At 65.9% G+C, this 57384-nt stretch carries 50 protein-coding genes (1 of these 50 only partly in view); 24 read left to right on the top strand and 26 right to left on the bottom strand.

Features of this window, described 5'->3' with window-relative positions; genetic code table 11:
* Positions 1 to 291: the beginning of a nitroreductase family protein gene (locus KYK29_RS12985; protein WP_254691329.1), read on the bottom strand. Its footprint begins 303 nt before the window's first position; the window shows 291 of its 594 coding nt (coding positions 1–291); it begins with the start codon at positions 289 to 291; the stop codon falls past the left edge of the window.
* Between the two features lie 185 nt (positions 292 to 476).
* On the opposite strand from KYK29_RS12985, the gene gabD reads away from it, so the two are divergent.
* A complete protein-coding gene (gene gabD, locus KYK29_RS12980) occupies positions 477 to 1931 on the top strand; it encodes an NADP-dependent succinate-semialdehyde dehydrogenase (RefSeq protein WP_254691328.1) in 1455 nt (484 codons plus the stop codon).
* Positions 1932 to 1998: 67 nt separating this feature from the next.
* On the top strand, positions 1999 to 2796 hold the full coding sequence (locus tag KYK29_RS12975) for an aldolase/citrate lyase family protein (RefSeq protein ID WP_254691327.1): 798 nt from the start codon (positions 1999 to 2001) through the stop codon (positions 2794 to 2796).
* Positions 2797 to 2819: 23 nt separating this feature from the next.
* On the opposite strand, the gene KYK29_RS12970 is transcribed toward KYK29_RS12975, so the two are convergent.
* On the bottom strand, positions 2820 to 3698 hold the full coding sequence (locus tag KYK29_RS12970; RefSeq protein WP_254691326.1) for a GntR family transcriptional regulator: 879 nt from the start codon (positions 3696 to 3698) through the stop codon (positions 2820 to 2822).
* Positions 3699 to 3812: 114 nt separating this feature from the next.
* Between KYK29_RS12970 and KYK29_RS12965 the strand changes: the two genes are divergently transcribed.
* The 8 genes from KYK29_RS12965 to KYK29_RS12930 all read left to right on the top strand — a co-directional run bounded on the left by KYK29_RS12965 (position 3813) and on the right by KYK29_RS12930 (position 12094).
* Positions 3813 to 4826: an aldo/keto reductase gene (locus KYK29_RS12965; RefSeq protein WP_254691325.1), complete on the top strand. Its 1014-nt coding sequence runs from the start codon at positions 3813 to 3815 to the stop codon at positions 4824 to 4826.
* A gap of 27 nt (positions 4827 to 4853) precedes the next feature.
* Entirely contained in the window at positions 4854 to 5300 is a 447-nt protein-coding gene (locus KYK29_RS12960) for an RbsD/FucU family protein (protein ID WP_254691324.1), read from the top strand.
* 174 nt (positions 5301 to 5474) lie between these two features.
* Entirely contained in the window at positions 5475 to 6464 is a 990-nt protein-coding gene (locus KYK29_RS12955; protein WP_254691323.1) for an ABC transporter substrate-binding protein, read from the top strand.
* A gap of 79 nt (positions 6465 to 6543) precedes the next feature.
* Entirely contained in the window at positions 6544 to 8097 is a 1554-nt protein-coding gene (locus tag KYK29_RS12950; RefSeq protein ID WP_254691322.1) for a sugar ABC transporter ATP-binding protein, read from the top strand.
* A gap of 44 nt (positions 8098 to 8141) precedes the next feature.
* The gene (locus KYK29_RS12945; protein WP_254691321.1) at positions 8142 to 9113 is read left to right on the top strand and encodes an ABC transporter permease; all 972 of its coding nucleotides are present in this window, start codon (positions 8142 to 8144) and stop codon (positions 9111 to 9113) included.
* Between the two features lie 191 nt (positions 9114 to 9304).
* Positions 9305 to 10594: a polyhydroxyalkanoate depolymerase gene (locus tag KYK29_RS12940; RefSeq protein ID WP_254691320.1), complete on the top strand. Its 1290-nt coding sequence runs from the start codon at positions 9305 to 9307 to the stop codon at positions 10592 to 10594.
* Positions 10595 to 10722: 128 nt separating this feature from the next.
* Positions 10723 to 11157, top strand: a complete 435-nt coding sequence (locus KYK29_RS12935; protein WP_254691319.1) for a DUF2852 domain-containing protein — start codon at positions 10723 to 10725, stop codon at positions 11155 to 11157.
* 175 nt (positions 11158 to 11332) lie between these two features.
* Complete coding sequence (locus KYK29_RS12930) at positions 11333 to 12094, top strand: M48 family metallopeptidase (protein WP_254691318.1); 762 nt, start codon at positions 11333 to 11335, stop codon at positions 12092 to 12094.
* Between the two features lie 33 nt (positions 12095 to 12127).
* On the opposite strand, the gene KYK29_RS12925 is transcribed toward KYK29_RS12930, so the two are convergent.
* Positions 12128 to 12325, bottom strand: a complete 198-nt coding sequence (locus KYK29_RS12925; RefSeq protein WP_254691317.1) for a YqaE/Pmp3 family membrane protein — start codon at positions 12323 to 12325, stop codon at positions 12128 to 12130.
* 129 nt (positions 12326 to 12454) lie between these two features.
* On the opposite strand from KYK29_RS12925, the gene KYK29_RS12920 reads away from it, so the two are divergent.
* Genes KYK29_RS12920 through KYK29_RS12900 form a run of 5 tightly spaced genes read left to right on the top strand, consistent with a single transcriptional unit; the run spans position 12455 to position 17493 of the window.
* Entirely contained in the window at positions 12455 to 13129 is a 675-nt protein-coding gene (locus tag KYK29_RS12920; protein WP_254691316.1) for a phosphoribosylanthranilate isomerase, read from the top strand.
* Entirely contained in the window at positions 13126 to 14346 is a 1221-nt protein-coding gene (gene trpB / locus KYK29_RS12915; protein ID WP_254691315.1) for a tryptophan synthase subunit beta, read from the top strand. The genes KYK29_RS12920 and trpB overlap by 4 nt, the downstream gene beginning before the upstream one ends.
* A 1-nt stretch (position 14347) precedes the next feature.
* Positions 14348 to 15187, top strand: a complete 840-nt coding sequence (gene trpA, locus KYK29_RS12910) for a tryptophan synthase subunit alpha (RefSeq protein ID WP_254691314.1) — start codon at positions 14348 to 14350, stop codon at positions 15185 to 15187.
* A 39-nt stretch (positions 15188 to 15226) separates the two neighbouring features.
* Positions 15227 to 16132: an acetyl-CoA carboxylase, carboxyltransferase subunit beta gene (accD, locus tag KYK29_RS12905; protein ID WP_254691313.1), complete on the top strand. Its 906-nt coding sequence runs from the start codon at positions 15227 to 15229 to the stop codon at positions 16130 to 16132.
* 17 nt (positions 16133 to 16149) lie between these two features.
* Complete coding sequence (locus KYK29_RS12900) at positions 16150 to 17493, top strand: bifunctional folylpolyglutamate synthase/dihydrofolate synthase (protein WP_254691312.1); 1344 nt, start codon at positions 16150 to 16152, stop codon at positions 17491 to 17493.
* A gap of 58 nt (positions 17494 to 17551) precedes the next feature.
* Here the strand turns inward: KYK29_RS12900 and trxA are convergent, their stop codons facing one another.
* The 12 genes from trxA to KYK29_RS12840 form a co-directional block, all read right to left on the bottom strand.
* Positions 17552 to 17872, bottom strand: a complete 321-nt coding sequence (gene trxA / locus KYK29_RS12895) for a thioredoxin (protein ID WP_254691311.1) — start codon at positions 17870 to 17872, stop codon at positions 17552 to 17554.
* A gap of 115 nt (positions 17873 to 17987) precedes the next feature.
* Positions 17988 to 21542 (bottom strand): double-strand break repair helicase AddA, encoded by a 3555-nt coding sequence (gene addA, locus KYK29_RS12890; RefSeq protein ID WP_254691310.1) that lies wholly within the window; start codon positions 21540 to 21542, stop codon positions 17988 to 17990.
* Positions 21535 to 24711, bottom strand: a complete 3177-nt coding sequence (addB, locus tag KYK29_RS12885) for a double-strand break repair protein AddB (protein WP_254691309.1) — start codon at positions 24709 to 24711, stop codon at positions 21535 to 21537. Before addB ends, addA begins: the two co-directional genes overlap by 8 nt.
* Positions 24712 to 24713: 2 nt before the next feature.
* A complete protein-coding gene (locus KYK29_RS12880) occupies positions 24714 to 25448 on the bottom strand; it encodes a nucleotidyltransferase family protein (protein ID WP_254691308.1) in 735 nt (244 codons plus the stop codon).
* An 85-nt stretch (positions 25449 to 25533) separates the two neighbouring features.
* The gene (gene tsaE / locus KYK29_RS12875) at positions 25534 to 27033 is read right to left on the bottom strand and encodes a tRNA (adenosine(37)-N6)-threonylcarbamoyltransferase complex ATPase subunit type 1 TsaE (RefSeq protein ID WP_254691307.1); all 1500 of its coding nucleotides are present in this window, start codon (positions 27031 to 27033) and stop codon (positions 25534 to 25536) included.
* A gap of 4 nt (positions 27034 to 27037) precedes the next feature.
* Positions 27038 to 29587 carry a PAS domain-containing sensor histidine kinase gene (locus tag KYK29_RS12870; protein ID WP_254691534.1) on the bottom strand — a complete coding sequence of 850 codons (2550 nt, stop codon included), beginning with the start codon at positions 29585 to 29587 and terminating at the stop codon, positions 27038 to 27040.
* 204 nt (positions 29588 to 29791) lie between these two features.
* The gene (gene ahcY / locus KYK29_RS12865) at positions 29792 to 31192 is read right to left on the bottom strand and encodes an adenosylhomocysteinase (RefSeq protein ID WP_254691306.1); all 1401 of its coding nucleotides are present in this window, start codon (positions 31190 to 31192) and stop codon (positions 29792 to 29794) included.
* A 131-nt stretch (positions 31193 to 31323) separates the two neighbouring features.
* Positions 31324 to 31596, bottom strand: a complete 273-nt coding sequence (locus tag KYK29_RS12860; RefSeq protein WP_254691305.1) for an HPr family phosphocarrier protein — start codon at positions 31594 to 31596, stop codon at positions 31324 to 31326.
* A 17-nt stretch (positions 31597 to 31613) separates the two neighbouring features.
* Positions 31614 to 32015, bottom strand: a complete 402-nt coding sequence (locus KYK29_RS12855) for a PTS sugar transporter subunit IIA (protein ID WP_254691304.1) — start codon at positions 32013 to 32015, stop codon at positions 31614 to 31616.
* Between the two features lie 151 nt (positions 32016 to 32166).
* A complete protein-coding gene (locus tag KYK29_RS12850) occupies positions 32167 to 32625 on the bottom strand; it encodes an HPr kinase/phosphorylase (RefSeq protein ID WP_254691303.1) in 459 nt (152 codons plus the stop codon).
* Positions 32622 to 34364, bottom strand: coding sequence for a sensor histidine kinase (locus KYK29_RS12845; protein ID WP_437437256.1), 1743 nt, complete (start codon positions 34362 to 34364; stop codon positions 32622 to 32624). The genes KYK29_RS12850 and KYK29_RS12845 overlap by 4 nt, the downstream gene beginning before the upstream one ends.
* Positions 34365 to 34523: 159 nt before the next feature.
* Complete coding sequence (locus tag KYK29_RS12840) at positions 34524 to 35240, bottom strand: response regulator transcription factor (protein WP_254691302.1); 717 nt, start codon at positions 35238 to 35240, stop codon at positions 34524 to 34526.
* A gap of 316 nt (positions 35241 to 35556) precedes the next feature.
* Between KYK29_RS12840 and KYK29_RS12835 the strand changes: the two genes are divergently transcribed.
* The 3 genes from KYK29_RS12835 to KYK29_RS12825 all read left to right on the top strand — a co-directional run bounded on the left by KYK29_RS12835 (position 35557) and on the right by KYK29_RS12825 (position 38348).
* Positions 35557 to 37167 carry a phosphoenolpyruvate carboxykinase gene (locus tag KYK29_RS12835; protein ID WP_254691301.1) on the top strand — a complete coding sequence of 537 codons (1611 nt, stop codon included), beginning with the start codon at positions 35557 to 35559 and terminating at the stop codon, positions 37165 to 37167.
* A 117-nt stretch (positions 37168 to 37284) separates the two neighbouring features.
* On the top strand, positions 37285 to 37719 hold the full coding sequence (gene arfB, locus KYK29_RS12830) for an alternative ribosome rescue aminoacyl-tRNA hydrolase ArfB (RefSeq protein WP_254691300.1): 435 nt from the start codon (positions 37285 to 37287) through the stop codon (positions 37717 to 37719).
* Between the two features lie 2 nt (positions 37720 to 37721).
* On the top strand, positions 37722 to 38348 hold the full coding sequence (locus tag KYK29_RS12825; RefSeq protein WP_254691299.1) for an alpha-ketoglutarate-dependent dioxygenase AlkB family protein: 627 nt from the start codon (positions 37722 to 37724) through the stop codon (positions 38346 to 38348).
* Positions 38349 to 38381: 33 nt separating this feature from the next.
* On the opposite strand, the gene coaA is transcribed toward KYK29_RS12825, so the two are convergent.
* From coaA to hisB, 7 genes are all read right to left on the bottom strand, one after another.
* Entirely contained in the window at positions 38382 to 39374 is a 993-nt protein-coding gene (gene coaA / locus KYK29_RS12820; RefSeq protein WP_254691298.1) for a type I pantothenate kinase, read from the bottom strand.
* 12 nt (positions 39375 to 39386) lie between these two features.
* Entirely contained in the window at positions 39387 to 39710 is a 324-nt protein-coding gene (locus tag KYK29_RS12815; RefSeq protein WP_254691297.1) for a phosphoribosyl-ATP diphosphatase, read from the bottom strand.
* Between the two features lie 11 nt (positions 39711 to 39721).
* Positions 39722 to 40498, bottom strand: coding sequence for an imidazole glycerol phosphate synthase subunit HisF (gene hisF / locus KYK29_RS12810; protein WP_254691296.1), 777 nt, complete (start codon positions 40496 to 40498; stop codon positions 39722 to 39724).
* Between the two features lie 106 nt (positions 40499 to 40604).
* Entirely contained in the window at positions 40605 to 41348 is a 744-nt protein-coding gene (gene hisA, locus KYK29_RS12805; RefSeq protein ID WP_254691295.1) for a 1-(5-phosphoribosyl)-5-[(5-phosphoribosylamino)methylideneamino]imidazole-4-carboxamide isomerase, read from the bottom strand.
* Between the two features lies 1 nt (position 41349).
* Entirely contained in the window at positions 41350 to 41991 is a 642-nt protein-coding gene (gene hisH, locus KYK29_RS12800; protein ID WP_254691294.1) for an imidazole glycerol phosphate synthase subunit HisH, read from the bottom strand.
* Position 41992: 1 nt separating this feature from the next.
* Complete coding sequence (locus KYK29_RS12795) at positions 41993 to 42469, bottom strand: DUF2628 domain-containing protein (RefSeq protein ID WP_254691293.1); 477 nt, start codon at positions 42467 to 42469, stop codon at positions 41993 to 41995.
* A gap of 18 nt (positions 42470 to 42487) precedes the next feature.
* A complete protein-coding gene (hisB, locus tag KYK29_RS12790; protein ID WP_254691292.1) occupies positions 42488 to 43081 on the bottom strand; it encodes an imidazoleglycerol-phosphate dehydratase HisB in 594 nt (197 codons plus the stop codon).
* A gap of 182 nt (positions 43082 to 43263) precedes the next feature.
* Here hisB and hslV point away from each other — a divergent pair, with 182 nt between their 5' ends.
* The 5 genes from hslV (at position 43264) to KYK29_RS12765 (ending at position 50856) form a co-directional block, all read left to right on the top strand.
* The gene (gene hslV / locus KYK29_RS12785) at positions 43264 to 43824 is read left to right on the top strand and encodes an ATP-dependent protease subunit HslV (protein WP_254691291.1); all 561 of its coding nucleotides are present in this window, start codon (positions 43264 to 43266) and stop codon (positions 43822 to 43824) included.
* A 115-nt stretch (positions 43825 to 43939) separates the two neighbouring features.
* A complete protein-coding gene (gene hslU / locus KYK29_RS12780; protein WP_254691290.1) occupies positions 43940 to 45247 on the top strand; it encodes an ATP-dependent protease ATPase subunit HslU in 1308 nt (435 codons plus the stop codon).
* 178 nt (positions 45248 to 45425) lie between these two features.
* Complete coding sequence (locus tag KYK29_RS12775; RefSeq protein ID WP_437437252.1) at positions 45426 to 46373, top strand: DUF1402 family protein; 948 nt, start codon at positions 45426 to 45428, stop codon at positions 46371 to 46373.
* Between the two features lie 142 nt (positions 46374 to 46515).
* Positions 46516 to 48522, top strand: a complete 2007-nt coding sequence (locus KYK29_RS12770) for a hydantoinase/oxoprolinase N-terminal domain-containing protein (RefSeq protein ID WP_254691289.1) — start codon at positions 46516 to 46518, stop codon at positions 48520 to 48522.
* A 168-nt stretch (positions 48523 to 48690) separates the two neighbouring features.
* Complete coding sequence (locus KYK29_RS12765; RefSeq protein WP_254691288.1) at positions 48691 to 50856, top strand: malate synthase G; 2166 nt, start codon at positions 48691 to 48693, stop codon at positions 50854 to 50856.
* Positions 50857 to 50936: 80 nt separating this feature from the next.
* Here KYK29_RS12765 and KYK29_RS12760 read toward each other — a convergent pair whose 3' ends face one another.
* Entirely contained in the window at positions 50937 to 51602 is a 666-nt protein-coding gene (locus KYK29_RS12760; protein WP_254691287.1) for a L,D-transpeptidase, read from the bottom strand.
* A 333-nt stretch (positions 51603 to 51935) separates the two neighbouring features.
* On the opposite strand from KYK29_RS12760, the gene KYK29_RS12755 reads away from it, so the two are divergent.
* Positions 51936 to 52466, top strand: a complete 531-nt coding sequence (locus KYK29_RS12755) for an MmcB family DNA repair protein (protein ID WP_254691286.1) — start codon at positions 51936 to 51938, stop codon at positions 52464 to 52466.
* A gap of 134 nt (positions 52467 to 52600) precedes the next feature.
* On the opposite strand, the gene KYK29_RS12750 is transcribed toward KYK29_RS12755, so the two are convergent.
* The 3 genes from KYK29_RS12750 to hrpB form a co-directional block, all read right to left on the bottom strand.
* A complete protein-coding gene (locus tag KYK29_RS12750; protein ID WP_254691285.1) occupies positions 52601 to 53143 on the bottom strand; it encodes an ActR/PrrA/RegA family redox response regulator transcription factor in 543 nt (180 codons plus the stop codon).
* A gap of 129 nt (positions 53144 to 53272) precedes the next feature.
* Positions 53273 to 54577: an ActS/PrrB/RegB family redox-sensitive histidine kinase gene (locus tag KYK29_RS12745; RefSeq protein ID WP_254691284.1), complete on the bottom strand. Its 1305-nt coding sequence runs from the start codon at positions 54575 to 54577 to the stop codon at positions 53273 to 53275.
* A 40-nt stretch (positions 54578 to 54617) separates the two neighbouring features.
* The gene (gene hrpB, locus KYK29_RS12740) at positions 54618 to 57086 is read right to left on the bottom strand and encodes an ATP-dependent helicase HrpB (protein ID WP_254691283.1); all 2469 of its coding nucleotides are present in this window, start codon (positions 57084 to 57086) and stop codon (positions 54618 to 54620) included.
* Positions 57087 to 57384: the final 298 nt, after the last annotated feature.

Raw genomic sequence — 57384 nt, 5'->3', positions numbered from 1 at the left:
GCGATGCGTCTGCGAGAGCACGACGGCAAGCACCGAGGCCATATGGGTCCAGCGGCGGTTGCCCTCGTCCAGCGTCTCGTAGATACGCTGGAACGCCTCGGTGCCGCGATGGCCGTAGACGAAGCGCCAGGGCTGGCTGTTGCCCGCCGAAGGCGCCCAGCGCGCCGCTTCGAAGAGCGTCAGCATCGTTTCCTGCGGCATCGGTTCGCCGGTGAAGGCGCGCGGCGACCAGCGGTCGAGAAACAGCCTGTCGACGGCATGGTCCGCCCGGCGTCCGGTTTCGTCAGTCATTTATACCTCGTAATTCACGGTTGAAAGCTATTGCGGGCCTTCCCTGCCGCGCCGGCGATCGCTTCATCGCGGTCGGGGAAGGGGTTTTGATGGATAAAGGCAAAACAATGCGATGCCGCATTGTCGAACCGATGGCGGACGCAATATAACCCTCCACGAGCATATATCGAGAGTGGAGGTCACTGATGAGCCTGAAAGATCCAAGCCTGCTGCGCCAGGCAGCCCTTGTCGGCGCCCGCTGGATAGAGGCGGATGCGGCAAGCGGCATCGCCGTTAAGAACCCGGCGACGGGCGCTCTTGTCGGCTACGTGCCGAAGCTCGGCGCCGCCGAAACGCGCGAGGCGATCGAAGCGGCGGCCGTGGCCCAGAAGGCGTGGGCGGCACGCACCGCCAAGGACCGGGCGGCGGTCCTGCGCAAGTGGTTCGAACTGATGATCGAGAACAAGGACGATCTCGGCCGCATCCTGACGATGGAACAGGGCAAGCCGCTGGCCGAGGCGACGGGCGAAATCGTCTATGGTGCAAGCTTCGTCGAATGGTTCGCCGAGGAAGGCCGCCGCCTCTATGGCGATATCATGCCGGGCCATCAGCCGGACAAGCGGATCCTCGTGATGAAGCAGCCGATCGGCGTCGTGGCGGCCATCACGCCGTGGAATTTCCCCAACGCGATGATCACCCGCAAGGCCGGTCCGGCCTTTGCCGCCGGCTGCGCCATGGTGCTGAAGCCCGCCTCCCAGACGCCTTTTTCGGCCATCGCCATCGCCGTGCTCGCCGAACGCGCCGGTCTTCCGGCCGGTCTCTTTTCCGTTATCACCGGGTCGGCCCGGGAGATCGGCGCCGAACTGACGGCCAATCCGGTCGTGCGCAAGCTCACCTTCACCGGCTCGACGGAAATCGGCGCGGAGCTTTACAAGCAATGTGCGCCCACCATCAAGAAGCTCGGGCTGGAACTGGGCGGCAATGCGCCCTTCATCGTCTTCGACGACGCCGATCTCGATGCGGCGGTCGAGGGCGCGCTGATCGCCAAGTTCCGCAACAACGGCCAGACCTGCGTCTGCGCCAACCGCATTTACGTGCAGGACGCCGTCTATGACGCCTTTTCCGAAAAGCTCGCCGCCGCCGTCGGCAAGCTGAAGATCGGCGACGGCTTCGACGAGGGTGTCATCCTGGGCCCGCTGATCGACAAGGCGGCGCTGGAGAAGGTGGAGGAACACGTCTCGGATGCGGTGAAGAAGGGTGGCCGCGTCATCCAGGGCGGCAAGCGCCATGCGCTCGGCGGCACTTTCTACGAGGCGACGGTCATCGCCGATGTGACCGCAGACATGGCGGTTGCCCGCGAGGAGACCTTCGGTCCGGTCGCGCCGCTGTTCCGCTTCACCGACGAGGACGATGTCGTCCGGCAGGCCAACGACACGGAGTTCGGCCTTGCCTCCTATTTCTACGCCAGGGATCTGTCGCGGGTCTTCCGTGTCGCCGAGGCGCTGGAATACGGCATGGTCGGGGTCAACACCGGCCTCATCTCGACGGCGGAAGCGCCGTTCGGCGGCATCAAGCTTTCCGGCCTCGGCCGTGAGGGCTCGAAATACGGTCTCGAGGACTTCACCGAGATCAAATATGTCTGCCTTGGCGGCATCGGCTGACGGGCAAGGGCATGGCCGGCCGCAACTCCGGCCGGCCCCCCGCAAGAATTGAAAAGGACAAGAACCGGTGGCCGCACCCCGAAATCCGTTCAAGGCCGCGCTGCGCGAAGGCCGTTTCCAGCTTGGCCTGTGGGTCGCTCTCGGCAGTCCCTATGTCGCTGAAATCCTTTCCGGCAGCGGTTATGACTGGCTGCTGATCGATGGCGAGCACGGGCCGAACGACATGCCGCGTCTCGGCGAGCAGGTCGGCGCGTTGCGGGGAAGCGCCGCCCATGCCATCGTTCGTCCGCCGATGGGCGAGGCCTGGCTGCTCAAGCAGTTGCTCGACCAGGGCGTGCAGACCTTCCTCATCCCGATGGTGGAGAGCGCCGCCGAGGCGGAAGCGCTGGTGCGCGCGCTGCGCTATCCGCCGCACGGCATTCGCGGCGTCGGTGCTGGTCTCGGCCGGGCCAGCGATTTCAATCGCGTCCCGGATTATCTCGTCACCGCCGATGCGGAAATCTGTCTTCTGGTGCAGGTGGAAAACCGCGCCGGCCTTGCCGCCATCGACGAGATCGCCGCGGTCGACGGCGTGGATGGCATTTTCATCGGCCCGTCCGATCTTGCCGCCGACATGGGCTATCTCGGCGATCCCGGCGCCGATGCGGTGCAGGCGGCGATCGCCGACGCCTTCGGTCGTATCGAAGCGATGGGCAAGGCGCGGGGCATCATGACCGTCTCCCTGCCGCAGGCGCAGGCCTATCGCGACCTCGGCGCCGATTTCATGGCCATCGGCACGGATGTGAACTGCCTCGTCGAGGCGGCCGATGGCCTGCGCCGCCGCTTCCTCGGCGAAGCGGAACCGGCCGGAGGGGGCGGTTACTGATTGCGTCGTTCCGCTCTCTGGTCTTAAGGGATGGATTGCAGCAGCGTTTCCCGCGCCGAACGCAGATGATGGCGGCAGGCTTCCTCGATTGCGGCGGGATCGCGCGAGCGCAGCGCCGCGATATAGACCAGATGCTCCTTGAGCGCGAGCGTGTTGCGGGCGCGCGCATTCGCCTTGTTCCATTGGTAGTGATAATGGAAGACGAGGGCGATGACGTCGTAGAAATCGACGATGAAGCGGTTGCGGGACGCCTTATGGACGAGCAGGTGGAAGCGTTCGTCGAGTTCGGAGAATTCCAGATAGCGCCGTTCGATATCCCTGAGGATCGCGTGATGCCGCGCCTCGATGGCGTCAAGCTCCGGCCAGGCCGGATGGTCGTCGGGAAGATGGGCGAAGGCGGCGGCCGAGCGTAGTTCGAACATTTCCCGTACCTCGGTCAGTTCCAGCGCGAAGTCGCGGGTGAAACCCTTCAGGATCCAGTGGCTGTTCGGGCGCTTCTCGATCAGGCCGAAGCGGCTGAAACGAATGAGGAATTCGCGCACGCTCGTCGTGCCGGCGCCAACCTCGCGGGCAAGCTCCAGTTCGTTGATCTGCATGCCCGGCTCCGCGCCGCCGGCAAGGATCCGCCGCATGAAGCTGCGTTCGATGATTTCGGAAAGCGGGTCCGTTTCCTCGGCCGGGAAATAGTCGCTGGCCACGGGCTTGCGCAGCACGATCTTGCGCCGTTTCTCCCAGGCCAGCAGCCCGACGGCTTCGAGACGCGAGAGAATGGCGCGCACCGTGGTGCGGCTGACGCCGAGCGTCACGCCCAGTTCCATTTCCGAGGGCAGGCTGCGCCATTCCTCCAGCATTTTCACGCAGCGGTTGAACGCGTCCTTGAAGACGGTATTCTGCCTGGCCATGGCTGTCGCGGGTCCCCCGTCTCGTTTCCGATGAATATTACCCGTTGACGACGAACTGTCTATTGTCGATAAAAGACAAATGCCGGCGCTGAGGAACGCCGGCCGGGAGGAGCCATGAAGACGAGGACGATCGGCAGGACCGGCGTCGCCGTGACGGAATACGGTTTCGGGACGGCGCCCCTGGGCGGGCTTTACCGCCCCTGTCCGCGCGACGCCGCCATGGCGACACTGGAGGCGGCCTGGGACGAGGGCCTGCGCTATTTCGACACCGCGCCCTGGTATGGCCTTGGTCTGGCGGAGCGCTACACCGGCGATTTCCTGCGCGGCCGTCGCGATTATATCCTGTCGACGAAGGTGGGACGGCTGCTGTTTCCCGTCCCGGAAGACAGGATGCCGGATTACGGTTTCGTCGATCCGCTGCCCTTCGACGGACGCTACGACTATAGCTACGACGGCATCATGCGCTCGATCGAGATGAGCTATGCCCGGCTCGGCCTGAACCGGATCGACATCGTTTATGTGCACGATATCGGCGTCTACACCCATGGCGCGGACCGCAACGAAGTCCACCTGCGCGCGCTTTTCGACTCCGGCCTGAAAGCGTTGTCGGAACTCAAATCCTCCGGGACGATCGGGGCCGTCGGCCTTGGCGTCAACGAGGTTCCCGTCTGCCTTGAGGTGATGCGGGAAGCCGATCTCGACTGCATCCTGCTTGCCGGCCGCTATACGCTGCTCGACCGTTCGGCGGAGGCCGAACTGCTGCCGCTCTGCGAGAAGAAGGGCACCTCTCTGGTGGTGGGCGGCGTCTTCAATTCCGGCATCCTCGCCACGGGCCCGGCGGCGGGCGCGCATTTCGACTATAGGCCGGCGACCCCGGAAGTCGCGGGCAAGGTCGAGGCGATGATGGCGCTCGCCGGGGCGCGGGACCTGCCGCTTGCCGCGCCGGCGATACAGTTTCCGCTGGCCAATCCGGCAGTCGCCTCCGTGCTTCTCGGCACCGCCCGGCCGGAAAGTCTGCGCCGCAACATGGAACTTGCCCGCCGACCCCTGCCGCAGAACGTCTACGGGGCCTTCGAACCCCACACGCTCGTCGCGCCGCCGCTCGGACGCGAGGCCGTGCGGGAATAGTCTATCAGGAAAAGGACCTGCCCGATCATGTTGAAAGGTATTCATCCGCTTCTCGGCCCGGACCTTCTTCATGCGATCAGGAGCATGGGCCATGGTGACGATATCGTCATCGTCGACGCCAATTTCCCGGCGGCCTTTCTCGGGCCGAAGGTGGTGCGCGCCGACGGCGTCGATGCGGTATCGATGACCGAGGCGATCCTTGCCCATATGCCGCTCGACACCTTCGTGGCCGAGGCGGCCTGGCGTATGGAAGTGGTTGGCGACCCCGGCGCCGAACCGGAGGTCTGCGTCGCCTTCCAGCAGGCGGTCCATCGTCTTGCCGGCGACTTCAAGGTTCATTCGGTGGAGCGTTTCGCCTTCTACGAAATGGCGCGCAAGGCGGCCTGCATCGTGGCGACGACCGAGTTCCGCCTTTACGGCAATATCATCCTGAAAAAGGGAGTCGTGCATCCGCATGAGATTTTCCGGGCCTGAGCGCCCGGCGGCCGCCGTTTGGGAGGATGCGCGGTCATGGACTGGAACGGGAAGGCTGCGGGTGGCTTGGAAAATACGCCCCCGCCGGCTTGCCCGCCCGTCAAAGATCGCGTTGCCGCTTCCCGCGACGCGATCCGGACAAGCAACGGGAGGCACAGGAAGAGGAGAACCCAGATGAGCATTGCAAGATCGCTTATGTCCCGTCGCGCCTTCGTGGCGCTTGCGGGCGCCGCAGCCCTCGCCACCGCCAGTCCCGTCGCGTCCTTCGCGCAGGACGTCACCATTCCGATCATCGTCAAGGACACCACGTCCTTCTATTGGCAGATCGTGCTTGCCGGCGCCCGTCAGGCGGGCAAGGATCTCGGCGTCAACGTGCCGGAACTCGGCGCGCAGTCCGAGGCCGACATCAACGGCCAGATCAGCATTCTGGAAAACGCGGTCGCCGGCAGCCCGGCGGCGGTGGTGATCTCGCCCACCGAATTCAAGGCGCTCGGCAAGCCCGTCGACGAGGCAGCGCAGTCCGTTCCGGTCATCGGTATCGACTCGTCGGCCGATTCCAAGGCCTTCACATCGTTCCTGACCACCGACAACGTCGAGGGCGGCCGCATTGCCGCGGACGGTCTCGCCGCCGCCATAAAGGCGACGACCGGCAAGGAGGAAGGCGAGATCGCCATCATCACCAGCCTGCCGGGCGTCGGCTCGCTCGACCAGCGCCGCGAAGGTTTCCTCGATCAGGTCGCCACCAAATATCCGGGGCTGAAGGTCATCGCCGACAAATATGCCGACGGTCAGGCCACCACCGGCCTCAATATCATGACCGACCTGATCACCGCCAACCCCGACCTCGTCGGTGTCTTCGCTTCCAATCTCATCATGGCGCAGGGCGTTGGACAGGCGATCGCCGAAAACAAGCTCGGCGACAAGATCCGGGTCATCGGCTTCGACAGCGACGACAAGACGGTCGGCTTCCTGAAGGAAGGCGTGCTGGCCGGCCTCGTGGTGCAGGATCCCTATCGCATGGGATATGACGGCATCAAGACGGCGCTGGCCGTCTCGAAAGGCGAGAAGGTCGAAGCGTTCGTCGATACCGGTGCGAACCTGGTGACGCAGGAAAACATGGCGGACCCGAAGATCGACGCGCTGCTCAATCCGAAGGTCGATTGACCGGCGCCGTCGAACCATTCCAACCACCCCGCCCGGATCCGGGCGGGGTGGTATCCGGGCCATCAGGCGGGAGCATGCGATGAGCAGCTTTGAGGAACTGAGCCACCGGCACGATGACGAAGCGAGGATGGCGGAGCCGGATAGCGTGCCGCGCGGCGCGCCCATTCTCGAATTGCGCGGGCTCCAGAAGAAATACGGTCTCGTAGAGGCGCTGAAACCGGCGGACGTCACGTTCCTGTCCGGCGAGATCCATGCGATCGTCGGCGAAAACGGGGCGGGCAAATCCACCCTGATCAAGCTTCTGACCGGCGTCATCCGCCGCACGGCCGGCGAAGTCCTGTGGTGCGGCCGGCCGGTCCAGCTGGCGACGCCGACGGAGGCGATTTCGCGTGGCATCAACGCGGTGCATCAGGAAGTCGTCCTCTGCCCGCATCTGAGCGTGGCCGCCAACATGTTTCTGGGCGACGAGATGAGCCGCAACGGCCTGATGCGGCAGGGCGCGATGGAACGCGCCGCCCAGGCCGTGCTCGACGATCTCGGTTTTCACATTCCCGCCCGCATATCGCTCGGCCGCCTGACCATCGGCCAGCAGCAGCTGGTGGCGACCGCCCGCGCGGCCATGCGCGGCATCCGTTTCCTGATCTTCGATGAGCCGACCGCCTATCTCACGCGGCAGGAATCGGCGGAACTGTTCCGGCTGATCCGCCGCCTTCGCGAACAGGGCGTCACCATCGTCTATATCAGTCATCGCATGGAGGAAGTGTTCGAGCTCGCCGACCGCGTCTCGGTGCTGCGCGACGGCGCCCATGTCGGCACCCGCCTGATCGGCGAGACCAGCGAGGCCGAACTGGTCGCGCTGATGATCAATCGGTCGATCGAGCAGATCTATCACAAGGAGAAGGTTCCGCTCGGCGATGTCATCCTGGAGACGCGGGGCCTGTCCGGCCCCGGCTTCGAGGACGTGTCGCTTAGCGTGCGCGCGGGCGAGATCGTCGGCCTCTACGGATTGATCGGGGCGGGACGCAGCGAATTCGCCCTCGGTCTCTACGGCCGTCAGCCGCTGTCGGGCGGCGAGATCTACTGGGACGGCAGCAAGGTGACGATCGGCAGCGAACGGGCGGCGATGGATCTCGGCATCGCGCTTGCGCCGGAAAGCCGCCGCGACCAGGGCTTGTGCCTGAACCTGCCCATCGGGCTCAATATCAATCTGCCGGTGTTCAGGCGGCTGAGTTCCGGGATCGTGATCCGCCGGTCGGAGGAAGCGGCGAATGCCGACCGGCAGATCCGCGACCTGCGCATCAAGACGCCGTCGCGCCGGGTGCTGGCCTCCGCCATGTCCGGCGGCAACCAGCAGAAGATCGTCATTGGAAAATGGCTGAGCCACGGCGCGCGTCTTTTCGTCTTCGACGAGCCTACCGTCGGCGTGGACGTCGGCACCAAGGCGGAAATCTACCGCCTGTTCGGGCAATTGCTGAAGAACGGCGCAGGCATCATCCTGATCTCGTCCTACCTGCCGGAGGTCTATGAACTGTCCGACCGGCTGCACGTTTTCCGCGACGGGCGGCTGGTCGCCAGCCATCCGTTCCGGGGCGCATCGCACGAGGACGTTCTGACCGAGGCGATCGGTATCTGAACGGCGCACGCCGGAAGACGCCAAGACATCATGGGAGAGGAAGCATGAGCGTGGAGACGACTGAAACGGCACCGGCACCGAAAAGGGGCATGAACATCCTGTTCGGCCTGACCCTCCTCGGTCTCCTGCTGTTCCTCTGGCTGCTGCTGGGGCTTGCGACCAACAGTTTCTGGACTCCGAACAATATCAGCAACCTGTTGCGGCAGGGATCGATGACGGCGATCCTGGCGGTCGGCCAGACCTTCGTCATCATCACGGCCGGCATCGACCTCTCCGTCGGCGCGGTGGTGGGCTTCACCAGCGTCATCGTCGCCTGGCTCCTGCAAGCCGGCGTGCCGCTCTGGGCGTCCATCGTGCTGACGCTGCTGATCGGCGTCGCCATCGGCGCGTTCCACGGTTTCGGCATCGTGCGCATGGGGTTGCCGCCCTTCATCATCACGCTGGCGACGCTGACCTCGCTGCGGGGCATCGGCCTGCTTCTCACCAACGGCTCCACCATCTCGATCAACCACGAGGGTTTCACCGATTTCTCGCGCGCCGATTTCCTCGGCATCCCGAGCCTGTTCTGGATGGTCGTGCTGGTGGCGATCCCCGCCTTTGTCTTCCTGCACCTCTCGCGCTGGGGCCGCTATCTCTTCGCTGTCGGCTCGAACAGCGAGGCGGCGCGCCTGTCCGGCGTCAATGTCACCCGCACGCTCTATCTCGCCTATATCCTGTCCTCGACCTGCGCCGCCTTCGTCGGCCTGCTGCTCGCCTCCCGCATCGGCATCGGCAACGCCACCCAGGCGGAAGGCTGGGAGCTTCAGGCCATCGCCTCCTCCGTCATCGGCGGCACTAGCCTGTTCGGCGCCGTCGGCTCCGTCCACGGCCCGTTGCTCGGCGCCTTCATCCTGGCGACCATCAACAACGGGGCCAATCTTCTCAACGTCAACTCCTTCTGGCAGCGCATCGTCACCGGGCTGCTGATCATCGTGATCGTCTATTTCGACCAGTTGCGCCGCAGAAGCAGCCGCTGAGGAAAAAGACGCTCTCATGCCCTCTTTGTTAAAGGTCTTCGGTCCTAGAATGGACGGAAGACAAAAAATCATCCGCAGCTATGTTGTCCTGCAACAAAAAAAGACTAGTTTTTCGCTCTTGCGAAAGCAGCAATGCGCCGGCGTGGAGGGCGGACCCTCGTCCCGCGTCCAGAACGGGGTTAGCACGCGCCATGTATTATCAACTCTACGAACTCAATCATGCGATGATGGCGCCCTGGCGCGCCGCTGCGGACCAGATGCGGATTGCCGCGCGCAATCCGTTCAATCCCTTTGCCGAAAGCTGTCTCAATCGCGTCGCGGCGGCGGGCTTCGAATTGTTCGAGCGCACCACCCGGCGCTACGGCAAGCCCGCTTTCGGTCTCACGCAGACCGAGGTGGACGGCGGCGTCGTGGCCGTTCACGAAACGACGGTCTGGCAGCGGCCCTTCTGTAATCTCGTCCGTTTCGAGAGGGCTCTTCCGGCAAACCGGAAGGCCGATCCCAGGGTGCTGATCGTCGCCCCCATGTCGGGCCATTACGCCACGCTGCTGCGCGGCACGGTCGAGGCGATGCTGCCCCATGCGGAGGTCCATATCACCGATTGGGTCGACGCGCGCATGGTGCCGCTAGCGCAGGGACACTTCGATCTTGACGATTATATCGACTATGTCATCGAGATGCTGCATGCCCTCGGTCCCGATGTCCATGTCATCGCGGTCTGCCAGCCCGCGGTGCCGGTGCTGGCCGCCGTGGCGTTGATGGAGGCGGACAGGGACCCGCTCGCCCCCGCCACGATGACGCTGATGGGCGGTCCGATCGACACGCGCATCAATCCGACGGCCGTCAACACGCTGGCCAAGGAAAAGCCGCTCGACTGGTTCCGCGACAATGTCATCATGCCGGTGCCCTGGCCGCAGCCGGGCTTCATGCGGCCGGTCTATCCGGGCTTCCTCCAGCTTTCCGGCTTCATGTCGATGAATCTGGATCGACACGTCATCGCCCACAACGATTTTTTCGCCCATCTGGTGAAGAACGACGGCGACGCGGCCGAGAAGCATCGCGATTTCTACGACGAATACCTGGCGGTCATGGATCTGACGGCGGAATTCTATCTCCAGACGGTCGAAACCGTCTTCATGCGCCACGCGCTGCCCAAAGGCGAGATGGAGCATCGCGGCCGTCCCGTCGATACGGCGGCGATCCGCCGGGTGGCGCTGCTGACCGTCGAGGGCGAGAACGACGATATCTCCGGCGTCGGCCAGACGGAAGCGGCGCAGACGATCTGCACCGCCATTCCCGACGCCATGCGCATGCATTACGTCCAGCCGGACGTCGGCCATTACGGCGTGTTCAACGGTTCGCGCTTCCGCCGCGAGATCGCGCCGCGTATCCGGGCTTTCATCGCGGATCATCCGCGCCGGGCCGCATCTGCGCCGCGCGCGCGCGGCGTAGCCCGCAGGAAAGCCGGGGGAGCGGCCTGAATTTCCGGGCCGCTTTCAGGTACTTGACCGATTTTGCGGCGCGTTTTCTTGAACCGCCGGGCTGTGCTGCCCACATCGATAGGACCGGAGGTCATGAGGTCCTCCGCCGATCGTGAGGATGAAAGCACATGAACCAGTCAGCCCTGATCCGTCCGGACTGGACGCCTGCGACTATCGCCCTGATGGTGCTGGGTTTCGTGGTGTTCTGGCCCCTCGGCCTCGCCATGCTCGCCTACATCATCTTCGGTGATCGCCTGAAAACCTTCAAGAAGGACGCCAACGAGAGCGTCGACGGTCTGTTTGCCTCCTGGCGCGGCAAATGCGCCGGGCGCGGCCGTCCGTCTTTCCGCGCCGCCACCGGCAATGTCGCCTTCGATGAATGGCGTGACGCCGAGCTTTCGCGGCTCGACGAGGAGCGTCGCAAGCTCGACGGGATGCGCGCCGAGTTCGACGCCTATGTCCATGAGTTGCGTCGCGCCAGGGACCGGGAGGAGTTCGACCGCTTCATGCGCGAACGTCGTTCCGCTACCCCGGATGACGAACCGGGTTTCCCGGCCACCTGAAGGGACCCTACCGGACCCCTCTTTCCATCGGGAAGGGGGTTCCGGCTTCCGGCGAACGACGTATCGGGCAGGCCCGCCATCCGGAAATGACCTGTCGGCAAGCCGGCCGGCGCCGCAAGCGCCGGTTTTTCATTGCGGTGTTTCAGCCGCGGCCGAATCGGCTATGAAGGACACCATGTTCTCTTCGCTCCGGACCCCCCGCAAGGCCCTGAAGACGCCGCCTGCGCCCGAAGCGCGGGAGATCGAGGTAAATGGCCGCCGCCTGCCGCTGACCGTGCGGCGCGATCCGCGCGCCACCCGCCTCACCTTGCGCATCGAGCCCGGCGGCCGCGCATTGCGGCTCACGGTGCCGGTCCGTGTCCCGGAACGGGAGATCGATGCGTTCCTGGAACGCCATCACGGCTGGCTGATGACCAGGCTTTCCCGCTTCCGGTCGGACAATTCGCTCGTCGACGGCGGCTATGTGATGATCCGCGGCGTTTCGCATCGGATCGAGGCGACGGGTCGGCTGCGCGGCCTTGCCGAAGCCCTTCTCATCGAGGGCGAGCCGGTGCTTCGCGTCGGCGGCATGGTGGAGAGCCTGCCGCGTCGCATCGCCGATTTTCTCAAGAAGGAGGCGCGGCTGGAGCTGGAGCGGCTCGTCGCCGTCCATGCCGGACGCATCGGCTGCCGTGCGAAATCGCTGACGCTGCGCGATACGCGCAGCCGCTGGGGATCCTGCTCGGCGGAAGGAGCGCTCAGTTTTTCCTGGCGCATCGCCATGGCTCCGCCCATGGTGATCGACTATCTCGCCGCCCATGAAGTGGCGCATCTGAGGGAAATGAACCACGGCCCGGCCTTCTGGGCGCTTTGCGCGTCTCTCTGCCCCGACATGGAAGAGGCGAAGCGCTGGCTCAGGCGCAACGGCAGCCTGCTTCACGCCATCGATTTCGACTGAAGAAGGAGGGACGCCGCGATTTGCCGGCGGATATCACCGATCGCGCCCGACGAGCGCGGCATCGATCTTGCGATCGGTATTGTACTGGCCAAGCGCATAGACCGCCCAGATCGCGGCGGGCAGCCAGCCGATCAGCGTGATTTGCAGGATCAGGCAAATGATGCCGGCGAAGGGCCGCCCGATGGTGAAGAAGGCGAGAAATGGCAGGACGATGGCGATGATGAGCCGCATGGAGGTCTCCGATCTTTGATCTTCCTCCATATCGGGCTTGCCGGACGTGGCCGCAAGGGGTGGGCCTGCACCGCTCCGCCACCGTCTTTCGGCTCGACTCTTCGGGAAATTCATGCGACTTCCCTCCCCATGACACTCGACATAAAAATCTGCGGCCTGAAGACAGAAGAAGCCGTCGACAGGGCGGTGGCGCTGGGCGCCAGCCATGCCGGTTTCATCTTCTTCGCCAAAAGTCCGCGCAATATCGATCCGTCCGATGCCGGGCGGCTGGCCGATCGTATCCGCGGACGGGCGAAGATCGTGGCGGTGACGGTTAATGCCGACAATGACGATCTCGACGAGATCGTCGCGATGCTGCGGCCGGATATTCTCCAGCTTCACGGCGGGGAGAGCCCCGATCGCGTGCTGACGGTGAAGGCGGTCTACGGCCTGCCGGTGATGAAGGCCTTTTCCGTCCGTGAGGCGGACGATCTGAAAAAGATCGAGCCTTACATCGGTATCGCCGACCGTTTCCTGTTCGACGCCAAGCCGCCGGCAGGCTCCGATCTTCCCGGCGGCAACGGCGTCTCCTTCGACTGGACGCTCATGCATCTGCTTGACGGCGGCGTGGATTACATGCTTTCGGGAGGCTTGAACAAGGACAATGTCGCCACGGCGATCGAGCTTACCGCTGCGCCGGGGATCGACGTCAGTTCGGGCGTCGAAAGCGCTCCGGGCGTCAAGGACCGCGCGATGATGGAAGCGTTTTTTGAAGCGGTGCGCAAGGCGGAAACCCGGATCGCCGCCGCAGGGAGGGTCAAGTGAACCAGTCGCCACACCTGAATTCGTTTCGCGAAGGCCCCGATGAGGAAGGCCGTTTCGGCATTTTCGGCGGCCGTTTCGTCGCCGAAACCCTGATGCCGCTGATCCTCGACCTGCAAGAAGAATGGAACCGGGCGAAGACCGATCCGGCCTTCCAGGCGGAGCTGAAGGAACTCGGCGCGCATTATATCGGCCGTCCGAGTCCGCTTTATTATGCCGAACGGCTGACGCAGCATCTCGGCGGCGCGAAAATCTACTTCAAGCGCGAGGAACTGAACCACACCGGCTCGCACAAGATCAACAACTGTATCGGCCAGATCCTGCTTGCCAGGCGCATGGGCAAGACCCGCATCATCGCGGAGACCGGCGCCGGCCAGCATGGCGTGGCCTCCGCCACCGTCGCCGCCCGTTTCGGTTTTCCCTGCATCGTCTACATGGGGGCGACGGATGTCGAGCGCCAGGCGCCGAACGTCTTCCGCATGAAGCTGCTCGGCGCCGAGGTTCGCCCGGTTTCGGCCGGCAACGGCACCCTGAAGGACGCCATGAACGAGGCGCTGCGCGACTGGGTCACCAATGTCGACAGCACCTATTACCTGATCGGCACGGCCGCCGGCCCGCATCCCTATCCGGAACTCGTCCGTGATTTCCAGTCGGTGATCGGCGTGGAGGCCCGGGAACAGATTCTTGCCGCCGAAGGCCGCCTGCCGGACCTCGTGGTCGCGGCGGTGGGCGGCGGTTCCAACGCCATCGGCATCTTCCATCCCTTCCTCGACGACAAGGACGTGAAGATCGTCGGCGTGGAGGCGGGCGGCAAGGGGCTGGACGGCGAGGAGCATTGTGCTTCGCTGACGGCCGGATCGCCGGGCGTTTTGCATGGCAACCGCACCTATCTTCTCCAGGACGGCGACGGGCAGATCAAGGAAGGCCATTCGATCTCGGCCGGTCTCGACTATCCCGGCATCGGCCCGGAACATGCCTGGCTGCACGACACCGGCCGGGTCGAATATGTGCCGATCATGGATACCGAGGCACTGGAGGCCTTCCAGCTTCTGACCCGGCTCGAAGGCATCATTCCGGCGCTCGAGCCGAGCCACGCGATTGCCGAAGTCATCAAGCGCGCGCCGAAGATGGGCAAGGATCAGATCATCGTGATGAACCTGTCCGGACGCGGCGACAAGGACATTTTCACTGTCGGCCGGATCCTGGGAATGGAGCTTTGAGATGACCGCACGCATGGACAAACGCTTTGCGGAACTGGCGACGGAAGGCCGGCCGGCGCTCGTCACCTATTTCATGGCCGGCGATCCCGATTACGCCAGCTCGCTGGAAATCATGACGACGCTCGCCAAGGCGGGCGCGGATATCATCGAGCTCGGCATGCCCTTTTCCGATCCGATGGCCGACGGGCCTGCGATCCAGGCGGCCGGCCAGCGCGCATTGAAGGGCGGCCAGACGCTCGCCCGGACGTTGCAGATGGCCCGGGATTTCCGCAAGGGCGACGATCGCACGCCGATCGTTCTCATGGGCTATTACAACCCGATCTATATCTATGGCGTGGAGCGTTTCCTCGACGAGGCGCTCGATGCCGGTATCGATGGCCTTATCGTGGTCGATCTGCCGCCGGAAATGGACGATGAACTCTGCATCCCGGCCGTGCGCAAGGGCGTCAGCTTCATCCGCCTCGCCACGCCGACCACCAACGAAAAGCGTCTTCCGGTGGTTCTCGAAAACACCTCCGGCTTCGTCTACTACGTCTCGATGAACGGCATCACCGGTTCGGCGCTGCCCGATCCGTCGCTGATCTCGGAGGCGGTGGGGCGCATCAAGGCGCATACGAAGCTGCCGGTCTGCGTCGGCTTCGGCGTCAAGACGGCCGAGCACGCGCGCGCCATCGGCGCTTCGGCGGACGGCGTCGTCGTCGGAACGGCCATCGTCAACCAGATCGCCTCGAGCCTCACGGCCGACGGCCAGGCGAGTGCGGCCACCGTCGCCGGCGTGGAGACGCTCGTGATGAGCCTCGCCTCCGGCGTGCGCGCCGCGCGCCTTGCGGCGGCGGAATGAAATGCCCACATGGGAACCGACAAGTCGGGAGTTTAAACCGTGAACTGGATCACCAATTACGTTCGGCCGAAGATCAATTCCATGCTCGGCCGCCCCAATCGGGACGTTCCCGAAAATCTCTGGATCAAATGCCCCGAGACCGGCGAGATGGTCTTCCATCGCGATCTGGAGGAGAACAAGTGGGTTATCCCGGCTTCCGGCTACCACATGAAGATGCCGGCCAGGGCGCGCCTCAGGGACCTGTTCGATGACGGCGTCTACGAAGCGTTGCCGCAGCCGAAAGTGGCGCAGGATCCGCTGAAGTTCCGCGATTCCAAGAAATACATCGATCGTTTGCGCGACAACCGCGCCAAGACGGAAATGGAAGACACCATCCTGGCCGGCGTCGGCCAGGTGCGTGGCGTCAAGCTCGTCGCGGTCGTGCATGAATTCAGCTTCATGGGCGGTTCCCTCGGCCTTGCCGCCGGCGAGGCGATCGTCAAGGCTTTCGAGCGCGCCATTGCCGAAAAATGCCCGCTCGTCATGTTCCCGGCCTCGGGCGGCGCGCGCATGCAGGAGGGCATCCTGTCGCTGATGCAGCTTCCGCGCACCACCGTCGCCGTGGAAATGCTGAAGGAAGCGGGCCTGCCCTATATCGTCGTCCTCACCAATCCGACCACCGGCGGCGTCACCGCTTCCTACGCGATGCTTGGCGATATCCATATGGCGGAGCCGGGGGCGGAAATCTGCTTCGCCGGCAAGCGCGTCATCGAACAGACGATCCGCGAAAAGCTTCCCGAGGGTTTCCAGACGTCGGAATACCTGCTCGAGCACGGAATGATCGATATGGTCGTCCGGCGGCACGACATCCCCGATACGCTGGCCCGCCTTCTCAGGATCCTGCAAAAGCAGCCGGCCGCGCAAGAGCTGAAGGCGATCGCCGCCAACGGCGCCGTACCGGCCTGAAAGCGGGCGGCGCGGAGATGATCAGGACGGGCGCCGGCGAGGCAGCGCAGGAGATCGAGAAGCTTCTCGCCCTCCATCCCAAGGGTTTCGACCTGTCGCTCGATCGCATCACGCGGCTGTTGTTCGCGCTCGGCGATCCGCATCTGAGGCTGCCGCCGGTCATTCATGTCGCCGGAACCAACGGCAAGGGGTCCGTGACGGCCTTCTGCCGCGCCATTCTGGAGGCGGAGGGGCTTGCCGTCCACGTCCATACCTCGCCGCATCTCGTCAACTGGCATGAGCGCTATCGGCTGGGGGTTTCCGGCGGCCGTGGCCGTTTCGTCGAGGACGGGATGCTCGCCGACGCCGTGCGGCGCGTGGCGGCGGCCAATGACGGGCGCAAGATCACCGTTTTCGAACTTCTCACCGCCGTCACCTTCCTGCTGTTTTCCGAACAGCCGGCCGATGTGGCGATCGTCGAGGTCGGACTTGGCGGCCGTTTCGACGCGACGAACGTCATGCCGCGTCCGGCGGCCTGCATCGTCATGCCGGTGTCGCTCGATCATCAGGCCTATCTCGGCGACCGGGTGGAACTGATCGCGGCGGAGAAGGCGGGAATCATGAAACGCGGCGTGCCGGTGATCATCGGCTATCAGCCGGAGGACGCCGCGCGGCAGGTGCTTGTCGCCACCGCCGAGCGGACCGGCTGCCCCTATGCCGTCTACGGTCAGGATTTCCAGGCGCATGAGGAATTCGGCCGCCTCGTCTATCAGGACGAGTTCGGGCTGATGGATCTGCCGTTGCCGCGGCTGCCCGGCCGCCATCAGTATGGCAATGCCGCAGCGGCGATCCGCGCCATCAAGGCGGCGGGCCTTTCCGTGTCCGAACGGGCGCTGGAAACCGGCATTGCCGGCGTCGAATGGCCGGGCCGCCTGCAACGGCTGACCGAAGGCGCGCTCGTCCGGCTCGCGCCGGCGGGAAGCGAGATCTGGGTCGACGGCGGCCACAATCCGGGCGCCGGCCGGGTCATTGCGGAAACGATGGTGACCTTCGAGGAGCGGGATCCCCGGCCGCTGTTCCTCATCACCGGCATGATCAACACCAAGGAGCCGGTCGGCTATTTCGAACCGTTCCGTGATATTGCCGAGCGCGTCTTCACGGTGCCGATCCACGGTTCCGATGCGGGGATCGATCCGGTTGCGCTTGCCAGCGACGCGATTGAGGCGGGTCTTGCGGCCGGCGCACGCGAAACGGTCGGCGAGGCGCTGGTCGAGATCGGCCGCCTCACGGCCGACAATCCGCGCCCGCCCCGCATTCTCATCGGCGGCTCGCTCTATCTGGTCGGCGACGTTCTCGCCGACAATGGCACACCGCCGCTCTGAAACGAAAAAGCCCGGCGCAAGGCCGGGCTTCGAGGGTAACGGACGGGGCGCGGCCCGATCAGGCGGCGCCGGAAATCCAGGAGGAAAGCGCCGTCTTGGGCGCGGCGCCCACCTTGATGTCGGCGACTTCACCGCCCTTGAACACGGCGAGCGTCGGAATGGATCGCACGCCGAACTGGGCGGCGAGTTCCGGGTTCTCATCGATATTGAGCTTGGCGATCTTCACCTTGCCTGCCATTTCGGCCGAAATCTCTTCCAGCGCCGGTGCGATCATCTTGCACGGTCCGCACCATTCCGCCCAGAAATCGACGACCACCGGTTCGGCGGAATTCAGCACTTCGGCCTGGAAATTGGACTTGTCGACTTTAATGGTAGCCATAGGGGCTGCTCCTTGGATGTGGTGATCGGTTGTTTCACATGTGATGCCGCCGTCACCCGCGTTCAAGGGGGCGGCGGCAAATGGCCCGGAGCGCGGGCGGGCTCCGCCTCGTATCTCACTTCGCGGCCAGTTCGGCAAGACTTGCGTCCAGAAGCGTCCCGTCGAGCCAGTAGCTGGCCGGCCCTTCCGTGTAGATGAGCCCGCAGCGGATCGTCCGGCCGGGATAGAGCGGCGCGAGAATGGCGCGGTAGATCGCAAGCTGCACGCGATGCTCGAAGGGGATTTCCGCCATCGTCGCCGGCGGAATCCTGTTGGTCTTGAAATCCACGATCTCCACCCGGTCGTCGCCGGCCGCCATCCGGTCGATCCGTCCCGAAACCGCATGTTCCCGGTCGCCGATCGCCAGCGTGCCCATGATGGAAACCTCGGCCCGGGCCGCAGGCGAGAAGATGCGTGCGAGGCTTTCATCCGCGATGACGGTGAGCGCGGCGTCGATCAGCGCTGTCCGTTCGCTTTCCGGCCAGCCGGCCGCCGCCCGTTCCAGGTAGCGCCGCGCCGCCGCCATCCGGTCGTCGGGATCGAGGGCGGGCAGAACCTGGACGAAGCGATGCAGGATGCGGCCGCGCTCCAGCGCATGTTCACCGGCGGCCGGCCGCGTTGCGAAAAGTGCGGACGGCGTGAGCAGATCGGCCGTATCCGTCTCGATGACGGCGGCGGCTCCGGAGGGGCTGAGAGGGCGCGGCAGGGTCCTTTGCGGCGGCAGGGGACGATGCAGCGCCTCGGGCAGGGGGGGCGTGTCCCGTTGCTGCCTGTCGGGCGGTGCCTCGGAAAGGGCGGCGTGCGCATCCTTCTCCCGCCAGATGCGCCCCGGCCAGCTTTCGCCCGCCGTCGTGAAGGTCGTTTCCGCGCAGCGCTCCCCATCGGCGGCGAGCGCGCTGCTGACCATCTGGTGCCATGTGCCCCTGTTTTCGATCTTGCCGCGATAACCGCAGACGACCAGCCGGTCCGCCGCCCGGGTCATCGCGACATAGAGCAGGCGGCGATATTCCTCCTCGGCGCTCTCGCGAATCCGTGCCCCATCCGCCTCGCTGATCTCGTTGGAAAGCTCCTTGAGCGGCAGCCAGACCGGCAGTCCGCCGCCCGCAGCCTGAAGGAAACGCAGTTTCGGCATATGGCTGTGGCTGAAGGGTTTTGCGCCGCCGTCCACGAGAAAGACGACGGGCGCTTCCAGACCCTTTGCCGCATGCACCGTCATGATGCGGATTGCGCCGCGCGCCTTGTCCTGCTCGCGCTTGACGGTGGGCGCCTCCAGTTCCAGCGTCGAGACGAAGGCCTGAAGGCCCGGCAGGCCGTTTTCCTCCTGATCGAGCGCGAAGGTGAGGAATTCGTCGATGATCTCTCCAGCCTCCGCGCCGAGCCGGGCGAGAAAGGCCCGGCGTCCGCCGCCGGCGCCGAGAATGCGGGCGTAGAAATCGTGGACCGGCTGGTCGCGCGCCTCGGTGACGAGGTCTGCGAGCCGGCGAACCGCCGGTTGCAGCGCTTCGTCGGCCAGCGCCGCCCGGCGCAGATGCGACCACAGGCTTTCTCTTGTCTCCCGCCGGGCGGCGAGATCGAGCAGCCGTTCCTCGGAAAGCGCGAACAGCGGGCTTTTCAGAACGGCGGCAAGCGACAGGTCGTCTTCGGGCAGGACGGCGAAACGGCCGAGCGCCAGAAGGTCCTGCACGGCGATATGCTTCGTCAGAACCAGCCGGTCGGCGCCGGCCACCGGCAGGTTGTGGCGCTGTTTCAGCGTGCGGGTGAGCGCATTGACGAAAGCGTCGCGCTTGCGCACCAGCACGATCACGTCGCCGGGTTCCATCGGCCGCGCCTTGCCCTTTTCCGTGACGGTCTCGCGACCGATCCATCGGGCGAGCGTGTCGGCGATCCGCCGGGCGAGCACGTTGATCGGGGCTTCCTCGGCGACCGCATCGAAGGGGGCGGTCCAATCCTCCTCGTCAAGGCCCGGCGGCGCGGCGATCACCTCCCAGACGTCGACGGCGCCCGGTTCGCGCCCGCGGTTGGACGCATGGACGATGCCCTCGCCGTCTGGCGACAGCCCCTTCGCGTTATCGGGATCGGTGAAAACCCGGTCGACCGCCGAAAGGACGTCGCGCGTCGACCGGAAGGACAGCAGCAGCCGGATCGGACTGAAGGCGGCCCCGGCCGCCGCCGTCCGGCGGGCGACGTCGCGTCCTTCCGCTGCGAAGCGTTCCGGCCGCGCGCCCTGGAACGAATAGATCGACTGCTTCTCGTCGCCCACCGCAAACAGGGTGCGCCGGGCGTTCCGCGCCGTTTCGCCGGCGAAGAAGTCGCCGGTCAATGCCTTGACGATGTCCCATTGATGCGGGCTGGTGTCCTGGGCCTCGTCGACGAGAATATGGTCGATGCCCTGATCGAGTTTGTAATGCACCCAGGCGCTGACCCCGTCGCGGGTCAGCAGCGCGGCGGTGCGCTCGATCAGGTCGTCGAAGTCGAGCAGGCTGCGGGCGCGCTTCAGGTCTTCATAGTCGCCGATCAGCCGGTCGGCGATGACGAGTGCCGCGGTCGTCGCCTCGACCATGCGCAGCCGCCGCAGCCGGTCGTCGCAGGCGATGACATGGGCCTGTGCGGCGAGAAGCGGGCTCTCCAGGTCCGGCGCGGCGTCCCGCAGCTTCTTGGAGAAGAACGCCCGGTCGAGCTTCTTCGGCGCCCCGGCGGCGGTGAAGAAGAGAGCGCAGAGCGCGTCGCGTCGCGCCGTGTCCGGCGCCATTGCGCCAATCCTGCGCAGGCCGGCCGCCGTTTCCTTCACCGTCTCGCTGCCGAGGCTTTCGGCAAGCGTCAGATAGGTGTCGAGCGTCGCGTCGCGAAGACCGTCGAGCGGCCAGAATGCCGCGAGGATGTCGTCGGCGCTTTCGTGCGGTCCGAGACCGGTCTCGCGCCGTATCAACGCGTCCGCGCCGCCGGACGTGGCGGCCGCTTCCAGAAAGGCCCGCAAGGGGCCGCGATTGGCGACGATATCGTTGATCAGCCGGTCGAGCCCGGTATCGTCGGCGATATCGAGAACGCTGGCGAAAGCGGTCGCAAGGGCTGCGTCCTCCTCGCTCGCCGTCGCCGTCAGCAGCGTGCGACGGGCGTCGGCGAGCAGGACGGCCGCCGCCCGGTCGTCGAGCACGGAAAAGTGGCCGGCGACATTGGCTTCCAGCGGAAACTGGTGCAGCAGCGCCTCGCAAAAGGCATGGATGGTCTGGATCTTCAGGCCGCCCGGCGTTTCCAGCGCCCGGGCGAAGAGCCGGCGCGCCTCGGCGAGCTTGAAGGCGTCCGGCCGCGCGCCCTCGATCGCCTCCACCCGCTCGGCCAGCGCCTCGTCCGCCAGCGTCGCCCATTCGGCGAGCCGTTCGAAGACGCGGTTCGACATTTCCGAGGCGGCGGCCTTGGTGTAGGTGAGGCAGAGAATGGCCGATGGCCGGCAGCCGGAAAGCAGCAGCCGGATGACGCGCTGCGTCAGCACATGCGTCTTGCCCGAGCCGGCATTGGCCGAAACCCAGGCGGAACGCACAGGGTCGGAGGCCGTCGCCTGCTTTTGCGTGGTCCAGCTCAGCCAGACGGCCGGTTCGCCGGAGGCCGGGCGGTCGTCTTCGATCGTCTCACCCATCCTCATCCTCCCCGCCACCTTCCGCAGACGACCATTCGGCGACGCGCGCCAGATGATCGTATTCGCCGCCATAGTCCCGTTCCTGCTCCGGGATCAGCCGGGAGGCGAAGCCGTAGCGCCCCTCGATCAGCCCGGTCAGCAGTTTTTCCAGCTCCGACAGCGCCTCTTCGCCGAGTTCGGCGGCGGATCTGGTCTCCTTCGCGGCTTTCGCTCCTCCGCTGTTGACCTGGTCGACGTCGAAGCGCTCGCCGGGCTTGAGGCGGACATAGAGAAGGTTCGCCGGCTCATGATTGCCGACGCCCCGGAATGCGCCCCGGCGCAGCGCCGCCGCCTCGAGCGCGAGCTGCGGATCGAGCAGCGACCGGGCCACCCTCAGCGAGGGATTGCTGCCGGTCTTGTAGTCGATGAGGTCCGCACCGCCGCCGCAAAGCATGTCTATGCGGTCGGCGACGCCGGTGAGCCGGATGCCGCCGACCGACAGATCGAGCGCGGCGGGAACTTCCGTCAGGCATTCCTGCACGTCCGGCGCGCGCTTTTCATGCCAGTCGACGAAGGCGCGGGCGACGGCGGAAAAGCGCGGCCGCCAGACCGCGTCGATGTGCAGCGGCAGAAGGGCGGCGTCGAACTCCTCCCGGACGATGCGCGCGATGCGGGACAAAGGCTCGCCGCTTCCGTCCTCGCGCACGAAGCGGTCGACGATGCGGTGATAGAGGAGGCCGCGTTCGGCGGGGCCGGGATCGAGATTGAAGGGGGCCACCGGGTGGAGGCGCAGGATATGGCGGGCGTAGATCGCATAGGGATCGCGCCGCAGCCGCCCGATCTCGCTGAAGGAGTATTTGCGTGGTTGCAGCTCCGCCGGCGGATGCGGCGCGGGTCTGCTTGCGACCGGAACCGGGGTTGCCTTGTCCAGCGTATCGGCCCAGTCGATCAGCCGGCGGCCGCGCGCCCGCAGGTCATCGCCGAGCGTCCGGCCGCCGACGGCGAGAAGGCGTTGCAGCCAGCGGGAGGCGACGGTCGGTGCTGTGCCGCTGCGTAGCGCCCTCGTCATCAAAAGCTTGCGCGTTCCGACCGCCATCTGGAGGTCGTGGCCGAGCTGGCCGATGCGCCGCTCCGGCGGCTCCAGTCCGATATCCACCTTCATGATGCGGGAAAGAAAAGCGTCGTTCTTCGTCGGGCCGGGCCAGACGCCCTCGTTGAGGCCGCCGATCACCACCGTATCGACGCTCTGGAGGCGCGATTCGAGCGCGCCGAAGATGAAGACGCGCGGATGGCGCATCGAACGCGGCTTGACGCTTTCGCTTGCACCCAGCGCATCCACGATATCACACCATTGCGGGCCGTTCGCCTCGATCTGCCCGTCGGTCTCGATCACGCTGCGCAACAGGCTCGCAAGCGCGTCACCGGCCTCGCCGGACCAGAGCGCCGCGAGGTTTCCCTCCGTGTCGACGGCGATGGCCTCCAGCGCCCGTCCGCTCCGCTCCGCCCAGTCGGAGAGCGGTCTTTTCGTGGCGAGGCGGCGGGCGGTTCCTCCCTCATGGACGAGTGCGCCGGCCAGCGGCTCCACGGCGGCGGCAAGACGGCGCGCCAGATCACGGGCCTGACCGGCGGCCTGCGCCGGCAGCGCCGAGCGCCAGGCTGGCGGATGCCGGTCGCCGGCCTGCGCCGCAAGCGCCGTGTCCAGCAGCTCTTCGAGCGTGCCGACGTCGATCGTACCCGTGCCGCCGCGAAGCGCCAGCAGTTCCAGCGCCGCCGCCGCCTGGCGCATGTCGGCGCCGGAAAGACCCAGCCGGGCCAGTGGATGCTTGAGAAGGGCGACGAGAGGCACCGGATCGCCCGGCCGCAGCGTCGTTTCGACGAGAAGCCGGAGCAGCGTGCCCTGCGGTGTGGAAAGGAGCGGCGTACCGGCCGAATCGTCCGCCTCGATGCCGAAGCGCGCCAGTTCCGCGGCGACCCGGCGCGCGAGCTTGCGGTCGGGGGTGATCAGCGCGGCTTGCGCCTCCTCGCCGTCCTCCAGCGCCAGCCGCAGCGCGATCGCGATGGTCATGGCCTCTTCGCGCTCGTTCGCCGCCTCGACCAGGGCGACATCGCGGAAAGCCGCCTCGACGCGAGCGGAATCGAGAGCCGATCGCACCGCGCTCCAGCCGGCGGTGGCCTGGGCTGGCAGGAAGGCGCTGGAGAAGACTGCTGCGCGTTCCTCCAGATCGTCGGACGGACTGCCGAGTGTCTGCACGTCGTCACGGTGGCATCCCATGCGTTCGAGAAGACGGTGGAGCCCGTATTGCGGATGGCTGCGCGCCGTCGGATCGTTTCCAGGCGATCCCTCCGTCTTCGCCTGCCGGCCGACGAGCCGCCATTCGTCCTGCGACATGGTGCGGTCGAGGCCGGGCAGGATGACCGCGCCGTGCGGCAGCCGCGCGACGGCCGCGATGAGCCCGGCGGTGGCGGGGATCGAGCCGGTCGATCCGGCGATCACCACGGGGCCGGACGGCGGAGCCCGACGGTAGCGTTCGGTTTCCGCATGAAGCGTCGCATTGCGCCGGAGCGAAGGCGAGGAGCGGTTAAGCTCGGCAAGGCGCGCCGGCCAGTATTCACTGGCGATCTTCAGGAATTCGGCGGTCAGCTGCCACCAGAGCGCGTGGCCGGAGATATCCAGCCGGTCGAGCGCGCTCCAGTCCAGTTCCTCCGTCTCCATCGCATCGATGATCTCGGCGAGGTTGCGGGCAAGCCAGATCGCGTCGGCGGGGCTTGCGGGCGCGACGAGCGGGCTTTCCGCATGGACGGCGGTGATGGCGGCCGGCAGGCGGTTGCGCCAGGCGAGGATCAGGCGCGCAAGCTCGATGAGCCGTATCGGGCCGGACAGCGGCTCCGCCATATCGAGGAGCGCCGGTGCGGTCTCGTCGAAGAAGCCGCTGTCGTCGTCGGTTTCGCCAAGCGGGCGAATGACCGGCAGGATGGCCGAGCGCCCGCCGAGAAGATCGACGAATTCCGAACGCAGCACCCGCGCCGCGCGCCGGGTCGGCACATAGACGGTGACATCCGCCAGTGCGAGCGGGTCGGCCGGGTCATGGCGAAAACCGGACACGAGGTCGCCGGAAAGCAGCGCCTGCGCCACCGTCCTGAGGAAGGGCAGGCCGGCCGGGATGGTCAGGACGCGACTTTCCTTGCGCATCGTCAGGCTGCCGCGTCCGGCAAGGCGGCGATGGCGGCTTCCGCGGCTTCGATCGCCTCCGGCGTGCCGACGGTGATCCAGTGACCCTCCAGCATGATGCCATGGAGCCGGCCGGCCTTGATCGCCCGGTCGAAATAGATGTTGAGGCTGAAGGGATCCGGCGGCGCGTCGTCGAGAAGGGCCGGCATCGTCGCAAGCGCGCCGGCATAGACGACGGGTGTGCCTTCACCCTCGCGATAGCGCACGAGCCGTCCTTCCCCGTCCATCGAGAAATCGTTGCGTCCGTTGTGGCCGGTCGTATCGGCAAGCCGGACGCAGAGCATCGCCATATCCATGCGGGCCGGATCGAACCCGGCGGCGAGGCGCTCCAGATTGGTCGGCGCGCCCTTTCTTTCGCCGATCCAGAAGAGATCGGCGTTCATGACGAAGACCGGATCGCGGCCGAGAAGCGTCAGGCCCCGGGCAAGCCCGCCACCGGAATCCATCAGTCGGCCGGTCTCGTCGGAGATCAGGATTTCAGGTTCCCGGCGATCCTTGAGATGGGCGATCATCCGGTCTGCGAAATGGTGTACATTGACGACGGCCCGCCGCACGCCTGCCGTCGCCAGCGCGTCGAGCCCGTAATCGATCATCGGTTTGCCGGCGACCGGCACCAGCGGCTTCGGCATCCGGTCGGTGACGGGCCTGAGGCGGGTCCCGAGCCCGGCGGCCAGCACCATGGCGTTTTCGATCTTCATCCGGTTCCCCTTCGTCCGGCTCCACAGGACAAAACCCGGCAAGAGTGCGAAACGCTTCTGCGCCGCAATCGCGCCGGCCGCATCCTCATGATTCGGTCGCGAGGATTCCAGCCTTTCCGCACCAGTCGCGCAAGGGGGCGAGATCGGGATGGATAAGCGCCCGTTCGAGATTCCTTATCGTGCGCGGCAGATGGCGCATGTAGTGAGGCTTGCCGTCCCGTTGCATCAGCCGCACCCAGAGGCCGACGAGCTTGCAATTGCGCTGCGCCGCCATGACGTGCCAGTCGCGCAGGAACCGCTCGCGGTCGAAACCGGGCTCGCGCCCGCGCAGCGAAAGATAGTGGTCGAGCAGATCGTCGGAAAGCGCCGGCGGAAGATCGACGCGGGCGTCCTGCGCCAGCGACGCCAGATCATAGGCGGACGGGCCGATCATGGCGTCCTGAAAATCGATGAGGCCGACGCGGCCGGTGCCGGTGGCCGCAGGTTGCCACAGGATGTTGGGCGAATGGAAATCGCGCAGCAGCAGATTGTGCTCGCTCCCGGAAAGGCTGTCGATCAGCGCGTCCCAGAGCGCATTGTAATCGCGTCTCTCCGCGTCGCTGGCCGTGCGTCCGCGCTTCCAGGGCAGATACCAGTCGACAAGCAGGCTCACCTCGATGCGGATCGCGTCACGGTCGAAGTCCGGCACCCGGTGGACACTGTCGCCGGTCACGGGCAGATCGCGCCGGAACGGCGTGGAATGAAGCGTCGCGAGGCAGGCGGCGCTTTCGCGGTAACGTTCGGCAACGGGCGCGCCGGCCGCGTCGAGGATGCCTTCGTCGCCGAGATCCTCCATCAGCAGGAGGCCCTGCTCGATATCGGCCGCATGGATCTCCGGCGCGCGCAGGCCGCGGTCGCGAAGATGCCGGGCAACCGCGATGAAAGGCTGAACATCCTCGGCGATATGGGCGATCTGCTGATAGTATTTTCCCTGCGCCAGGATCGGTCCCGGCGGATGGCGGGGCGCGTCCATCAGAACGAAGTGCTGCATGCCGGCATCGATCCGCTCGTAGGCCCGCGTCGAGGCGTCGCCCGTCAGATGCCGCCGTTTTGCTTCCGGATGGCCGGCCTTGCGGAGGAAGTCGCGGATGCCGAGCGAGCGGCGGATACGCAGCTGCGCGGAACCGGTCGCCTCGATCTCGATGCGCCGACCGTCGCCCTCGTGCCGGACGTGCAGGGCGATCCCTTTCGCCGGCAGCACGCCTTCGCCTTTTTCCGGCCATTCGACGAGGCAGATACCGTCCGCAAGGGCTTCGTCGAAGCCGAGTTCGTCAAGCTCGGCGGCATCGGCGATGCGATAGAGGTCGAAATGGGCGACGGGCGGATCGAGCGCGTAGCTCTGAACGAGCGTGAAGGTCGGGCTCGGCACCTCCAGCCCGTCGTCGCCGGCCAGCGCGCGGATCACCGCGCGGGCAAGGGTCGATTTTCCGGCGCCGAGATCGCCGTGCAGCGCCACATAGTCGCCGGCACGCAGCGCCCGCGCCAGATCCTCGCCGAAGCGGATCGTGGCGGCCTCGTCCGGCAGGTAGAGGGAGCCGTCCGTCATCGGGTTATTCCGCGGCGGCGATCGCCGGCAGGGGCGCGGAAGGAATGCGGCAGGTGACGTCCGTTCCCCGTCCTTCGCGGCTGTCGATGGTGACGGTGCCGTGATGCAGGCTGACGAAACTTTCAACGATGGACAGGCCGAGGCCCGCGCCGCCGTGGCCGCCGTGGCTTTCGAAGCGGTTGAAGACCGTCTTCAGCACGTCCTGGGGAATGCCGGGACCGAGGTCGGAAACGGTGAAAAGCAGGTCGCTGCCTTCCCGCCAGCACCGCAGCCGGATGGCGCTGCCTTCGGGCGCGAAATTGGCGGCATTGCCGAGCAGCTTTACGAGGATCTGCTTCAGGCGCTGCCGGTCGGCGACGATGGTGCCGAAATCGGCCGGCGTGGCGATCTCCAGCGTGACGTGGCTTTCACGCAGGCGCTCGGTGAATTGCTGTGACACCTCGTCGATGAGGCCGGCGAGGAGGATGGTCTCATGGTCGAGCCGCATGATTCCGGCATCCACCGTCGCAAGATCGAGAATGTCGTTGACGATCGTCAGCAGCAGTGCCGAGGACGTGGCGATATGATCGACATATTCGGCCTGCCGATCCGTCAGGTCGCCGATCGTGGGGGTCTTGAGCAGCTCGGCGAAGCCGATGATGTTGGTGAGCGGCGAGCGCAACTCATAGGACACATGCTGGACGAAGTCGTTCTTCAGCGCGTCGGCCTTCTGCAACGCCTCGTTCTTCTCGGTCAGCGCGCGGCTGACACGCACGCTGTCGGTGACGTTGACGAAGGTCAGCATGGTCTGGGCGTTGGACAGCGGGATGACGGCGAAATCGAGGATCAGGCCGGTATGAAGCTCCAGAACCCCCTGGCAGCCGGGCCGTTCGTCGTCGAAGCTGGTGATGATATGGGCAAATTGCTTCCAGCCGTCCGGCCGGTCGTAGGAAGGCGCGCAGGCCTGCTCGATCGCCCGGATATGGGTGCCGGATTTCGCCTGGGCCTCGCTGATGCCCCAGAGCGCGCGGAAGGCCGGATTGGACAGGCGGATACGACCGTCCGGGCTGAACACCGCCACCCCTTCGGCAAGATGGTCGATCGTCTCGTCCTGCACCTGCACCAGCGTGTTGTAGCGCGTTTCGAGATCCACCTTTTCGGTGAGGTTCTCGAACACCCAGGTGGCGCCGCCCTGCGGCCGCGCGGTGGCGAAGACACGCAACGTCTGGCCGTTCGGCAGGTGCCAGAGGTCGGTCTGGGTGTCGATCGCCCGGTAGACGGAAAGGGCGTTTTCCTTCCACTGCTTCCAGTTGAGCGGTTCCGGCAGCTGGCCGGCGGCGCGCAGGCGTTCCAGGATCTCGCCGTTGCCGGGCTTGCTTTCGAGGAAGGCGGTCTCCAGCGTCCACAGCCCGAGGAACGCCTGATTGTAGAATTGCAGGCGCTGGTCGCCGTCGAAAATGGCCACCGGCGTCGCGAGATGATCCAGCGTTTCCGCGTGGCTCTTCAGGGTGCGCGCCAGTTCCTCGCGCACGGCCTCGACATCGGAGACATTGATGGCGATGCCGGCCGATCCCTGCGGCGTGCGGGCGTCGACCACGTCGAAGAAGCTGCGGTTGCCGTGCACGACCGTCGAGACCTTGTCGCGGAACGGTATATCGCAGGTGCTGGTGGCGCGGATCTTCTCCCGTGTCACGGTCGGCAGCAGCTCGCGGTTCTCGTGGACGGCGATTTCCGCGTCGCCGGCCTCCACGGCCTCGCCATAGGCCCGGTTGACCCAGACGAGGGCGCCGTCGGGGCCGCGCTGCCAGACCGGCAGGCCGATCTGGTCGAGCAGGCCCTGCAATGTGGCGAGCGCGGAGGAAAGCCGGTCCCGCTCGATCCTGAGTTCGGCCGCTTCGGCCCGCAGGTTGTTGAGGGCGACGAAGCGGAGGAAGGCCTGCCCGCCGGAAACGCGCCCCTGCGTTTCGAGGATTTCGCCGCGCGTCGTCTCGACGATGAGGTCGAAGCTCTGGGCCTGCGAGCGCAGTTTCTCGATGGCCCTTTCGATCTCGGCGGCGGCGGTCGGCTTCAGCCAGCGTCCGAAGGCGAGAAAATCGCGGTCGGCCGCCGGCGCCCCGGTCTCGGGCGGCAACTGGCCGAGGAATTCCGGCCGCTGCGACAGGCCGTCCCAGACGACGATGCGCCGGTTCTTGTCGCCGATCAGCGCTTGCAGGCGGGAAATATTGTGGCGGGCGTCGGAAAGATGCGTCTTGAGATCACGGTTTTCGGCCTCCATGCGGCCGCGCTGGCGCACCATCCAGATGGCGCAGACCATGGCGGCCGAAAGCACGCCGAGCGCCATGGAGAACGTGACGATCTCGCCGGTCGCAAGGTAGCGGCCGCCGGCCGCGGCATAGGCCGGACCGGCAAGGCCGGCCAGCGCCGAACCCGTCGCGAGAAGCGTGAGAAACCGCCCGTGCCGCTTGCCGAAGAGTGCCCGTATGGCCTTCCCCGTCCATGCGCCGATATGAACCGGCCTGTCTTGTTCCGGTTCGCCGTCGGCGGGTCCGGACACCCCTCGTTTCAATCCAGACATCATCCCCGGTATGTCTCCGTTCAGGTTGCCGCATGATCGACAAGACATACGATCCGACGTGACGAATCCGCATCTGCACGCCGAATCAACTGGTTAAACGATACTTGTTTCCCGAATCGGCGGAAAGGGACGGGGCCAAATAAAGGGGCCGCGCACTCTGTCAAGCGCGCGGCCCCTACATGTTGTGGATAATTACCGGTATGGTTAATACCTGTAGTGTTCCGCCTTGAACGGCCCCTGCGGCGTCACGCCGATATAGGAAGCCTGTTCTTCGGAGAGTTCCGTCAGCCTCACGCCGAGCTTGGCCAGATGCAGCCGGGCCACCTTCTCGTCGAGCTGCTTGGGCAGAACGTAGACCTCGTTCCGGTAGTTCTCGCCCTTCGTGAAGAGTTCGATCTGGGCGAGGACCTGGTTGGAGAACGAGGCGGACATCACGAAGGAGGGATGGCCGGTGGCGTTGCCGAGATTGAGCAGGCGGCCTTCCGACAGCAGGATCATGCGGTTGCCCTTGGGGAACTCGATCATGTCGACCTGCGGCTTGATGTTCGTCCACTTGTAGTTCTTGAGCGCGGCGACCTGGATCTCGTTGTCGAAGTGGCCGATATTGCCGACGATCGCCATGTCCTTCATCTCGCGCATGTGCTCGACGCGGATGACGTCCTTGTTGCCGGTCGTGGTGATGAAGATGTCGGCCGTCGAGACGACATCCTCCAGCCGCACGACCTCGAAACCGTCCATGGCGGCCTGAAGGGCGCAGATCGGATCGATCTCGGTCACCTTCACGCGCGCGCCCGCCCCGGCAAGCGACGCGGCCGAACCCTTGCCGACGTCGCCATAGCCGCAGACGACGGCGACCTTGCCGGCCATCATCACGTCGGTGCCGCGGCGGATGCCGTCGACGAGCGATTCCTTGCAGCCGTACTTATTGTCGAATTTCGACTTGGTGACCGAATCGTTGACGTTGATCGCCGGGAAGGGCAGGAGGCCCTTCTGCTGGAGCTGGTAGAGGCGGTTGACGCCGGTCGTCGTTTCCTCGGTCACGCCCTTGAGAGCGTCGCGCTGCCTGGTGAACCAGCCCGGCGAGGCGGCAAGGCGCTTGCCGATCTGGGCGAAGAGGATTTCCTCTTCCTCCGAACCGGGGTTCGACAGCACGTCCTCGCCGGCTTCGGCGCGCGCGCCGAGCAGAATGTACATGGTGGCGTCGCCGCCGTCATCGAGGATCATGTTGGAGAGGCCGCCGTCGCTCCACTGGAAGATCCTGTCGGTATATTCCCAGTATTCGGTCAGCGTCTCGCCCTTCACGGCATAGACCGGGACGCCGGCGGCGGCGATCGCCGCGGCGGCGTGGTCCTGCGTGGAGAAGATGTTGCACGAGGCCCAGCGGACGTCGGCGCCGAGCGCCACCAGCGTCTCGATGAGGACGGCGGTCTGGATGGTCATGTGCAGCGAGCCGGTGATGCGCGCGCCCTTGAGAGGCTTCGACGCGCCGAATTCCTCGCGGCAGGCCATCAGGCCCGGCATTTCCGTTTCGGCGATGGCGATTTCCTTGCGGCCGTATTCGGCAAGGCCGATGTCGGCGACGTGGTAGTCCTTCGTGGTGGTCATGCGGTTCTCCAGCCTTCTTCTGGCCTCTACTGATCGCGGTGCTCTATCAGGAAAAGGCTGCCGGAGCAACAAAACATAAAGAAGTCTTTATATCCTTATGTTTTTCGAAGGGGGCGCCGCGCCGTGGCGGGTCACATTTCCTCGCCGAAGCGGTCGGCGATGAGCCGGTCGAGGGCGGCGATCGCCTCTTTCGCCTGTTTGCCGCTGGCGGTCACCAGCACGCTGCAACCGGGGCTCGCGGCGAGCATCATCAGGCCCATGATGGATGTTCCGCCGACGGTCATGCCGTCCTTGCTGACGGTGACTTCGGCGTCGAAGGTGTCGACGGTCTGGACGAATTTGGCGGAGGCTCGCGCATGCAGGCCGCGCTTGTTGATGATCAGCAGTTCCTTCGTGACGGTCATGGGGGCGTTGCCAGTCCCTATTTGCCGCTCAGCACGCGGCTTGCAACGTTGATGTACTTGCGGCCGGCCTCGGAGGCGTCGACGAGGGCTTTTTCCATGTTGTTCTCGCCGCGCACGCCGGCAAGCTTGATCAGCATGGGGAGATTGACGCCGGCGATCACCTCGATGCCCTCGCCGGTCATCACCGAAATGGCGAGATTGGAGGGGGTGCCGCCGAACATGTCGGTGAGGATGATCACGCCATGGCCCTCGTCGGCCCGCGCCACGGCCTCGACGATGTCCTGCCGGCGCTGGTCCATGTCGTCCTCGGGGCCGATACAGACGGTCTCGATCGCTTTTTGCGGACCGACGACGTGCTCGAGGGCGAGGCGGAATTCCTCCGCCAGCTTGCCATGGGTGACAAGCACCAGTCCGATCATAAGCAGACGCTCCAGTTTCCCAACACAAACAGCGAGCGGCATACCGCAACGCAACAATTCCGTCCACCGCCGGGGCCGTCATCATGTCAATGAAAAGGGCAAGTGCAAGCCCAAAATAGCCGTTTTTCCGTTTTCGGCGCGCCGGACGGCGTCAACCGGCGGCGATTTCGGGGTGTATCGCCAGAAGAAGCGCAAAGGCGTCGCATCCGGGAAAGAGCGGCAGCCGCGTGAGGGGCAGGAGGAGGCCGGGCAGCGGCTCGATCATCTCTCCCGCCGCAGGCAGGCGTTCCTCGACGGGGGGGCGGACGGGGCGGATCGCCCGGGACACCACGGCCGCCTCGATGGTCGCCGCCGCAAGGATGTCGGTTCCCCGCAATTCGGCAAGCCCGGCGATGGCCGGCGGCCCGCGGGCGACGATACGGTCTCCCGCTCGCGACAGCAGCACCTGGTCATCGCCGACGAGGGCGGAGAACAGGCCGCGTGTGCGGGCCTGTTGCAGACAGTGCAGCGCAACCGCGCTCTTGCCGCTGCCGGAAGGTCCGGTGAAGAAGAGCCCCGTCGTGCCGATCACGATCGCCGTGCCATGCGCATTTGCGCCGGCGGCGGTCATTTGGGCGCGCCGGTGGGCAGCGACAGGGTAAAGCGCGCGCCCCGCATCGCGCCCGTCTCGGGATCGACGATATTGTCGGCTCTCAGCGTGCCGCCATGGGCTTCGGCGATCTGGCGGGAAATGGACAGGCCAAGGCCGGAATTCTGGCCGAAGGCCTCGCTTTCCGGCCGGTCGGTGTAAAAGCGCTCGAAGATGCGGTCGATGTCTTCCGCCTGGATGCCGGGCCCATTGTCCTCGACCTGGACGATGCAATGGTCGTTGCGGCCGCGAAACAGGCGCACGACGATCCGCCCGTCCGCGTCCGGCACGAAGGATCGCGCGTTCTCGATGAGGTTGGTGACGATCTGGCCGATCCGCAGCTCGTAGCCGCTGATCTCGAAACGGGTTTTGGGGTTGTCCTTGCGGTCGACGATGAAATCGAGCGTGACGGCTTTCTTGCGGCGGTTGACCTGGCGCGACACGTCGACCAACTCGCCAAGCAGCTTTTCGAGATCCACCGTGCGGGCGTCGCTGCGCGCCAGTTCCGCATCGAGGCGGGAGGCGTCGGAAATGTCGCTGATCAGCCGGTCGAGGCGGCGCACGTCATGCTGGATGACATCCATCAGCCGGGTCCGCGATTCGTCGTTGCGGGCCAGCGGCAGCGTCTCCACGGCGCTGCGAAGCGAGGTGAGGGGGTTCTTCAGTTCATGGCTGACGTCGGCGGCGAAGCTCTCGATGGCGGCGATCCGGTCGTAGAGCGCGGTGGTCATCTGGCGCAGCGCGATCGAAAGATTGCCGATCTCGTCCTGCCGCGATGAGAAATCGGGGATCTCCTCGCGCTCCTTCGCGCCGCGGCGCACGCGGATCGCCGCCGCCGCCAGCCGCCGGAGCGGTGTGGCGATGGTGCTGGACAACAATAGCGACAGCGCGATGTTGACGAGGCCCGCCACGCCCGCGACCCGCATGATGGCAAGCCGCTCGGCATGGACGATCTTGTCGATATCGCCGGCCTGCGTGGACAGCAGCAGGACACCGAGCACGGCGCGGAAACGCTGGACGGGAACGGCGACGGAGACGATCAGTTCGCCCTTGTCGTTGACGCGCACCACGGCGCCGCGCACGCCGGTCAGCGCGTTCATCACCTCGGGATAGATCGAGCCGTCGCCGCCGGGCGCTTCCTTGTACTGCGGCAGATTGCCGGGTTGCAGCAGCCGGTTGAACCAGATGCTCATGGTGTCGAGGAAGCCGGGGTTTTCGGTGGCCACCGGCGGCAGGTCGAAGCGCAGCACCTGGCCCTGCGTATAGAGATGGCGCGAATCGAGCAGCAGGTTGGCGTCGGTGTCGTAGATGCGCGCGCGGGTGCGGGTGGGCGAGATCAGACGCCGGAGCACCGGCGCCACCCGTTCGGGATTGATCGGGAACTCCAGGTCCTCGTCGTTGGGAAGCGGCGTGATGCTCTGGCCCGCTTGCAGCTCCAGCAGCTTTTCCGGATCGATGGTGATCGAATTGGTGTCGACCGAGGCGGAGGCGGAAATGGCTCCGGCGATGATCTCGCCCTGCGTCAGCAGGCTTTCGACGCGCGCGTCGATCAGGCCTTCGCGGAACTGGTTGAGATAGAGGATGCCGGAGACCAGCACCACAAGCGCGACGAGGTTGAAGAACAGGATGCGCCGGGTGAGGCTCGAAAATACCGCATTGCCGAACAGGCGGCGGGCGAGCGTGAAGGGATGGGTCCAGCGGCGGCGCAGCGAACGCGGCACGGCGCGGTCGTCGATCTCCCTTTCTTCCCTTTCCAGCACGGTTTGCGACAAGCGGTTTCATCCTGTGGACGGAGCCCGCGGGGGTCGTGGCCCCGCCTCCGGGATTGCGGCATGCACCGGGGCCGCAATCGATGCAAGCGAAATTGCCGTCGGCGGCCCTCAGGCGGATTCGCGAAAGCGATAGCCGACCCCGTAGAGCGTCTCGATCATGTCGAAGTCGGAATCGACCATCTTGAATTTCTTGCGCAGCCTCTTGATGTGGCTGTCGATGGTGCGGTCGTCGACATAGACCTGTTCGTCATAGGCGGCGTCCATCAGCGAATCGCGGCTTTTCACCACGCCGGGACGCTGGGCGAGCGAATGAAGGATCAGGAATTCCGTCACCGTCAGCGTCACCGGCTCGCCTTTCCAGGTGCAGGTATGGCGCTCCTGGTCCATCACCAGCTGGCCGCGCTCCAGCGAGCGGGAGGGCGCGTCGTTTCCCTTTGCGGCGCCCGGGGAGGCCGCTTCGCGGTTCGAGGCGCGCCGCAGGATGGCCTTGACGCGCTCCACCAGCAGGCGTTGCGAGAACGGCTTGGTGATGAAATCGTCCGCCCCCATCTTGAGGCCGAACAGCTCGTCGATCTCCTCGTCCTTGGAGGTGAGGAAGATGACGGGCAGATCGGACTTCTGGCGCAGGCGGCGCAGCAGCTCCATCCCGTCCATGCGCGGCATCTTGATGTCGAAGATGGCGAGATGCGGCGGCCGGGCGACAAGCCCGTCGAGCGCGGAGGCGCCGTCGGTATAGGTCTCGACCTTGTAGCCCTCCGCCTCAAGGGCGATCGACACGGAGGTGAGGATGTTCCTGTCGTCGTCAACGAGCGCGATCGTCTGCATTCTTGTGCTCTCCGTGATCATGGGCGCCTTTCCCGAATCCGAATCCTGTTCCGTCCGTCCCGGTCTCGAAGCGCCTCTCTGGGGATAAAGGTGGAACAAATTGTGGCGAAGATAAAGAGCGCTGTTCACGCGCCGCAGGCGGGATGCTTTTTAAATCGATTATCTAAACGATTTAAAAAGTAAGACAATTCTTTAAATCGATTAATTAATTGATATTGTTGATGAATTTGAAATTTCTTCTTGTCTTTGCAAAGGAGTGCGACTAGGTTCGCGCAACTTTCACGCCGGTCTTGTCGTTACGGAGGAAAATCGGGCCATGCAGGAACTTGGAGTTCGCAACCCCGCCCAGGGGTCGGAAGCGATGGGTATCCAGACGAGCGGTACGGTTCGATACAACTTTACCGCCGCCGCCCTTTACGACGAGGCGCTCGGCCGGAACGAGGCGGTGAAGACCGCCCACGGCGCGCTGCGCGCCCTGACCGGCCAGCACACCGGCCGTTCCCCCAGGGACAAGTTCGTCGTGCGCGACGAGCTGACCGCCGATCATGTCTGGTGGGACAACAACAAGCCGCTGACCCGGGAGCATTTCGACGTGCTCCACGCCGACATGCTGGCCCATGCGGCCGATCGCGACCTCTTCGTGCAGGATCTGGTCGGCGGCGCGGATGCGGCCTATGCCCTGCCGACGCGGGTGATCACGGAGCTTGCCTGGCATTCGCTGTTCATCCGCAACCTGCTGATCCGCCCGGAGGAAAAGGATCTCGAGACCTTCGTTCCGGAACTGACCATCCTCAATCTGCCGAGCTTCAAGGCCGATCCGGCCCGCCACGGCGCGCGTACGGAAACGATGATCGCCTGCGATCTTTCGCGCGGCATCGTGCTGATTGCCGGCACCTATTATGCCGGGGAGATGAAGAAGTCGGTCTTCACCGTGCTGAACTGGCTGCTGCCGTCGGAAAAGGTGATGCCGATGCATTGCTCGGCCAATGTCGGTCCCGATGGCGATGCTGCGGTGTTCTTCGGTCTTTCCGGCACCGGCAAGACGACGCTGTCTGCCGATCCGAAGCGCACGCTGATCGGCGACGACGAGCATGGCTGGGGTGAAAACGGCATCTTCAACTTCGAAGGCGGTTGCTACGCCAAGACGATCCGGCTTTCGGCGGAGGCCGAGCCGGAAATCCACGCCACGACGCAACGCTTCGGCACCGTTCTGGAAAATGTCGTTCTCGACGCCGACGGACGTCCGGACTTCGATGACGGCTCGCTGACGGAGAACACCCGCTGCGCCTATCCGCTGCACTTCATCCCGAACGCCAGCGAGACCGGCCGTGCCGGCCACCCGAGGACGATCATCATGCTGACGGCCGATGCCTTCGGCGTGATGCCCCCGATCGCCAGGCTGACCCCCGACCAGGCGATGTATCACTTCCTTTCCGGCTACACCGCCAAGGTGGCCGGCACGGAACGCGGCGTCACCGAACCGGAGGCGACCTTTTCGACCTGCTTCGGCGCGCCCTTCATGCCGCGCCATCCGACGGTCTACGGCAATCTGCTGAAGGAGCTGATCGCCGAGCATGGCGTCGATTGCTGGCTGGTCAACACCGGCTGGACGGGCGGAGCCTATGGCGAGGGCAGGCGCATGCCGATCAAGGCGACGCGGGCGCTCCTGGCCGCCGCCCTCGACGGCTCGCTGAAGGACGCGCTGTTCCGTCGCGACGACAATTTCGGCTTCCAGGTTCCGGTCTGCGTACCGGGCGTGGATACGAAGATCCTCGATCCGCGCTCGACCTGGGCGAACGGCGCCGCCTATGACGCGCAGGCGCGCAGGCTCGTGGACATGTTCGTCGACAACTTCGAGAAATTCGAAGGCCATGTCGATGGCGGTGTCCGCGGCGCTGCGCCGGGGCTGAGAATCGTCGCGGCATGATCCTGCCGATCTGATGTCCAGAAAACCCGGCTGCAACGCCGGGTTTTCGGTTTTCATACGGATCTCCATTCCCGTCATGGCCGGATATCGGCTAGAACGGCCGGGAAAGGAATTCCCATGGCCAGCGCTCCTCTCTACATCAAGGGTTCGATCACCATCGCCGGCTGGGAGCTGACGGAGCAGTTCGTTCTGGCGGGCGGGCCCGGCGGCCAGAACGTCAACAAGGTTTCGACCGCCGTTCAGCTCTTCTTCGACCTGCGGGGCTCGCCGTCGCTCGGCGACCGCGTCAAGGCGAATGCCGGGCGGCTGGCCGGACGCCGGCTGTCGAAGGAAGGTGTCCTGATGATCGAGGCCAATCGTTTCCGCAGCCAGGAGCGCAATCGGGAGGATGCGCGCGAGCGTCTGCGGGAGCTGCTGCTGGAGGCGATGGAGCCGCCACCGCCGCCACGCCGCAAGACAAAGCCGACGAAAGGTTCCGTCGAGCGCAGGCTCAAGGCGAAGGCCGGCCGCTCCGACGTCAAGCGGCTGCGCGGCAAGCCGCAGGGAGACTGATCGTGACTTCGCCCGCCGTCCGTCCGCTTCCTCCCGGCCTTCGCTACCTGCCCGGCCATTTCGACCGCGAGGCGCAGGCAGGCCTCGTCGAGGCCGTCCGGGCGATCGTCCGCGATGCGCCGCTCTTCGTGCCCCGCATGCCGAAGACCGGAAAGCCGCTTTCGGTGCGCATGACCAATTGCGGCCCGCTCGGCTGGGTCACGGATCGCGAGGGGGGATATCGTTACCAGGCTCATCATCCGGCGACCGGAAACCCCTGGCCTGCCATTCCCGAAAGCCTTCTCCGGCTCTGGCAGGCGGTTTCCGATCACGCCGGCCCGCCGGAGGCCTGCCTGGTGAATTTCTACGATGCGGACGCCCGCATGGGCCTGCATCAGGATCGCGACGAAAGCGCGTTTTCCGCACCGGTGGTCTCGGTGTCCCTCGGCGACCAGTGCCTTTTCCGGGTCGGCGGGCTGGAGCGCGGCGATCCGACCCGTTCCTTCCGCCTGTCGAGCGGCGATGTGGTGGTGCTCGGGGGAGAGAGCCGTCTCGTCTTCCACGGCGTCGACCGCATCTATCCCGGAACCTCGACGCTCCTGAAGAACGGCGGACGCATCAATCTGACGCTGCGGCGGGTCAATCCCTGAGGCGGGTTTCCGGCGCGGTTTGCGGCAAGCCCGTCACAGCTTGCGCAGGGCGACGGTGGAGACCAGGTGGTTCTCGCCCTTTTGCAGGATGAGATCGGCGCGCGGGCGCGTCGGCAGGATGTTGCGGCGCAGGTTCTTCAGGTTGATGTCGCGCCACAGATGTTCGGCGATCTCCAGCGCCTCGGTCTCGCTGATCGCCGCATAGCGGTGGAAATAGGAATCCGGATTTCGGAAGGCGGTGTCCCTGAGCCGCATGAAGCGCTGGACATACCAGTTGTGGATCAGGTCTTCCTCGGCGTGGATATAGATCGAGAAGTCGAAGAAATCGGAGACCATCGGCACGATCTTGCCGTCCTCCGGCAGATTGCGCGATTGCAGGACGTTGATGCCCTCGAAGATCAGGATGTCCGGCCGGTCGACGGAACGGAACGTATTGGGCTGAATATCGTAGCTCAGATGCGAATAGGTCGGCGACGGCACATTCGGCTTGCCCGCCTTGATCGCCGAGAGGAAGCGCAGCAGCGCACCCATGTCGTAGCTTTCCGGAAAGCCCTTGCGCTCCATCAGGCCGAGACGTTGCAGCACGGCGTTCGGATAGAGGAAACCGTCGGTGGTGACGAGGTCCACCTTGGGGCTGGAAGGCCAGCGCGACAGCAGTTCCGCGAGAATGCGCGCCGTGGTCGATTTGCCCACCGCAACGGAGCCGGCGATGCCGATCACGAAGGGCGTCTTGGCTTCGTCGGAGAGGCTGAGGAAGCGCTTGCGCTGCTCGAACAATATCTGCGACGATTCCACATGGGCCGAAAGCAGGCGCGACAGCGACAGATAGATGCGCCGCACTTCGTCGAGATCGACCGGGTCGTTCAGCGAGCGCAGCCGGCGCACTTCGTCGGCGGTCAGCGTCAGCGGCGTGTCGGCCCGGAAATGCGCCCATTCCTCGGCCGAGAAGAAACGATAGGGTGAATAGTCGTGATTTCCGAAATCGTCCGGAATGTCCGCCTGTTCCTTGTCGAGCGTCTGCTGCATCGCTGGCCTTGTCTACTGGCTTTGTCGACCGGCCTTTTCGGCAAGCCCGGACCGGCTCGTGCGCCGCTCCAGTTCCTCCATGACGTCTTGTAGCGTCACGCCGGCGATTTTCAAGACGACCATCAGGTGATAGAGCAGATCGGCGGTTTCGCTGGCAAGCGCTCCACGGTCCCCCTCGATCGCCGCGATCACGGTTTCGACCGCCTCCTCGCCCAGCTTCTTGGCGGCCTTGCCCTGTCCGGCGGCGACCAGCTTGGCCGTCCAGGACTCGGTGGGCGCGGCCTGCGACCGGGCGTCGACGATCCGCTCCAGATCGGCAAGGGTGAAATCGCTCATCGCTGTTCTCCTCAGTCGAGCCGCATGGCGATACCGTGCGCAGCCATGTAACGCTTGGCCTCGCCGACCGTATAGGTGCCGAAATGGAAGATCGACGCGGCCAGCACCGCAGTCGCATGCCCGTCGCGCACGCCCTCGACCAGGTGATCCAGCGTGCCGACGCCGCCGGAGGCGATGACCGGCACGGACACCCGGTCGGCGACAGCGCGTGTCAGCGCGATGTCGTAGCCGCTCTTCTGGCCGTCCCGGTCCATGGAGGTGACGAGCAATTCGCCCGCGCCGCGTTCCACCATCTTTTCCGCGAAGGCCACGGCGTCGATGCCGGTCGGCTTGCGGCCGCCATGGGTGAAGATCTCCCAGCGGCCTTCCTCGCCTTCGGCGGAGACCCGCTTGGCGTCGATCGAGACGACGATGCACTGGTTGCCGAACTTGTCGGCGGCCTCGGCGACGAAATCCGGATTGGCGACGGCGGCCGAATTGATCGACACCTTGTCGGCGCCGGCCAGAAGCAGCTTGCGGATATCGGCGACCGCGCGCACGCCGCCGCCGACGGTGAGCGGCATGAAGCAATGGTCGGCGGTGCGCGCCACCACGTCGAAGATCGTATCGCGATTGTCGGAAGAGGCGGTGATGTCGAGGAAGCACAGCTCGTCGGCGCCGGCGGCGTCATAGGCCTTGGCCGATTCCACCGGATCGCCGGCGTCGACGAGATTGACGAAGCTGACGCCCTTGACGACGCGGCCGTCCTTGACGTCGAGGCAGGGGATGACACGGGCCTTGAGGGTCAAAGGACGGCCTCCTTCTCGTTGTTTGGCGCGTCCTCGCCGCGATGCGGCTGCGGGCGTCGCGGGCCGTCCTTGACATCGAGGCAGGGGAGGACATGGGTCTCGAGCGTCATGCGGCTTCTCCCCGCGCGGCGCGGACGACCGCCAGCGCTTCGGCGGGATCGATGCGGCCGTCATAGAGCGCGCGGCCGGAAATCGCGCCTTCGAGCCTGCTTGCGTCGGGAGCGACGAGGCGGTGGATATCGTCCATCGAGGCGAGCCCGCCGGAGGCGATGACGGGGATGGAGACGGTGTCCGCCAGTTCCAGCGTCGAGGCCCAGTTGATGCCGGTGAGGATGCCGTCGCGGTCGATGTCGGTATAGATGATGGCGGCGACGCCGGCGCCCTCGAACTTTTTCGCAAGCTCGATCACGCCGAGTTCGGACGCTTCCGCCCAGCCCTCGACGGCGACCTTGCCGCCCCTGGCGTCGATGCCGACGGCGACCTTGCCCGGGAATTTGCGGCAGGCCTCGATGACCAGCGCCGGATCGCGCACGGCGACGGTGCCGAGGATGACCCGGGAAAGACCGCGCGAAAGCCAGCTTTCGATATGATCCAGCGTGCGGATGCCGCCGCCGAGCTGCACCGGGTTCTTCGTCGTCTTGAGGATCGCGTCGACAGCCGCGCCGTTGACGCTCTCACCCGCAAAAGCGCCGTTGAGATCGACGACATGCAGCCATTCGAAGCCCTGGTCCTCGAAGGCCTTCGCCTGCGCGGCCGGGTCGGGATTGTAGACGGTGGCCTGATCCATGTCGCCGAGCTTGAGGCGAACGCATTGGCCGTCTTTCAGGTCGATGGCGGGAAAGAGGATCATGTCAGGGTTTCCAGTGCAGGAAATTGGCGATGAGGGAAAGGCCGAGCGCCTGGCTCTTTTCCGGGTGGAACTGCGCGCCGGCCTTGTTGTCGCGCGCCACGAAGGCGGTCATCGGCCCGCCGTAGTCGACCGTGGCGACGACGTCTTCCGGACGTTCTGCGGCAAGGTGATAGGAATGCACGAAATAGGCGTGCAGCGCCGGTGAAATACCATGAAGAAGGGGGTGCGGCCGCCGGTAGTCGAGCGTGTTCCAGCCGATCTGCGGGATTTTCAGCGCCGGGTCGGCCGGCGTCATCCTGACGACGTCGCCCGCAATCCAGCCGAGCCCCGGCGTCACGGACTTTTCGAGCCCGCGCGCGGACATGAGCTGCATGCCGACGCAGATGCCGAGAAAGGGACGTCCCCCGGCGTCGACCGCCTCGTTCAATGCCTCCACCATCCCGGGCACGGCGTCGAGGCCGCGCCGGCAATCGGCATAGGCGCCGACGCCGGGCAGGACGATGCGATCGGCGGCGGCGACCCGCTCGGCCCTGTCGGTCAGGTCGATTGTGGCGTCGAGACCGCTTTCGCGCGCGGCCCGCTCGAAGGCCTTGACGGCCGAACGGAGATTGCCCGATCCGTAGTCGATGATCGCAACGCGCATGTCAGCGCCCTTCCCCGAAGCTCACCAGCCCGAGCATGGGATCATGCCGGCCGGCGGAAGCCGTGGATGCCGGCATCCCGGGTCGGGGCGTTTCCGGCCGGGCCTGCGCGGTTTCGGTGTCGTCGTAATAGATTTCCTCGGCCGTATCCCGGTCGTCGGCGGAAATCACCGCGTCGAGCGTCCAGCCTTTCCGCTCCAGCCGGGCGAGCAGCATGGACGGCCCCTCCAGCGCCACCAGCAGTCCGACGGCCAGATGAAGACCGAGGCTTGCCGGCCCGAAGACCGGATGGCCGCCGACAGCCGCGGCGAGCGACTGCACGGCGAAGGCGAGCGCGGCGGCAAGCCAGGCCCGGCGCCACAGCAGCCAGACGACCGGCAGGAAGAAGGCGAGCCAGGAGAAGCGGTCGCGCAGGAAGCGCGCGTTCTCATCGCGCGTCGCGGCGCCCGGCGGTGTCAGAACGAGGAACGTCGTGGCCATTCGCAGGCCTCCTGATGGTCAGGCCAGCGTGCCCTTGGTGGAGGGAACGCGGCCAGCCTGGCGGGGATCGATCTCGGTGGCGCTGCGCAGCACGCGGGCGACGGCCTTGAAGCACGTCTCCGAGATATGATGGTTGTTGGCGCCGTAGATGTTCTGGATATGCAGCGTTATGCCGGCATGCTGGGCCAGCGCCTGGAAGAACTCGCGCACCAGTTCGGTGTCGAAGGTGCCGATCTTCGGGGCCGAGAAGTCGACGTTCCAGACGAGGAACGGCCGGCCGGAGACGTCCACGGCGGCGCGCGTCATCGTTTCGTCCATGGCAAGGTCGAGCGAGGCGTAGCGGGTGATGCCGCGCCGGTCGCCGAGCGCCTTCGCGATGGCCTGCCCGATGGCGATGCCGGTATCTTCCACCGTATGGTGATCGTCGACGTGACGATCGCCCTCGGTGCGGATCTGCATGTCGATGAGCGAATGGCGTGACAGCTGTTCGAGCATATGGTCGAAAAAACCCACGCCCGTCGAAATGGTCGACGCGCCGGTGCCGTCTATGTTGACGGTCACCGAAACGGAGGTCTCGTTCGTCTTGCGCGAAACGCTGGCTGTGCGGCTCATCGGATTCTCCGGTCTGCGATTGCCGCTCCATAACAGGGCTCCAGGCAAAAGACCAGTATCCAGGCCCGTGCCGCTTGTGTTTCCCGCCCGTTTGCAATTGCCGGAACGCTGCTTAAATAGAAGGGGCGAAGCCGTCCTTTCGACGGCGTATTGCCCGGTTGCGGGCCATCGAAGGTATGCTGATGAGCGAACATGATCCCTATGCGAAGATGCACGCCACGACGATCATCACCGTCCGCAAGGGCGGCCAGGTGGTGATGGCGGGCGACGGCCAGGTCAGTCTCGGCCAGACGGTGATGAAGGGCAACGCCCGCAAGGTGCGCCGCCTCGCCAAGGGCGACGTGATCGCCGGTTTCGCCGGCGCGACCGCCGACGCCTTCACCCTGCTCGAACGGCTGGAGGCCAAGCTCGAACAATATCCCGATCAGTTGATGCGCGCCGCCGTGGAGCTTGCCAAGGACTGGCGGACCGACCGCTATCTGCGCCGCCTCGAGGCGATGATGCTGGTCGCCGACAAGTCCGTCACCCTGGCGCTCACCGGCAATGGCGATGTCCTGGAGCCAGAGCATGGCACGATGGCCATCGGCTCTGGCGGCAATTATGCCTATGCCGCCGCGCGCGCGCTGATGGACAGCGACAAGTCGGCGGAGGAGATCGCGCGCCGCGCCATGCAGATCGCCGGCGACATCTGCGTCTACACCAACCACAATATCGTGGTGGAGACGATGGATGCCGACCGCTGAGAAGCCCGGCGTCATGTCTGTGATAAACGACCTGTATGGGTCGATGATAAATGACCTGTAGGGGACGGCCCGGCGCTGATGATGGCCCGGGACCGTCGCCAGAAATTGGAACCTTATGTCTAGTTTTTCCCCCCGCGAGATCGTTTCCGAACTCGACCGCTATATCATCGGCCAGAAGGACGCCAAGCGCGCCGTCGCCATCGCGCTTCGCAACCGCTGGCGCCGCCACCAGCTTTCGCCGGATCTGCGGGACGAGGTGATGCCGAAGAATATCCTGATGATCGGCCCGACCGGTGTCGGCAAGACGGAGATCTCCCGCCGTCTCGCCAAGCTTGCCGGCGCGCCCTTCGTCAAGGTCGAGGCGACCAAGTTCACCGAGGTCGGCTATGTCGGCCGCGATGTCGAGCAGATCGTGCGCGATCTGGTCGAGGTCGGCATCGCGCTGGTGCGTGAGAAGAAGCGCGCCGAGGTGACGGCCAAGGCCCATATGAACGCCGAGGAGCGGGTGCTCGAGGCTCTGGTCGGCGCCACCGCCTCTCCGGCGACACGCGACAGTTTTCGCAAGAAGCTGCGCAACAACGAACTCGACGACAAGGAAATCGAGGTCGATGTCGCCGATACCGGCGGCCTGCCGGGCGGCTTCGATATCCCCGGCATGCCCGGGGCCAATATCGGCGTCCTGAACCTGTCCGAGATTTTCGGCAAGGCGATGGGCGGGCGCACGAAGAAGGTGAAGACGACGGTCAAGGACAGCTACAAGATCCTGATCGATGACGAATCCGACAAGCTCCTCGACAATGAGGTGATCCAGCGCGAGGCGATCCATTCTGCCGAAAACGACGGCATCGTCTTCATCGACGAGATCGACAAGATCGCCGCCCGCGACGGTGGGCTGGGGGCCGGCGTTTCCCGCGAAGGCGTGCAGCGCGACCTGCTGCCGCTTGTCGAGGGGACGACGGTGGCGACCAAATACGGGCCGGTCAAGACGGACCATATCCTGTTCATCGCCTCGGGTGCCTTCCACGTGTCGAAGCCGTCGGACCTGCTGCCGGAATTGCAGGGCCGCCTGCCGATCCGCGTCGAGCTGCGCGCGCTCACCAAGGAGGATTTCCGGCGCATCCTGACGGAGACCGAGGCAAGCCTCATCCGCCAGTACAAGGCGCTGATGGAGACGGAAAACGTCATGCTGGAATTCACCGAGGACGGAATCGACGCGCTTGCCGACGTCGCCGTGCAGCTTAACGCCAGCGTCGAGAATATCGGCGCGCGGCGGCTTCAGACGGTGATGGAACGGGTGCTCGACGAAATTTCCTTCGAGGCGCCGGACAAGTCCGGGGACAAGCTCGTCATCGACGCTGCCTATGTCGGCGAGCATGTCGGGGCGCTTGCCGCCGATACCGACCTGTCGCGCTACATTCTGTGACGTTTCGGCACCGGCGGCGGCGAAAGCCGCCGCCACGCCGGCCTTTTTGAAGCGCAGCGCTCTCGACAGCCGCGCTGTCGCGGCCTTAAGGCTGAGCCTGTTCGCCATCGCTTCGCCATGGCCGACCTGCATCGATCGAGACCATCGCGGAGATCGCGACAAGACGGGAATCCGGACCGTGCGACGTTTCTCTCTAGTGCTTGCCCTTGCCGCCGTCCTCCTGGTGCAGAACCCGCCGGCGGCCTCGGCCGCCGACCCGGTTCCGCCGGGCAACCGCAATGCCGAGCAGCCGGCCGTTCCCGGCGCCTCCCTGCGCCGCACCCGGGCGGGCCGCACGTCCTTCGATGCCAAATACGACAAGGTGCGCGACCTGCTGGCCAGCGACCGCGCCCTGACAGGCAAGATCCGCAAGATCGCCGGCCAATACGGCATCGCGCCGATCCACATGGTCGGCGCCATCGTCGGCGAACATACCTACAACGTCGACGCCTACGACCGGCTCCAGAGCTATTATGTCAAGGCGGCCTCCTATGCGGGCAATTTCCGCTTCGCCTACGAGCGCGAGTCGATCGGCGATTTCGTCGCCCGGCCGGAGTTTTCCCGCTGCGCCGGCAAGAAGGGCTCCTACGCGCTGTGGACCTGCCGCGAAGGCGTGTGGAACGCCACCTTCAAGGGCCGGCGCGTCGGCGGCAAGACCTATCCGAACAACCGTTTCAGCGCCGTCTTCTTCCAGCCGTTCTATGCCGGCCAGACCTTCGGGCTCGGCCAGATCAACCCGCTGACCGCGCTGATGCTGACCGACGACGTCGCCCGGATCTCCGGCTACGATCCGCTTGACGAGAACGATGCGGCCGGCGTCTACAAGGCGATCATGGAGCCGGACATCTCGCTTGCCTATATGGCGGCGGCGATCCGCCGGTCGATCCAGGCCTATCGCGATATCGCCGGCGTCGACATTTCCGGCAATCCCGGCCTTACCGCCACGCTCTACAATCTCGGCAGTCCCGAATCCCGCGCCCGCGCCTTCGTGTCGCGGCGGGCGGCCGGAGAGGCGAACTGGCCGGAAGAGAATTATTACGGCTGGCTGGTCAATGACCGGCTCGATGAGCTGAAGGGCCTGATCTGAGTCGCGCAAGCAGGCTCCTTCCCTCCTGTTCCATCGCAGACTGCCTCTTTGTTGCACCGGCATGTCGCCGGCAGAACGATGGCCGGGGTCCGGCCGTGCCATAACGCCGGGGAGAAGCCGGCCGGTGAATGGAAGACCTGATGTGACGGAACAACTGCTGCTTGGAATCGATACCGGCGGGACCTATACGGACGCCGTTCTTTATAGCGAGACGGCCGGCGTGGTGGCGCGGGCGAAGGCGCTGACCACCCGCTACGATCTTGCAGTCGGCATTTCCGGCGCCGTCGAGGCGGTGCTGGAAGAAACGCAGGCTCCCGTTTCGGCGATCAGCCTCGTATCGCTCTCGACGACCCTTGCCACGAATGCGCTGGTGGAAGGCCAGGGCGGCCGGGCCGCTCTCGTGATGATCGGTTTCGGCGAGGACGACCTGACGCGCGGCGGCCTCGCCGAGGCGCTGGGCAACGATCCGGTCGTGTTCCTGCCGGGCGGTCACGACGTGCATGGCGACGAGCGGCCGCTCGACCTGTCGGCGCTCGACGCGGCCTTGCCGGAACTGGCGCAGACCGTGTCCTCCTTCGCCGTCGCCGGCTATTTCGCGGTGCGTAACCCGGCCCATGAGGAGAAGGTGCGCGATCATATCCGCGCCGTCTCGCAACTGCCGGTGACCTGTAGCCACGAACTGACGTCCAAGCTCGGTGGCCCCCGGCGGGCGCTGACCACGCTGCTCAATGCGCGCCTCGTCTCGATGATCGACCGGCTGATCGGCGCTTGCGAGGATTATCTGGCGCGTCGGGGTATCGATGTGCCGATGATGGTGGTGCGCGGCGATGGCGCGCTGATCGCCGCAGCGGAGGCGCGGCTGCGGCCGATCGAGACCATCCTGTCGGGCCCGGCGGCAAGTCTCGTCGGCGCGCGGCACCTGACGGGCCTCGATGCGGCGGTGGTTTCCGATATCGGCGGCACCACCACGGATGTGGCGGTTCTCGACGGCGGCCGCCCGAAGCTCGATGTCGAGGGCGCCGTGGTCGGCGGTTACCGCACCATGGTCGAGGCCGTGGCCATGCGCACCTTCGGGCTCGGGGGCGATTCGGAAGTGCGGATCGACGATCGCGGCCTGCTGGCGAAGCTCGATCTCGGGCCGCGCCGTTTCCTGCCACTCTCGCTTGCCTCCACCCAGCATCCGGGAACCATCGTCCCCGTGCTCGAACGCCAGCTCCGGGCTCTTCACGCCGGCCGCTACGACGGCCGCTTCGCCGTCAGGACCGGTGTCCCCGCACGGCTGGCGAGCGGCCTGCAACCGCAGGAACAGGCGCTTTACGATCGCATCGGCGCGACCCCGGCGCCGCTTGCCGACCTGCTCGCCTCGACGCTGCAAAGGGTGACGCTCGACCGGCTGGTGGCGCGCGGGCTCGTGCATATCTGCGCCGTCACGCCCTCCGACGCCATGCATCTGCTCGGTGGACAGGGCCAGTGGGACGGCGAGGCCGCCCGCCTCGGGCTTGAGCTTGCCGCCCGCACGAAGGACGGCGCCGGCTTTCCCATTGCCGAAGGGGCGGAAGCGCTGGCGCGGCGCATCGTCGACCGGCTGACCCGCCAGTCCTCCGACGCGGTGCTTTCGGCCTGTCTCGACAGCGACGGGGCCGAGGGCATTGATCCGGTGCGCTCGCAGCCCGTCGACAGGGCGCTCCATCGCCGGCCCGGTATCGTCCAGTTCCGCGTCGGTCTCGACCGGTCGCTGATCGGCCTCGGCGCATCCGCGCCGGTCTATTATCCGGCGATCGCCGATATGCTCGGCGCGCAATCGGTCATTCCGGCCGACGCCGGCGTCGCCAATGCCGTCGGCGCGGTGGTCGGGCGGGTCCGGGCGGCGGTCACGGTCTTCGTCACCATGCCGGAAGAGGGTAATTTCATCGTCAACGGGGCAGGGGAAAGCGCACGGCTGAGTGACGAGGCGGAAGCCTTTTCCGTCGCCCGGGAGCGCGCGCTTGCCGCAGCGCTTGCCGCTGCCCGGGCAAACGGCGCGGACGAACCGGCCGTCAGTCTCGTCGAGGAAATCGACGCGCCGGAGATCAGGGGCCGGCGCAAGCTGGTCGAGGCCCGATTCATCGCCACCGCCAGCGGCCGGCCGCGTATCGCGCAAGAGGCGTGAAACCGTTTCATTTTTCACGAAATCGCACGGTAAGCCCGCAGCTTGCCGGGCGATCTTATACGAAATGGAATAAATCATTCATGCCATTTCCGCATTGACCGGAACTGAAAGCTCTGGAAAGTGGCACTATCCGAGAACTCTCCCCCTTGCCAGATCGGAGCTATGCCAATGAGTTATATCGAACGAGCCGGCCTTTCGGTCGACAGCGCGCTGCATGATTTCATCGTAAACGAGGCGCTTCCCGCCACGGGTGTCGAGGCCGAGGCGTTTTTCACCGGCTTCGCCGCCATCGTGCACGACCTCGCGCCGGAGAACCGGGCGCTGCTGGAAACCCGCGATCGCCTGCAACAGCAGCTGGACGGCTGGTATCGCCAGCACGGCGCGCCTGCCGATCTTGCCGCTTACGAGGCCTTCCTGCGCGAAATCGGCTATCTCTTGCCGGAGGGCGCGGATTTTGCCGTCACGACCGCCCATGTCGATCCCGAGATCGCCAGCCTTGCCGGGCCGCAGCTCGTCGTCCCGGTGACGAACGCCCGCTATGCGCTCAATGCCGCCAATGCGCGCTGGGGCTCGCTCTACGATGCGCTCTATGGCACGGATGCGATCCCCGAAACCGGGGGCGCCGAAAAGGGGCGCGGCTACAATCCGCTGCGCGGCGAGAAGGTGATCGCCTGGGTTCGCGCCTTCCTCGACGAGAGCGTTCCGCTGGCCGGCGGTTCCTGGCGCGATGTCTCCGGGCTTGCGGTGGAAGGCGGCGCGCTGGCGGTGACGCTCGGCGACGGCGTCAGGACCGGGCTTGCCGATCCCGCGAAGTTCGCCGGCTATCTTGGCGAGCCGGCCGGCCCGCGCCATGTGCTCCTGCGCAACCACGGCCTGCATGTGGAAATCCGCATCGACGCCACCACGGTGATCGGCAAGGCCGATCCGGCTCATATTTCCGATGTCCGGCTAGAGGCCGCCCTGACCACGATCGTGGACTGCGAGGATTCGGTTGCCGCCGTCGACGCCGCCGACAAGGTGGCGGCCTATCGCAACTGGCTCGGCCTGATGAAGGGCGATCTTGCCGAGGAGGTCTCCAAGGGCGGCCGGAGCTTCACCCGCCGCCTCAATCCCGATGTCGATTATCAGGCTCCCGACGGCTCGGGCTTTTCGCTGCGCAGCCGCTCGCTGATGCTGGTGCGCAATGTCGGTCACCTGATGACCAATCCGGCAGTGCGCGACCGGGATGGCAACGAGGTGCCCGAGGGCATTCTCGACGCGATGGTCACGGCGCTGATCGCGCTGCATGACATCGGCCCGGCCGGCTCTCGCCGGAATTCGCCGGCCGGCTCCCTTTATGTCGTCAAGCCGAAGATGCACGGGCCGGAAGAAGTCGCCTTCGCCGACCGGCTGTTTGCCCGTGTCGAAACGGTGCTGGGCATGGCGCCGAACACCATGAAGATGGGCATCATGGACGAGGAGCGCCGCACCACGGTGAACCTCAAGGAGTGCATTCGCGCCGCCCGCGCCCGCGTCGTCTTCATCAACACCGGTTTCCTCGACCGCACCGGCGACGAGATCCACACGTCGATGGAGGCGGGCCCGATGATCCGCAAGGGCGACATGAAGCAGGCGGCCTGGATCGGCGCCTATGAGAACTGGAACGTCGATATCGGCCTTGCATGCGGCCTGTCCGGCCATGCGCAGATCGGCAAGGGCATGTGGGCCATGCCGGATCTGATGGCGGCCATGCTGGAGCAGAAAATCGCCCATCCGAGGGCCGGCGCCAATACCGCCTGGGTCCCCTCGCCGACGGCGGCGACGCTGCACGCCACTCACTACCACAAGGTCGATGTGGCGGCGGTTCAGGCGGAACTGCGCGACCGCCCGCGCGCGAAGCTCGCCGACATCCTGTCGCTGCCGGTGGCCGTGCGGCCGAACTGGACGCCGGAAGAGATCCAGAACGAACTCGACAACAACGCCCAGGGCATTCTCGGCTATGTCGTGCGCTGGATCGATCAGGGGATCGGCTGCTCCAAGGTTCCGGACATCCATGATGTCGGTCTGATGGAGGATCGGGCGACGCTGCGCATCTCGGCCCAGCACATGGCCAACTGGCTGCATCACGGCGTCATCACCGAGGTGCAGGTCGTGGAGACGATGAAGCGTATGGCGGCGGTGGTCGACGGCCAGAACGCCGGCGATCCCGACTACCGGCCGATGGCCGCCGGCTTTGACGCTTCCATCGCTTTCCAGGCCGCGCTCGACCTGGTGCTGAAGGGGCGCGAGCAGCCGAACGGCTATACCGAGCCGGTGCTGCACCGCCGCCGCCTGGAAAAGAAGGCTCGAGGCTGAAACAGGGCCGGATCATGATCGAAGAAGCCGCCGGATCGCTCCGGCGGCTTCTCCGTTTCCTGTAATGGCGGTGTGTCGGCCTACTGCTGGACGACGACGCGGGCGCCCCGGCCGGGACGGACGCGCTTGTAGAGGTCGATGATGTCCTGATTCATCAGGCGGATGCAGCCGGAAGAGGTCGCCGTGCCGATCGAGGTCCATTCGGGCGTGCCGTGAAGACGGAACAGCGTGTCCTGCCCCTTCTCGTTGAAGAGATAGAGCGCGCGCGCGCCAAGCGGATTGCGGAGGCCGGGGCCCATGCCGTCCTTGACGTAACGGGCGACCTCGGGCCTGCGCACCGCCATTTCCTGCGGCGGATGCCAGCTCGGCCATTCCTGCTTCCAGGCGACATAGGCCTCGCCCTGCCAGGCGAAGCCGGCCTTGCCGACGCCGATGCCGTAGCGCACGGCCTTGCCGCCGGGCAGAACGTAATAGAGGAAGCGGTTCGGCGTGTTGACGACGATCGTGCCGGGCCTCTCGCTTGTCTTGTAGTCGACGATCTGGCGATGGAACTTCGGGTTCACCTTGGTGATCGGGACAGCCGGCAGGGCATAGCCGTTGTCCTCGACAGGGCCATATTCCGATGTGAAGATAGCGTCGGTGGCGACCTTCTCGCCGGGTGCGCCGCCGGTCGTGGCGGAAGAACATCCGGCAAGCGCGACGGCTGCTGCGAGGCCGCACAGAAGGAATGCATTGCGAAGGCGCATGGGATTCTCTTGAAAAGGGATTGGAAAGCTCAAGGGTGCAGAACTTTCACCGATCATGGTTTATTTTCGATTAAACCGTGCAATGCAAGCGGGTGCGCTTCGGCACGGGCCTGCCCGCGAGCAAAAAGCCGGCACATTGCTTTTTTGCAACAATGGGCCCGGATGCCGGTTGCCCGCAACACGTCCGTTCGATGCCAAGCACGCCGGCGTGCGCCGTGCAACGGTTGGCCGGACGTCTCGTCCGGCCCTGCACGCAATCCACGCAACAGGGTTAAAAAAGTCTTTCGGGAGCGCAGGTGCGGCGGGAGGCGATAAGCAGGAAAGGTCACGGCCATGACGATCGTCTCGATCCATAACGACAATCCGCTGATCGACGGCCGTCAGTCGGACCGGGCGATGATGGTGCGCCGCGGCGTGCAGCGCATGCTGGCGGAAATGCGCCATGCGGTTCTGCCCGAGCTGACGCTTGCCGGCGGCCGGCGCGCCGATCTCGTCAGCCTGTCGGTGAAGGGGGAAATCTGGATCGTCGAGATCAAGACGTCGGTGGAGGATTTCCGTGTCGATCGCAAATGGCCCGACTATCGCCGCCATTGCGACCGGCTGTTCTTCGCCACCCACAAGGACGTGCCGCTCGATATCTTTCCCGAGGACTGCGGCCTCATGCTTTCCGATGGCTATGGCGCGCATATCCTGCGTGAGGCGCCGGAACATCGTCTGCCCGCGCCGACGCGAAAGAGCGTCACCTTCGCTTTCGCACGCGTGGCGGCGGGCCGGCTGCTGGCCGCCGAGCTTGCCACCGATCCCCGGCGCGACGGGCCGGAGCTTTCCGCCATTGTCGCAGGCCGGCGGGATGAGCCCGTCTGATATCGAGCGGTTCCGGCTTTCACAGGTTCGGCAGAGCCGCTCTATCTCTTTGTTTCAGCCGCATTTCCGGACGCAAAACCGTTTCACACGTTTGCTGGAGATGCTCCGGGTGTCGGGGAGCGGGGGCTCCGATCCTACTTCGGCGCGCGCTTGGCGAGGATGCGTTGCAGCGTGCGCCGGTGCATATTGAGCCGGCGCGCCGTTTCGGAGACGTTGCGCTCGCACATTTCGTAGACCCGCTGGATATGCTCCCAGCGCACCCGGTCGGCCGACATCGGGTTTTCCGGCAGTTCCGCCTTTTCGCCGGGCCGCTGGGTCAGGGCTGCGAAAATGTCGTCCGCATCGGCCGGCTTGGCGAGATAGTCGACGGCGCCGAGCTTCACGGCATTCACCGCGGTCGCGATATTGCCGTAGCCCGTCAGCATGATGATGCGCGTATCGTCGCGCCGCTGGCGGATCGCCGCAATGACGTCGAGCCCGCTGCCGTCGCCGAGCCGGAGATCGACGACGGCATATTTCGGCGTGTTGGCCCGCGTCTTGGTGATGCCTTCGGCCACCGACTCGGCGGTGTCCACCTCGAAGCCGCGCGCTTCCATCGCCCGGGCGAGCCGTCGCAGGAAGGGGCCGTCGTCATCGACGAGCAGCAGCGAGCGATCCGGGCCGATATCGTCCCTCATGCTCTCGCCTGCGTCCGTATTGCTTCCGTCGCCGGATTCAATCATCGTTCTCACCATTTCCGTTTTTCAAGATACCTGCGTCTCTTTCGTCGGGACGACTGTATCGCCCTTAAGATATGACGGGTAAAGTCATTTTGCGAGCGCTGTATCCATTCGTGCGCGTGGCCATTCCACCGTGACGCGCGCCCCGGGCCGGTCGCCGGTGCGATTGGCGAAGGCGAGACGCGCGCCGGAGCGTTCCAGCAGGGTCTTGGCGATGAACAGTCCGAGCCCGAGCCCGCCTGCCCGTTCATCGCGCTGACGCTTGGTGACATAGGGGTCGCCGATGCGGTGGAGGATGTCGGCGGCAAACCCCTCGCCATCGTCCTCGATGACGATGGTCACCCGGTCCGGCGTGTGGCCCACCGTCACGGTCACTTCCGCGCGCGCGTGGTCGACGGCGTTTTCGATGAGGTTTCCGAGCCCGTAGAGAATGCCGGGATTGCGATGGCCGACCGGTTCGTTCTCGCGTCCGTTGGTTTCGCTGAACGTGATGCGGATGCCGAATTCCCGGTGCGGCGCCATCACCTCCTCGAGGAGGGAGGAGAGCGGCAGAAGCCGCATATGCGCCTCGTCCTCGGAGGAGAGCGTGGTCAGCCGGCGCAGGATGTCGCGGCAGCGTTCGCTCTGGCTGCGCAGCAGCTGCACGTCCTCGCCGAAGCGGTCGTCTTCACCCAGCTCCCGCTCCATCTCCCGCGCCACGACGCTGATGGTGGCGAGCGGCGTGCCGAGTTCGTGCGCCGCCGCCGCCGCCAGCCCGTCGATCTGCGACAGGTGCTTTTCCCGCTGCAACACGAGTTCCGTCGCCGCCAGCGCGTCCGACAGTTCGGCCGCCTCCTGCGATACGCGATAGGAGTAGAAGGCGGCGAAGGCGGTGGTGGAGACGATGGCGAACCAGAAACCGGCCGTCAGGATCGACGGTATCACCAGCGTTTCGCCCGGAAACCACGGCAGCGGAAAGGGCGTGAAGGCGAGCGCCGTGATGCCGAGAAAGGCCATGAGGCCGAGTGTCAGGCTGTAGCGGACCGGTTGCAGCGACGAGGAGATGATGACCGGCACGCAGACGAGCGGCGCGAAGGGATTGGCAAGGCCGCCGGTTATGAAAAGCAGCGCGGTGAGCTGGCTGAGATCGAGGCCGAGCAGCGCGCAGGCCGCCGCCGGTGTCAGCCGATGGGCCGGCGCGAAGCGCAGCGCCAGGAAGAAATTCACCGCCGCCAGCAGCCCGATCAGCGCGATGACCGGTAAAAGCGCCATGGGAAAATCGAGCCAGACCGCCACCACGACCACCGTGACGGCCTGGCCGGCGACCGCCAGCCAGCGCAGGCGGATGAGGGTCTCCAGCCGGAGCCTGCGCCCGGCCGCTTCGAAGCCGATGTCCATAGAGGCTGATGTCATGGCGGATCTCCTTGCGTTGCGGGTAGCGTGCCGGCAACCCTCATGCGCCGCGCGGCTTGGTGCGTGTGGTGGGGGCGGCTGCGGCCGGATCCTCCGGCCAGGGATGTTTCGGATAGCGCCCGCGCATCTCCGCCCGCACGTCGCGCCAGGAGCCCGCCCAGAAGCCGGGAAGGTCGCGGGTCGTCTGGAGCGGGCGGCGGGCGGGCGAAAGCAGTTCCAGCAGCAGCGGCCGGCGGCCGCCGCCGATCGTCGGATGCTGGCGCAGGCCAAACAGCTCCTGCACGCGGATCGCCAGCGCCGGTTCGTCGCCGTCGTAGCGGATCGGATGGCGCTGGCCGGTCGGCGCCTCGAAATGGGTCGGGGCGAGCCGCGCCAGATCGCGGTCGGCGCCGGGAGGCAGCAAGGCCATGAGGCCATGCTGGAGGGTCGCAGGCTGGATGTCGTCGAGGCCGCGCGCCTCCTGCTGGAACGGCTCGAACCATTCCTCCAGCCGGTCGATCAGCGCCGCGTCGCCGGTCTCCGGCCAGGGCGCGCCGATGGAGCGGTGCAGAAAGCCGATGCGCTCGCGCAATTGCGCCGTCTCGCGAGAAAAGGGCAGGGCCTGAAGCCCGAGCTGGCGGACCCCGTCGGCAAGGGCTTTCGCGGCCATCGGGCCGGCGGGGCGCGGCAGCGGCGTTTCGTCGAGGATCATTGCCCCGAGCCGGGTCACGCGGCGCGCGCGGACCTGCCGGCTCGACCGGTCGAACACGCATTGGTCTTCACGCACGATATTCCGCGCTAGCGTCGCCTCGATCGTGGCGCGGTCGACCTCGGCGGCGGCAAGGATGCGCTGACGGCCGGCCTGGCCGGTCAGATCGGCGATGACGATCGTCTCGCAGCCGGCCAGCCGCTCGGTCTCCAGCAGTTCCGCGCCCCGGCCGTTCGCCATGACGAAGCGCCCGCGCCCGCCGCGCTGGATCGCCACCCGGTCGGGAAAGGCATGAAGGAGTAGTTGTCCGGGCAACGGCCCTCCCGCCCCATCGGGCCTTCCGGCATCGCCTGCCATGCGTCGCGCCAACCGCCGGGCGGCGTCCGCCCGCTCGCCTTTCTCGCTTCGGAAGCGCCGCAGCCGCTCCTCGAGGTCGATGGCATTGCCGCCCAGACCCTGCTCCGTCAGCAGTACGGCAAGCTCCGCCGCCCCTCGCGCCGCCCCGCCGCCGGCGTGAAGGACCATGGCGGCGAGGCGCGGCGGCAGCGCCAGCGTGCGGATGCGCCGTCCCGCCGGCGTCAGGGCGTTCCTATCGTCCAGCGCCCCGAGCAGCTTCAGCAATGACCGCGCCTCCTCCACCGCCGCCGCCGGCGGCTGGTCGATGAACCGCAGGGCGGCGGGATCGGTTACGCCCCAGAAAGCGAGGTCGAGCAGGAAGCCGGACAGGTCGCTCGACAGGATCTGCGGCGGTGTGAAGGCGGGAAGCGCCGAAGTCTGGCCGGCGTGCCAGAGGCGGATGGCGATGCCGGGCTGTGTGCGCCCGGCACGCCCGGCGCGCTGCTCGGCGGAAGCGCGCGAGACGCGCGTCGTCTCCAGCCGGGTGATGCCCGTCGAGGCCTCGAAGACCGGCAGCCGTTGCAGCCCGCTGTCGATGACGATGCGCACGCCGTCGATGGTGAGCGACGTCTCGGCGATCGAGGTCGCCAGCACGATCTTGCGCTGGCCGTCCGGCGCGGGCCGGATCGCCATATCCTGCTCCCGCTGCGTCAGGCTTCCGTAGAGCGGCGCGATCACCGTATCTTCGCCGAACCGCCCTTCGAGCCGTTCCGCGGTGCGGGCGATTTCCGCCTGTCCCGGCAGGAACGCCAGGATCGACCCGGTTTCGCCGCGGTGCGCCGCGATGATGGCGCGGGCCATGCCGTCCTCTATGCGCTCCCCGCCCGGACGGTCGACATGCCGGATCTCGACGGGAAAGCTTCGCCCCTCGCTGCGGATGACCGGCGGATGGTCGAGCAGCGCGGCGACCCGTTCCACGTCGAGCGTCGCCGACATGACGAGGAGGCGCAGGTCCTGGCGCAGGGCGGCCTGTGCGTCGAGGGCCAGCGCCAGTCCGAAATCGCCGTCGAGCGAGCGCTCGTGGAATTCGTCGAACAGCACGGCGGCGACGCCGTCCAGCTCGGGGTCGTCGAGGATCATGCGGGCGAAAACGCCTTCCGTCACCACCTCGATACGGGTCCTTTGCGAGATGCGGCTGTCGAGACGCATACGGTAGCCGACGGTTTCGCCGGTCGTCTCGCCGAGCAGCGCGGCCATGCGGCCCGCCGCCGCCCGCGCCGCCAGCCGGCGCGGTTCGAGGAGGATGATGCGGCCATCGCCCCGCCAGGGCTGATCGAGCAGGAAGAGCGGCGCCACGGTCGTCTTGCCGGCGCCGGGCGGCGCCGACAGGATCGCCCGGGTTCCGGCGGAAAGTACGGCGGCGAGCGGATCGAGGGCCGATGCGATCGGCAATCGCGCCGCTGCCTTGTAGATTGCGTCTTTCATGCCGTCGCGCCTCTGTATGCCGCTCGTGCCATCGTTTCGTGCATAGCCTGTGCGCGCGCCGGCGAAAAGAGCGCTTGGCCGGTCGGCGTCGGGGAAGCCGTCGGCTTCGGCCTGCCGCCGTGGGAAGGCCGCCTCGGCTTCCATTCTCGCTTCATTTTAGAAATCCCCAATGATTTCAGCCACTTAAAATATATTTGTTTTTTTCAGTTTTGCGGTGTTGACTGTTCATGGTTGGTGGGCTTATAACGCCGCTCATCGACGAGGGCGTTGGGCGCTTCTGGCGGCCGACGAACTTGTC

The sequence above is a fragment of the Shinella daejeonensis genome (assembly GCF_024281235.1).
Taxonomy (GTDB): Bacteria; Pseudomonadota; Alphaproteobacteria; order Rhizobiales; family Rhizobiaceae; genus Shinella; species Shinella daejeonensis.
The sequence above is the reverse complement of the archived record's forward strand: the minus strand, read 5'-3'. Positions and strand labels throughout refer to the sequence as shown.

Bases quoted from the DNA above. Each gene is read 5' to 3' on its own strand.
- gabD (WP_254691328.1), top strand. From the start codon at position 477: ATGAGCCTGAAAGATCCAAGCCTGCTGCGCCAGGCAGCCCTTGTCGGC.
- KYK29_RS12970 (WP_254691326.1), bottom strand. From the start codon at position 3,698: ATGGCCAGGCAGAATACCGTCTTCAAGGACGCGTTCAACCGCTGCGTG.
- KYK29_RS12965 (WP_254691325.1), top strand. From the start codon at position 3,813: ATGAAGACGAGGACGATCGGCAGGACCGGCGTCGCCGTGACGGAATAC.
- KYK29_RS12960 (WP_254691324.1), top strand. From the start codon at position 4,854: ATGTTGAAAGGTATTCATCCGCTTCTCGGCCCGGACCTTCTTCATGCG.
- KYK29_RS12955 (WP_254691323.1), top strand. From the start codon at position 5,475: ATGAGCATTGCAAGATCGCTTATGTCCCGTCGCGCCTTCGTGGCGCTT.
- KYK29_RS12950 (WP_254691322.1), top strand. From the start codon at position 6,544: ATGAGCAGCTTTGAGGAACTGAGCCACCGGCACGATGACGAAGCGAGG.
- KYK29_RS12945 (WP_254691321.1), top strand. From the start codon at position 8,142: ATGAGCGTGGAGACGACTGAAACGGCACCGGCACCGAAAAGGGGCATG.
- KYK29_RS12940 (WP_254691320.1), top strand. From the start codon at position 9,305: ATGTATTATCAACTCTACGAACTCAATCATGCGATGATGGCGCCCTGG.
- KYK29_RS12935 (WP_254691319.1), top strand. From the start codon at position 10,723: ATGAACCAGTCAGCCCTGATCCGTCCGGACTGGACGCCTGCGACTATC.
- KYK29_RS12930 (WP_254691318.1), top strand. From the start codon at position 11,333: ATGTTCTCTTCGCTCCGGACCCCCCGCAAGGCCCTGAAGACGCCGCCT.
- KYK29_RS12925 (WP_254691317.1), bottom strand. From the start codon at position 12,325: ATGCGGCTCATCATCGCCATCGTCCTGCCATTTCTCGCCTTCTTCACC.
- KYK29_RS12920 (WP_254691316.1), top strand. From the start codon at position 12,455: ATGACACTCGACATAAAAATCTGCGGCCTGAAGACAGAAGAAGCCGTC.
- trpA (WP_254691314.1), top strand. From the start codon at position 14,348: ATGACCGCACGCATGGACAAACGCTTTGCGGAACTGGCGACGGAAGGC.
- KYK29_RS12900 (WP_254691312.1), top strand. From the start codon at position 16,150: ATGATCAGGACGGGCGCCGGCGAGGCAGCGCAGGAGATCGAGAAGCTT.
- trxA (WP_254691311.1), bottom strand. From the start codon at position 17,872: ATGGCTACCATTAAAGTCGACAAGTCCAATTTCCAGGCCGAAGTGCTG.
- addA (WP_254691310.1), bottom strand. From the start codon at position 21,542: ATGGGTGAGACGATCGAAGACGACCGCCCGGCCTCCGGCGAACCGGCC.
- addB (WP_254691309.1), bottom strand. From the start codon at position 24,711: ATGCGCAAGGAAAGTCGCGTCCTGACCATCCCGGCCGGCCTGCCCTTC.
- KYK29_RS12880 (WP_254691308.1), bottom strand. From the start codon at position 25,448: ATGAAGATCGAAAACGCCATGGTGCTGGCCGCCGGGCTCGGGACCCGC.
- tsaE (WP_254691307.1), bottom strand. From the start codon at position 27,033: ATGACGGACGGCTCCCTCTACCTGCCGGACGAGGCCGCCACGATCCGC.
- KYK29_RS12870 (WP_254691534.1), bottom strand. From the start codon at position 29,587: ATGTCTGGATTGAAACGAGGGGTGTCCGGACCCGCCGACGGCGAACCG.
- ahcY (WP_254691306.1), bottom strand. From the start codon at position 31,192: ATGACCACCACGAAGGACTACCACGTCGCCGACATCGGCCTTGCCGAA.
- KYK29_RS12860 (WP_254691305.1), bottom strand. From the start codon at position 31,596: ATGACCGTCACGAAGGAACTGCTGATCATCAACAAGCGCGGCCTGCAT.
- KYK29_RS12855 (WP_254691304.1), bottom strand. From the start codon at position 32,015: ATGATCGGACTGGTGCTTGTCACCCATGGCAAGCTGGCGGAGGAATTC.
- KYK29_RS12850 (WP_254691303.1), bottom strand. From the start codon at position 32,625: ATGACCGCCGCCGGCGCAAATGCGCATGGCACGGCGATCGTGATCGGC.
- KYK29_RS12840 (WP_254691302.1), bottom strand. From the start codon at position 35,240: ATGCAGACGATCGCGCTCGTTGACGACGACAGGAACATCCTCACCTCC.
- KYK29_RS12835 (WP_254691301.1), top strand. From the start codon at position 35,557: ATGCAGGAACTTGGAGTTCGCAACCCCGCCCAGGGGTCGGAAGCGATG.
- arfB (WP_254691300.1), top strand. From the start codon at position 37,285: ATGGCCAGCGCTCCTCTCTACATCAAGGGTTCGATCACCATCGCCGGC.
- coaA (WP_254691298.1), bottom strand. From the start codon at position 39,374: ATGCAGCAGACGCTCGACAAGGAACAGGCGGACATTCCGGACGATTTC.
- KYK29_RS12815 (WP_254691297.1), bottom strand. From the start codon at position 39,710: ATGAGCGATTTCACCCTTGCCGATCTGGAGCGGATCGTCGACGCCCGG.
- hisA (WP_254691295.1), bottom strand. From the start codon at position 41,348: ATGATCCTCTTTCCCGCCATCGACCTGAAAGACGGCCAATGCGTTCGC.
- hisH (WP_254691294.1), bottom strand. From the start codon at position 41,991: ATGCGCGTTGCGATCATCGACTACGGATCGGGCAATCTCCGTTCGGCC.
- KYK29_RS12795 (WP_254691293.1), bottom strand. From the start codon at position 42,469: ATGGCCACGACGTTCCTCGTTCTGACACCGCCGGGCGCCGCGACGCGC.
- hisB (WP_254691292.1), bottom strand. From the start codon at position 43,081: ATGAGCCGCACAGCCAGCGTTTCGCGCAAGACGAACGAGACCTCCGTT.
- hslV (WP_254691291.1), top strand. From the start codon at position 43,264: ATGAGCGAACATGATCCCTATGCGAAGATGCACGCCACGACGATCATC.
- hslU (WP_254691290.1), top strand. From the start codon at position 43,940: ATGTCTAGTTTTTCCCCCCGCGAGATCGTTTCCGAACTCGACCGCTAT.
- KYK29_RS12765 (WP_254691288.1), top strand. From the start codon at position 48,691: ATGAGTTATATCGAACGAGCCGGCCTTTCGGTCGACAGCGCGCTGCAT.
- KYK29_RS12760 (WP_254691287.1), bottom strand. From the start codon at position 51,602: ATGCGCCTTCGCAATGCATTCCTTCTGTGCGGCCTCGCAGCAGCCGTC.
- KYK29_RS12755 (WP_254691286.1), top strand. From the start codon at position 51,936: ATGACGATCGTCTCGATCCATAACGACAATCCGCTGATCGACGGCCGT.
- KYK29_RS12750 (WP_254691285.1), bottom strand. From the start codon at position 53,143: ATGAGGGACGATATCGGCCCGGATCGCTCGCTGCTGCTCGTCGATGAC.
- KYK29_RS12745 (WP_254691284.1), bottom strand. From the start codon at position 54,577: ATGACATCAGCCTCTATGGACATCGGCTTCGAAGCGGCCGGGCGCAGG.
- hrpB (WP_254691283.1), bottom strand. From the start codon at position 57,086: ATGAAAGACGCAATCTACAAGGCAGCGGCGCGATTGCCGATCGCATCG.